This is a genomic window from Aquimarina sp. Aq78 (assembly GCF_900299525.1).
Classification (GTDB): Bacteria; Bacteroidota; Bacteroidia; order Flavobacteriales; family Flavobacteriaceae; genus Aquimarina.
Genome location: NZ_OMKA01000019.1, coordinates 1 through 43,006, shown reverse-complemented (window position 1 = coordinate 43,006; position 43,006 = coordinate 1). Strand labels below are relative to the sequence as shown.

The following is a 43,006-nucleotide window of genomic DNA, read 5'->3' as shown; positions in this document are numbered from 1 at the left end:
ACGATGAAAAATCCTATTATTGGTTTACAATAATAGGATTAAAATATAGATGTAAATCTATTTTAGGATTAAGTATAAATATGTAAACTTTTTTTAGGACGAGACAATCTTTGACGCCACTAGCGAGACGCTAGCGGGAGCGGGGAAAAATTGTCCTGAAAATATTATTCGTCGTAAAAAATTAAATGTCCTTAATGAATCAAGAAAAAATTATGTGCTAATTAGAAATTAATTTTTCTTTAAACCTAAACATCCGTACATTACCCATAAATAATGTTCTTCATAAAGTTATCTAGTGGGATTGGCCTGTATCATTTTTTGATCGTTCAGGTTATATTCGAGTTATACCATATAGTTATGGATAGTCAATTCTTCTGAGAAGAAGCTTTATATAACATTTTATAAATATAAGATCTTATTGAATTTTAAGGGTGTCACAATCTACAAAAGACCATCTATCAATTTTCATTCCTTCGGAAGTAGTAGCTAAAACATTTATTTTAATTCCATTTATTGAATTTAAGTAGGAATCAAAATCGTGTATATTTTCAAGCTTAAAATTTTCTCCAAATTCAATCATTTTCCATTTCTGATTATTAGCATTCGGAACATATATGTCTTTATTTCCTAAGTCTTTCCATAATTGCACTTTATTTGTTGTACCCGCTGCTGCTTCCAATACCATATTAAAATGAATGTTTCTTAGCTTTACAGTCCCATCTTCATAGTGTAAAATTTGCCACTTCTGATTATTAGCATTTGGAACATATTTATTACTGTTTCCTAAATTATTCCAAAGCTGTACTTTTCCTTTTGTGACTACGGATGCTTCTAATACTTTTTCAAATTTCAAATTTTTTAATTTACATACCTTACCATATTTATGATTCACTAAATTTATAATTAATTTTTTATCTGTCTTTATCGAATTAATTCTACTATCACAACGGCAATCACGATCATCACTTATATCATCTGATCCCGTATCTGCAATAAAGCTAAAATAAAAACCTTTATTCTCTCTAACATAAGTTTTTCCATCGTTGCAACTCCAAAAAACTTCACTTCCAGATTTACCAGTGAAACCATCAACGCTAATAGATTCATATAAGGAATAATTTTCTTCTCCAGATAGTTTGAAGTCTTTAATGTATTTACCTTCTGGAGCTTCATAAATATCTTTCTCCCAAATTGCTTTTATTTTGGTTTCGTTTTTACTTTCACTATTTCTTTCGTCCATGTTTAAGACTACAATTGATTTAATAGTCTTATTGTCGTTTGATAATGAAAAAACAACCGAAATTTTATGGTTTACTGGTCCAGAAAATTCTCTATCACCACTTATTAAGTGACCATCTCTTGTATTTGGACAGAATTGTCCGAAGTCACTAATTTCTATTTTTACTTGACCTGAAATACAAAAACTAAATAAAAAACTTAACACTGTTAAAACTAAAACTCTCATAATAATATATAATTTAATGATTAAAAGACTTATACTATTTATTATAACTCTAGGGTTGAACAAGTTAAAATTACAAAACAAATCATAATATGAATCCATTTTTAGCAGTAGGAATTTTAGGGGTTTTATTAACCATATCTGGTCTTATTATTTATGATTTGAATGGAGGAACGTCTGAGAATAATAATAACAAATTACAGGGATATTCAACCTTGACCATTATGATTGGTTTAGCTGCTTTGTCATTTGGGCTATTAAAATATATCGGATAATTTTGAATACTAACAAAGTTTAAATAAACGATCAAATCCAGACAAAGCGTATTGCAAAAAGAACAGGAAAACAGAAATGAAAAAGCTAAGGGAGATTAAATAAAAATTTCTATCTTAGAACCAACGTAAAAAATGAATTACCCCATATCTGAAGATTTCTTCGGGTATGGGGTGTTTTATTTAAACAAATTATAATATAAAATCTTGGAGTTATGAATTTCAAAAATCCATGGATTAATTTACTTGTAATCCTCGTTTCGATTTGTTTCATTAGTTGCACTTCAAATGAGATAAAGACAAAGGAAGGGATTTTTCGACACATAGAAATTACTGATAAGGGGCCGATTGGTATTATTAAATTGAACAATACATTAGGTAAGTCTTTTAACAAAATAAAAAAGGTTGGAAGATTTGAATACTTAGTTATAGAACATAATGAAAGAAATAAGGTAATATCATCAGAATTATATAAGGTTTCTGCTAATGGTATTATTTCAAGTATCGAATATCGAAATGATACAGGGTTTAATTATTGTACTTCAACCTTTGAAGAATTAGAGACCCAGCAGATTATCTTTAAGTCTTTAAATTGGGGTGAGAATGAAATTGCTCCTTGCCACTCTGTATTAATTAAATTTGAAGGTAGTTTGTGGAAAGAGAGCACTTGTTTGGATAGAAAAAAGAATAAACGAATAGATAATGAGGGTGTTTCGTCTTATAGGTATACATATGATGATAATAGATTGGAGAAAAGCGAATCTTACTGGGATATAAATGGAAATCCAATTAATAATGCTTTGGGGTATCATCGTGAAGAATACAAAAGAAATAAAAATGGATGCATTATTGCTACCCATTATTTTGATAATAAAGGTAACCCTTGTCTCTCGAATAAAGGATATCATAAAAGTGTTACAACTGTAGATGAAAATTGTAATGTGATTTCTAATGAGTACTATTCAATTGATGAAGCAAGATTGCCAGATGAGTTTGGGGTGCATAAATATGAATATCAAATTGTAAGTGGATTAACTATGAAAGAAGAACGATTTGATAGAGAATTAAAACCAACTAAAAAAAGTTCTGATGGAGTTCATTTGATTAGAAACCAATACGATGAGAATGGTAATTTAATTTCAGTATCATATTTCGGCAGTTCTGATAGAGCAATTAATAATACAGCAGGGTATCATGCTATTAGGTATACTTATAAAGATGGCAAATTTTTAGAAACCAAATTATTCCTAGATAATAACAAGCTCCCCACCATTGATAAATATGGTATTCATAAATATTTTTATGTTAGAAATAAAAATAAATGGATAATCTACGAAGCCTATTTCGATACGAAGGGTAAACCTATTAAGGATAATATAAATCAAGTATATATGATTAAGTATAATTACGATTCGTTTGGAAGAATGATTGCTAAATCATATTGGGAAAGTGATGAAATAAAAATGAACCGATGGAGTGGAATTCATCGTTATGAATATCTTTATAATGATGAGGGAATGGAGTTAGAACAACTTTCTTTTGATAAATGGGGTGGGCTAACCAAAGAGACTTATGGAGCTTCTGAAAAAAGAAGTAAATATAATTCATTGGGTCAATTGATTGATGTTTCATATTGGCATAAAGATAAACCAGTACTAGCTATAGGTTTATGTGTAGAAGGATACCATAAAAGGAAGTTTTTTTATTCAGATGATGGGTTAATAAAAGAAATATTATTTTTTGATAAAAATGGGCGCCCAACAGATATAAACATTTGCAATATTGACGTTCAGGCTCATAAAGTAGAGTTTATCTATAATGGGAATATTGTGACGGAGCAGAGGTTTTATAAAAAAAGAAGTAAGGTACCATTAAAAGTTATAAAATGTTTAGAAAATGAATGTTTAAGTACATACGGAAATAGTGTTATGAATTTAAATTGATACAAATAAGCATATAGAAATGATGCTATCATTAGTCTATTTTAATAAACACTTCAAATGAAATATTCAATCAAAAGAAAAGGAATCTTAAAATTAATTACAAGTAAAAATAAGTATGTTTGTACTGATGATAAAGGTTCCGAGATATGTTTTATTCAGCAGACAGGCAAAATAACTACCAAATTTGGATTTGATGTATTCTCAAATATTGGTAAACAAATCTATTGGGTATCAGAAAACGATGATTCTAAAGCTATTACAGATTCTAATTGGAGTTTTGATATATTAGGAGAAAATCAAGAATTCATAGGGTCTATTTTCCGATTGTATAAGAATAAATATGTCTCCCTGTTATCTAGTAGTAAGGGATTACTAAAAATAATCCAAGATTTTTCTGTTTCTGGATTAATTGGTGGTGTACAAAACACTTTAACAGGGAGTATTGCAGATATGATTCATGGAGATACTCTTGGATGGTATTTTGAAGCAGATATGAGTAAAAAAACAGAAATTTTAATACTTCCTAAAAAGAAAAGTTTTGGAACTAAATTAAAGAATCTAATGGTTTCCAATTCAGGATTGGAATATTTTTTAATTATTAATTCCTCAAATGTTTCAACGATTAAAGGAATTCTTAATCCGGTTAAATCAAAACTAGCATTTGAGGTTCCTGATGATTATAAATGGACAGTAAAAACTAATCTAGTACTTGTATTTATTACAGTAATGTTAGCTATTGAGAGTAGACAATCCTAAAAGTATATGTGCAAATCGATTACTGTTGCTGGATTTATTGAATTAATCTTGTCAAATATCGGAAAGATGATAAGTTTTTTACTCTCATGGAAAGAAATAAAAAGTTCAATAAAACGATGAATTGTAATAAGTAAATGGCCATATTAGAAAAAATAACTTTTGTCCTCATATTCACTATTTTTATATATTTCTGGAATAAGTATGTAGTAACAAAGTTGATTCAGAGTGTTGTAAAAAAAAATCCAAATAATAAATGGTTATCAAGGAATCAAGAGACAATTATTAAGATATATCAAGGCTTCTTTTGGTCATCACTTTTATTGTTAATCATTAGCATGTTATTTAGTAATTAATCTTAGGCTTCTTAAAAATTTAAATAATCGATGGAAAACTATATTCAATACGCTGGAGGATATCAAAAAGATAATATCGATTTATCTGATATTAAAAAGGCCATAAAAGATGTTCAACAAGCAGATGATGAGCACGGTGCTTTTTGGGTTTCTGTAATAATAGAAAATGAAAATGTAATTGAAACCAATAAAGATTTAAGTCTTTCAATTATTCTGGATGAAGAACAAATGAAGTTTCAAGCTGCCAACTGGACAGAAGTTGAGGAGCTTTTCATATTATTATTGGATGAAAAATTCATCGATATAAAAAATAAAATAAAAGTTCAATAAAACGATGAACAACATACAAATGAATAAAGCTAATAAACGTAATGAAAGTTTTATTAGATCAGGCGAAATTTGCGATCATCAACATAGTAAATTAAAGGAGTATTATACTAAGCTTAACTAAACGACATTTAACCTATGAAATCTAGTAAGGTTTTGTCGTGTATTTAGAATTTTTACTTATACGATACTCTTCATATCTTAGAAAAAAAGTGTTTAAACAATTTATATATCGACCATCGGTATGCTAATTACTCTACTCGCACAGGTGTACCTCGTCCTCACATTACTTTTATTGGGCATTGACACAGTAAATGTTCTCCTCACAAATTTATAACTCATCCCTGTATTACTTTTATCGATCATCGGCACTTTATATGTTTTCATCACATCATTGTGGTTTTCCTCGCACTAGTTATATCGACCATCGGTATATTGGCTGCTTCCCCTGCAGAGGTAAAACAAACCCGCGCAACATGATCAGGCTCCCCAATTGCGCGAAAACCTTAACCTTGTGCGCGGGCTTATACCATTTGTATTTTGAATTTACTGGCAAAGAAAATTAAGATTTTTTTGTTTCAGTAAAGAAGAAAAATCAAGCATAGCAGGGCTACGGTTTAGTTGCAATTCTGAAACTGAGATGAAAAAAGAACATTTTATTCCAGTAGGTTTAAAGTACAAATGGTATTAGTTATAGCTCCCGATTATCGGCGTTTGTATTGGCTAATATACCCCTTATACCGCTCTGGGTCTTTTCTAAAAGCATATTTACCCGTATCCCGAACCTCATCAATAGCTTCCTTAAGATAGGTATAGGCTCTGTCTCTTATTTCTTTGGCTTTAGAATTATCTAAGGTAGTCCCATTTGCTTTGGCCAGTAATTCGGCAAGAGTATCAGATCTCTGTGCAGCCAGTTCTAAGTTTCGAAGATCATATTTAATTTTTTCTAACTCTGGTGCATTGACTTTACCCAATACACTAATATCCATTAAATCCTGGATCATATCGGCATCACCTTCACCATCTGCAATAGCGCGTACACGAGCTATAAGGTCTGGTCGCTTACGAAAGGCAAAACGCAAATCGGCCAACAGGTCATTTCTAAACTCGTATGCCTTGGGAGATTCTTTTCTCCAGGTTTTGGCTGCTTCTTCCTGGCTATAACGCTCTTTCATCCAAATGGCCTGGGCATATCTACATGCCCCGGTTCGGGTAGGTAAATCTTCTGCATACGTCTGCCAATCTAATCCTTTGGCAAGTAAGGTTTCTTTATCCTCCTCTGCCCATACAAATAGGTTTTCGGCTTCTTGCATAAATACATCAACAGGAATTGTTGGTGACTTTACCGCTTCTTGTGGTAACGTTTCTAACAGCACCAACTTAGTGTCATAATTTTCTTTAGACATTGTATAACATGTTTTGAAATCTATTACTTGTTTTAAAAAAAATTGCAATACATCGTAGTTAATAAATAATTATTATACAATGATACAGCACCCTAGTTTCATTTTTCGGAACTGGAAAAAATAGTAGTAACCTGAGTTCGACGTAAGAAAATCATGTCAATTCGAGTGATAAATGGTATAATAGAACGTTTTTTCTATCAGTTCAAAAAATTGGTAACACCTGATCGTTATACGTATACAGCATCAGAAGAAGACAAAGCGTAATACGAATTAAGTATTTTTTATAACGAATTAATTCAAATATCTTATTTCCTTTAAAGAAGAATAAAGATACCTATCCCTATAAAGACAATAATCTGAAGCCATTTTAGAACAACCCCTATTCTTGAATTCTTTTTTAAATACTCTGCAATAGATCCTGCCAGAACTGCTACCAAACCAAAAATAATAAACGAAACCACAATAAAAAGAAATCCGAGTATATAAAACTGTAGTACGTTACTTATTGTATTACTAAATAAAAACCCCGGGAAAAATGCTAAAAAGAATATAGATACCTTAGGATTTAACACATTCATTACAAATCCTTGTTTAAATAATTCTCCAAGGCTTTTCTTCGGCATACTATTTTCTGATAGACTTACTGACGCTTCACTTCTAAACACTTTGTATGCCAGAAAAAACAAATACAACGCTCCGAATAGTTTGATGATAAAAAAGAGCATTTCACTCTGTTTAATAATTGCAGATACACCAAAAGCAACCAATGTAGTATGTATTATACACCCAGACATTAGACCCGCTACCACGGCTAGCCCATACTTTTTGCCATTTACCACACTTTGCATTAATACAAATATATTATCGGGCCCTGGTGAGAGTGCCAATGCAGATGTAGCTAAAACAAAAGTGTAGAGAATTTCGTAGTTCATATGCTAAAAGACCTAGTTACTAAGTAACGCTTTATTAATATCCTTGATTAATTTAGGTCCTTCATATATAAAGCCAGTATATATTTGTACCAGACTTGCTCCAGCTTCTAATTTTTCTATAGCATCGGTAGCGCTATGTATTCCTCCTACTCCAATAATCGGAAACGCTTTGTTACTTTTTTCTGATAAATACTTAATCACTTTTGTACTTTTATTTTTTATAGGTTGACCACTCAATCCGCCATTACCTATAGTTTCTAATCTATTTTTAGAAGTCTTTAGTCCTTCTCTAGACACAGAAGTATTACTAGCGATAACGCCATCTAAATTAGTTTCGGCTACCAACTCTATGATTTCGTCCAATTGATTTGTGTTTAAATCCGGTGCAATCTTCAATACAATAGGTTTTTGTTTATCGAACGTTTTATTCTCTTGTTGTACTGCTACTATTAATTCGTTTAAATATTCTTTATCATTTAGCTTGGCATGACTTCCTACATTTGGGCAACTCACATTCAGAACAAAATAATCTACATATGGATGTAATATTCGAAAACACTCTAGATAGTCTTTGGTATAATGCTCTGGTAATGTATCTGTATTCTTTCCTATATTTCCTCCTATAATAAGTTTGCCTTTATTTTTTCGAAGCTGACTTACAACTGCTTCAAGCCCCTTATTATTAAATCCCATTCTATTGATAATCCCATGATCTTCTTTAAGTCTGAACAACCTTTTTCTAGGATTACCTACCTGACCTTTGGGAGTCACCGTTCCTATTTCGATAAACCCAAATCCAAAATTAGCTAATTCATTATATAAAACTGCATTCTTATCAAATCCAGCAGCCAGTCCCACAGGGTTATTAAATTTTAATCCAAAAACTTCTCGTTCTAATTTTGGGTCATTTACCTTATATAAATTTCTGAAAATTGATGGTACTAAAGGAATTTTTGAAAAAACCCGAATCATTCTAAAAGTAAAATGATGTACATTTTCTGGGTCAAACAAGAATAATAGAGGGCGTAGTAAGAATTTATACATTAAATATAATTTTGCTTATGCAAAAATAAGTTATCCAAGGTTCTAATAAAAGTGTATTTTTGAATTCTTCAGATATTAAAATAGTAGCAGTGATGATTTCAAAACAACATATCATAAATAGGTTTATAAGTTATGTAACTATTGATACCGAAAGTGACCCCGAAAGTAATACAACTCCCAGTACCGAAAAGCAGTGGGATCTTGCTAATAAACTAGTCGAAGATTTAAAAGATATTGGCTTAGAAGACGTAAATATAGATGAGCATGCATATATCATGGCTACATTACCTTCTAATATTGATCAGAAAGTACCCATTATTGGTTTTATATCACATTTTGACACTAGCCCTGATTTTACAGGCGCAAATGTAAATCCACAGATTGTAGAAAATTATGATGGTAAAGATATCACGCTAAACGCATCAGAAAATATTATACTCTCTCCAGATTATTTTGAAGATTTAATACAGTATAAAGGTCAGACACTTATTACTACAGATGGCACAACACTGTTGGGAGCTGATGATAAGGCGGGGATTACAGAAATAATAACCGCAATGGAATATCTTATACAACATCCTGAGATTAAGCATGGAAAAATTCGCATAGGATTTACTCCCGATGAAGAGATTGGTCGTGGTGCTCATAAGTTTGATGTTTCAAAATTTGGTGCAGATTGGGCCTATACCATGGATGGTAGCCAAATTGGAGAGCTTGAATATGAGAATTTTAATGCCGCTGGTGCTGTGGTAACAATAAAGGGAAAAATCGTACATCCTGGTTATGCAAAAGGAAAAATGATTAATAGTATGTACATCGCACAGGATTTTATCAATTCATTACCTAGAATGGAGACTCCTGAGCATACAAGTGGTCGAGAAGGTTTTTTTCATTTACACAATATAAAAGGTAATGTTGAAGAAACCCAATTACAGTATATCATCAGAGATCATGATAAAGAGCATTTTGAAGCCAGAAAAAAAGTAATGATAAGTCTGGCAAATGAGATTAACACTCAATATGCCAAAGAAGTTGTACATATAGAAATTAAAGATCAGTATTTTAATATGCGAGAAAAAGTAGAGCCTGTAATGCATATTGTAGACATTGCAGAAGAGGCTATGAAATCTCTTGATATTACTCCTATTATAAAACCTATACGAGGAGGAACCGATGGATCGCAATTAAGCTTTATGGGATTGCCGTGTCCAAACATTTTTGCGGGAGGACATAATTTTCATGGGCGATACGAATATGTTCCTGCAGAGAGTATGATTAAAGCTGTAGAGGTAATCGTTAAAATTGCCGAGTTAACAGCAAAGAAGTAAATTAAAAATTTACCAGGTTAAAAATTGCTGGTAATATTGTTTTCCTATGTATTTGTCTTTAATTATTATAGAAAAACTAATAACAAATACATATATAAAACAAAAAAGCGCGGTAAAATTAAATTAATTTCATCGCGCTTTTAACAAGTAGGCTAGTTATTACTTCTTATCTGCCGGTTGATTTAATTTCTGACTCATCTCCAACGAAATTGCAGACTTATCATAAGTTAATTTACCCGATCCTGTTTCAATAATAATAGCATTATTTTTTTCACTGAAGTCAAAAACTTTTCCATGAAGGCCGCTTTTTGTTACTACACGATCTCCTTTTTTTAGGTCTTCAGCAAATTTTTTCTCCTTTTTTGCTTTTTGCATTTGTGGTCGTATCATAAAAAAATACATTACGACAAATATTAGTATAAAAGGAAGAAATGATTGTATTTGATCCATAAATTATTCGCTTACTGGTGTTCCACTTACGGGTTTAGCCTTTGGAGTTACCATAGCTTTAATCTTAAGAATTTCTTTTCCTGTCTCAGTATTAGCAGTTATAGTAACTTGCTTAGTTTGCTGATTTGGTTTTCCGTTAGAGTTAAACTTAACTAACATCTCTCCTGTAGCTCCTGGAGCAATTGGATCCTTTGGCCATTCTGGCACAGTACATCCACAACTACCTTTTGCACTTACGATTACCAAAGGTGCTTTACCTGTATTGGTAAATGCAAACTTATGCTCTACAACATCTCCTTCATTGATAGTTCCAAAATCGTGTTCAGTTTTAGTAAAAGTCATCACAGGATAATCTGCATTCTTTGCGTCACGATCTGCTGCTATTTCTACATTTTCTTCTTTAACTTTTTCTGCGGCATTGTCTTTACAAGACATAACTGTCATAGCAAAAACTCCGGCTAAAATTAAGATTCCTTTTTTCATTACTTGGGTTTTTTAATTATTTGAGCGTTAAAAATACTATTTTTTCTAAATATTACATTAATCCACGACCTACTTTGTTTAATTTCCCGTTTTCTTGGTACTCTTTAGAAATTTTATCTAAAATTCCATTGATAAAAATACTACTTTTAGGTGTACTATATTCTTTTGCTATTTCTAAATATTCGTTAATTGTTACTTTTACCGGTATTGAAGGGAACTTTACAAACTCGCAAATAGCCATTTTTATGATAGCTTTATCCAACTCAGCAATACGATCTTGATCCCAATTAGGTGTTTTACCGTCAATTTCTTTTGTAAACTCTACACTATTAAGTGTTGTTTTTCTAAAAATATCAGTTGCAAATTTCTTATCGTCTATATCTTTATATAGCTTTGGTAGTGTCATTTGCTCATCATGAGACGGCTTAACTTTTCTAAGCATTTTGATAATAGAAGTATTTACCAGTGGTAGATCATCAACCCAAGTCAACTTTTTATCTTCAATATATTCATATAGCTTATCATTGGGAGCTATAATCTCTTTAAAAACATCGAGTATAAAATCTTTATCTTCTCTAAAAGAGCTAAGCTTAGTACTCATATAATCTGCATACAGCTCACTTTCTTTAATCTCTTTCCATAATATAGCCACATACTCATCATCCAATTCCCAGCAATTCAGTTTTTTCTTCTCAATTTCTGTTTTGAGTTGAATATTTTTTTCTAACAATAACAGAGCTTCGTTATTGATAAATTTGGTGTTGGGATTTTTTTCTTCTGAAGTAGCAAGGTATTTTTTTTGGCTTTTTGCCAAAAAATCTTCTGCATGTTTTCTAATTTCTACCAGAAGCTGAAGATTTATAATAAATAATTCATACATCTGATCAATACTAAAAAGAAGAAATTTCTCTTCTTTTCCTAGGTTGTCACTTTGCGTCTGCTCCATCGAATAGAGAGACTGCATTACTTTTACTCTAATATGTCTTCTGGTTAACATAGAAAATTACAAAGAACTTTATATTAAAAAAGGGCAAAAGTATATTTTAACTTTTGCCCTGCAAAAATACTATTATTTTTAATCGTACCTACCTTAAAGTTTGTTTTTTTATAAGGTAATTGAATTTTAAAAATTTATCGGTTTTTCCTTGGTTCTATAACAATTAAGAACCAGTTTTTTACTTATCAAGGATAGTAACAAACAATTATGGTGATCAAAAATTCATTTTTCTTGTGTTACAAAACCGTTTTTATTTTTTTAAAGATATGCTTACTTTTCTTTTTTTCTAGCTGCAATTCTATCTTCTGCTATACTAATCGCTGCTGTATTTGTAGTTACGTTGGTTGCTTTTGCTTTATTTAAAATATCTAAAGTAGTATCGTAAATATTCTCGGTTTTTGCTATTATTTGATCTCTACCATACCCTTCGATCTCTGCATATACATTTATAATACCTCCTGCATTAATCAGGAAATCGGGAGCATACACAATTCCTTTCTTTTGTAATAACGGGCCATGAATATTTTCATTAGCTAATTGATTATTTGCCGCTCCGGCAATCACTTTTACATTTAGCTTATTAATTGTTTTATCATTAACAGTTGCACCAAGAGCGCAAGGAGCATAAATATCTGCTGTTTCTGCATATAGATCATCTCCTCTATAAATATCAACACCATACTTAGCACTTACTGCTTCGAGTCTTTCCTGGTTGATATCGCTAATTATTACTTTAGCTCCTTCTTCAGAGGTTAAACGTACCAGTTCTTCTCCTACATGTCCGATTCCCTGAACCAAAATTCGTTTTCCTTCCAACCCATCATTTCCGTAGGCAAATTTACTAGCCGCTTTCATTCCCATATACACACCATAAGCTGTAACGGGAGAAGGATTTCCTGCCCCTCCTTTTGATTCGGATATTCCTGTTACGTAAGGAGTAACTTCTCTTACGGTATCCATATCAGAGGTTTCCATACCAACATCTTCTGCAGTATAGTACTTACCGCCCAGAGTATGTACAAATTTTCCAAAGCGTTTCATTAGCTCTGGTGTTTTTATTTTTTTCGGATCTCCGATGATTACAGCTTTTCCTCCTCCAAGGTTCAAACCTGTAATTGCAGCTTTATAGGTCATTCCTCGTGATAACCTCAATACATCATTAAGCGCATCCCACTCTGTTGCATAGTCATACATTCTAGTCCCTCCTAAAGCAGGTCCTAAAATTGTGTTATGTACACCAATTATTGCCTTCAATCCTGTATCTTTGTCCTGACAAAAAACAACTTGTTCGTGATTATCAAAAGATAGTTGACCAAATACTGGAGCCTCTTTTTTAAGTTGATTTGCAGTAAACACTTCGGTTATCATGTTATAAAATTTTTTAATATTACAATTATATTATACTCAAAATAAGGGTGCTAAAATAGCATATTTTTATCAATTTGAAATTTAACACTGTTAAACTTTACGGATTTATTAATAAATCCGTTTTTAAATATTAATCTTTTATGCGCGCATTACGCCATTTGAACAAATACTTTTTAAAATACAAATACCGACTTATCATCGGGTTGGTGATTACCATAATCGCAAGAGTTTTTGCTACAATAGTCCCTACATTAGTTGGCGACTCTGTAGATGTTGTAGAACAATATATCAATAATGAAATTACTGATATCGCCGAAGTAAAAAGCGGGCTTATTATAAATATTCTTCTTATTGTAGGAGCATTACTTATTTCGGCATTATTCACGTTTTTAATGCGTCAAACTTTTATAGTAGTTTCTCGATTTATTGAGTTTGATCTTAAAAATGAGGTATTTCAACATTATGAAAAACTTTCTCTCAATTTTTATAAGAAAAACAGAACAGGTGATCTTATGAATCGTATTAGTGAAGATGTATCCAGGGTTAGAATGTATGTTGGTCCTGCGATTATGTATAGCGTAAACACTATTACTTTATTTGTTGTGGTTATAGGATACATGATTAGTATTGCTCCCGAGCTTACTTTATATACCGTTACTCCTTTACCTATACTATCTGTATCTATTTATAAATTAAGTGTTGCTATTCATAAACGTAGTACTGTAGTACAAGAGTTTTTATCTAAACTAACCACTTTTACTCAAGAATCCTTTAGTGGTATCTCTGTAATTAAAGCATACAGTCTGGAATCTCCTACTCAGAAAAATTTCACCGAATTATCTGATAAGAGTAAGGATAAAAATCTTGACCTGGCAAAAGTACAGGCTCTATTTTTTCCTCTAATGGTTTTACTTATTGGTTTTAGTAATATTTTGGTTATTTATATTGGTGGAAAGCAATTTATCGATGGCACCATACAAGATCTCGGTGTTATTGTAGAATTTATCATTTTTGTCAATATGCTTACCTGGCCTGTAGCCACTGTTGGATGGGTTAGCTCTATCGTTCAGCAAGCAGAAGCCTCTCAAGTAAGAATAAACGAATTCCTTAGTCAAGAACCAGAGATCACTAATACAGTAACTCAAAAAACACCAATTACAGGAAATATTAATTTTGACAATGTTTCTTTTACCTATGATGACACTAATATCACTGCTCTAAAGAACATAAGTTTTGAAGTCAAAAATGGAGAAACAATTGGCATTATAGGAAAAACAGGTTCTGGAAAATCAACAATATTAGACCTCATAGGCAGGCTTTATGATGTTTCATCGGGAGAAATACGAATGGATGGAGTTCCTCTAAAAAACCTCAACTTAATCAACTTAAGAGAGAGTATTGGTTATGTTCCACAGGATGCATTTTTATTTAGTGATAGTATACAGAATAACATAAAATTTGGTAATGAGAAGGCTACCGATGATCAAGTATATGAAGCTGCCAAAAATGCGGTAGTCCATAAAAACATAATAGGTTTTAGTAAAGGGTATGATACTGTTTTAGGGGAGCGGGGAATCACATTATCCGGAGGTCAAAAGCAACGTGTTTCTATTGCAAGAGCAATACTTAAAAACCCGTCTGTACTCCTTTTTGATGATTGCTTATCTGCTGTAGATACAGAAACAGAAGAGGAAATTCTTAACAATCTTCATAAGATTTCTAAGAATAAGACAACTTTTATAGTAAGTCATAGGGTGTCAACTGCAAAAAATGCAAATAAAATTATTGTCTTAGAAGATGGTAAAATAATCCAGCAAGGCTCTCATAATCAACTAATAAGCGCCGATGGATATTATAAAGATCTTTATTTAAAACAACTTAGTGAAAAAGAAATTTGAGTTTTTTTTGTGAGGTTAACAATTTTTTTGGATTTTTGAAACCATCATAACATATTAATTAATTAATAAATACGGATTATGAGTGATAATGAAATGATGGATAAAGAAGAAATTTTCTCAAAAGTTTTACGAGCAGGAAGAAGAACATACTTCTTTGACGTAAGAGCTACAAAAGCAGGAGATTATTATCTAACAATAACGGAAAGTAAAAAGTTCACCAATGATGATGGATCTTTTCACTATAAGAAACATAAGATTTATCTTTACAAAGAAGATTTTGTTGGTTTTACAGAAATCTTAAATGAAATGACTCACTTCATTGTCGATGAAAAAGGAGAAGAAGTAATAAGTGAACGACACCAGAAAGATTTTCAGAAATCATATGAAAAAGATGGAGTTGATAATAAAGTTACAGAAGAAGTTACTGCATCTACAGAAAGCTTTACAGACGTAAGTTTTGACGACATCTAGATATAATATATAAGACTTTAAGTTAAAGTTATGTAAACCGCTTCATTCACTGAAGCGGTTTTTTTTATATTCACCCATCAAAAATAATTACCAAAAAATAAAACGTATGAAATATATCTTTACTGTTTTTTTTGCACTATTAAACTTTGTCTCTTTCTCTCAAGATAATTTATCATTAGAGTATTATCTTCCAAAAAATGTTACTTACAATCCTGAGATTCCTACTCCGCAAAGCGTACTTGGTTATGTCCCTGGGAAATGGCATGTAACCCATGATAAGCTTGTTAGCTATATGAAAGTTCTTGCCAAAGCATCATCCAGAATAACAATTGAAGATAGAGGAAAAACTTTTGAAGATCGCCCTATACTATTATTAACGATAACCTCAGAAAAAAACCACCAGAACCTTCAGGAAATACAAAAAAAACATGTAGAACTTACCCAAAATGGTTCTACTGTATTAAATATAGAAAACTTACCCGCAATTGTATATCAAGGATTTTCTATTCACGGTAACGAACCTAGTGGTGCCAATGCATCGTTAGTAGCAGCATACTATCTGGCTGCTGCACAGGGAAAAGAAATAGATGATCTTTTAGACAACGTTGTTATTTTACTTGATCCTTCATTTAATCCTGATGGTTTACAACGTTTTGCTTATTGGGCAAATACAAATAAAAGCAAAAACATTAGTACAGATCCTCAAGATCGTGAATACAGTGAAGTATGGCCAGGAGGTAGAACAAATCATTATTGGTTTGATATGAATCGCGATTGGTTACCGGTACAATTACCAGAATCCAGAGCTCGCATCAATACTTTTCATAAGTGGTATCCAAATATTCTTACCGATCATCATGAAATGGGATCTAATAGCACTTTCTTTTTTCAACCTGGAATTCAATCACGAACACATCCTTTAACTCCAAAATTAAATCAGGAACTCACTAAAAAGATTGGTAATTATCATGCTAAAGCATTAGATAATATTGGTTCGCTATATTATACCGAAGAGAATTTTGACGACTTTTATTATGGTAAAGGATCTACTTTCCCTGACATTAATGGGAGTATTGGTATTTTATTTGAGCAAGGTAGTTCTCGGGGTCATGCCCAGCAGACTGATAATGGGCTACTTACTTTTCCTTTTACCATAAGAAATCAATTTACCGCAGCGCTCTCTACATTAGAAGCCGCAAAATCTATGCGTAAAGAGTTATTAGAGTATAAGCGCACTTTTTACAACAACGCAAGAAAGGAATTGACTAAGAATGCATATGTTTTTGGAAACGAAAAAGATGCTGCTTCATCTTACCATCTTGCTGAAATTCTTAAAAGGCATCAAGTCAAATTATATGAACTTAAACAAGATGTAACCATTCAAGGTAATTTTTTCAAAAAAGAGTATAGCTATATTGTTCCTAAGAACCAGCGACAAAAAAGATTATTAAAAGCAATTTTTGAAAAAAGAACAACATTTCAAGATAGTCTCTTTTATGATGTTTCTGCATGGACATTTCCTTTGGCCTTTAATCTGGATTATTCTGAAAACGCAGCTATTTCTAATATAGGCAATGAAATATCAAACCTCACATATCGAAAGACCAAGCCAGTTGGTAAAAGTAATTATGCATACTTAATACAATGGCATGAGTACTACACCCCAAAAGCTTTATATCAGGTTCTAGCGAATGGATTACGGGCCAAAGTTGGGATGAAACCTTTTTCATTAGAAAATAACGATTATGACTATGGTACAATTTTAATTCCGGTTCAAAATCAAAAATTAAATAAAGAAGAGCTACATAAATTATTACAAAAAATAGCTACCGAGAATCACATTGATATTACTAGTGTTTCTACAGGTCTTACCAAGGGAATTGACCTTGGAAGTAATCAATTTCGTGCTTTAACACTTCCAAGAATAGGTTTGTTTACCGGTAATGGAATCACTCCTTATGACGCCGGAGAAATCTGGCATTTAATGGATCAACGTTATGATATTCCTATCACAAAATTAGAAACAAGCAATTTTGGTAGACTTACGTTATCAAAATATACACATATTGTATTACCAAATAGCTGGAGACAGTCTTTTGACAAAGAAAAAGCAGAAAAGTTAAAAACATGGGTTCGCAATGGCGGAACACTAATTGGCTATAGAAATGCTGCTCAATTTTTTAAGAATAATGAATTCATGAAAATCGAATTTACTACTCCAAAAAATGATGCAAAAAATATATCCTTTGAGCAAAAACAAGATTTTAATGGTGCACAAGTAATTGGCGGAGCAATTTTTGAAGCCGAAATAGATCGTTCTCATCCTATTAACTTTGGATATAAGAATGATAAGATTTCACTATTCAGAAATACAAAATTATTTATTAAACCAGATAAGCAGAGTTACAATAACCCAATTCGATATACCAAAAAACCATTGTTAAGTGGATATATTAGTAAAAAGAATTTGGATTCGCTATCTGGCACAGTTCCTTTTAAACATAATGATCTAGGAAAAGGAAATATAATCCTGTTTACCGATAACACCAATTTTAGAGCTTTTTGGTATGGAACCAATAAATTACTAATGAATGCTATTTTCTTTAGTGATGAAATGTAAAAAATATTAAGTGAACTACTTATCTTGATTTTTTTCATACTGTAACATATTCAAAAAAAGTATCATACGGATTAAAAACTTTGGATTTTGGCAAACAGAAAAAAATCAAGACGAGTTCTAGTCTTCAAAATTGTGAATCACTATTGTAACTAAGGTCTGTTTTTGTAGACTTATATAGTATAATATTGTAATTTGGAACCTTTCAAAAAAACAGAAAATCATGGCTCGTACTCCTTCTAATATGTTACCTCTTGGTACTATTGCACCCGATTTTACACTTGTAGACTCTATTACCAATAACGAGTATTCCCTAAACGATATAAAAGGTGAAAAAGGAACTGTGGTTATGTTTATCTGTAATCATTGCCCTTTTGTGATTCATGTTAACGAAGAAATAGTACGTATTGCTAATGACTATAGGGTTCAGGGATTTGGTTTTGTAGCTATAAGCAGTAATGATATTGAAAAATATCCTCAGGATGCTCCTAAAGAAATGTGGAAAACCGCTCGGAAAAATAATTATACATTTCCATATTTATTTGATGAAACTCAAGATGTTGCCAAAGTATATGATGCTGCCTGCACGCCTGATTTTTATCTATTTGATTCAGAATCAAAACTCATTTATCGAGGACAACTTGATGATTCCCGACCTGGAAACGGAATTCCTGTAAATGGTCGTGACCTGCGTCAAGCACTTGATGCAGTACTTCGTAATGCCAAAGTTTCTGAAGAACAAAAGCCTAGCATAGGTTGCAATATAAAATGGAAACAATAAATCCAATCTAGAAAAAATTGCTACACTATCGTAACTTTAAAATATGCAAGAAGTAGTTTTTAAGGAATGCTCTGCTAATGACATTAATGAGTTAATTAAAATAAGTCAACAATTCTACCCTGAGCACTATGCCCATATCTGGAAAAATAATGATCCTAGTTATTATATAAATCTAAGTTTTAATCAAAAAGCTTTTAAAGATGATTTGGAAACAGCCACCATTACTTATTTTTTGATTCAAAAAGCAAACAAATCTTTGGGCTTGTTAAAAATCAAAAAACACCAGGCTATTAAAGGTTTTAATGCGTCTATAGTACTACAACTAGAGAAAATATATCTTTTAAAAGCATCTACAGGCTTAGGAATTGGCAAAAAGAGAATTGAGTTCATTAAAAACCATGCAATTAATCTTGGTAAAAAAATAGTTTGGCTAGATGTAATGAGTACTAGTCCAGCACTAAGTTTTTATAAAAAAATGGGATTTAATACGGTTTCTTTTTATAATTTAGACTATCCCGGTCTAAAAGATGAACATAGAGAAATGCAAAGAATGGTATTATCTATTTAAATTAGAGTTGGGCTATAATTTGTAAATGTGCAAAGTGATGATTACCATGCCATGCATAGATACCTATATCTTCTCCTAGTGAAATTGTAATATCTCCTTCTGGGTGTATAAACTCTTTTTTAAGATCATGAGTAGATAAACCTTTTAAGAAATACACCCATTTAGCATGTAAAGCTTGTATCAAGTTTAAAGACAAATGAATTGGCGCTGATTTAGTATCAAATAATTCGGCCCATAATTGCTGATCATAAGCTTTTATCATAGGCCTATTTTCTGTTAATGCCCACTTAAACCGAATATATCCATTATGGTGACTATCGTGAATATGATGTATTACTTGTCTGGCGGTCCACCCACCAGCTCGATACTGTGTTTCTAATTGTTTTTCACTAAAAGTGGAAACTAGATTTGATAATTTCGCAGGTAATTCTTCTACATCAGATATCCATCTTTCGATATGATCCGAAGTTATGATTTTCGGACATTCAAATTTTCCTATAGGATACCTTAAATCCATAGTTTAAAAATCATTCTACTTTAGCATAAACAAACTCTTCTTTAGAAAAAAGATCCGTTAGTGTAAGCATATTATCATTTAGGTTATCGATTTTATATCTATAAATACGGTCATCCATAGGAAAAAAACAAACCAATACTCCTCCTTCTTCTATTCTGGTTTTCAAACGATTTGCAAATTTACCATTGTAAAAGTTAAATCGAATCGTCCCTTCAAAAATCAAATAATCATCTGTATTCTGAATAAAAAGCCATTTTCCTTGCAGTGCTTCATAAGTACCTCTATTATAGAACTTGTTATCCAACAGAGCCTTCATTTTATATGCATACTTGATAAATTCTTCTTCGGGCTCCATACCATCCATAGGTTGGCCAATTTCCTTTTTTTCTAATTCTTCATCATTCTTAAAATAATGCTTTGACTCATATTTGGTAAAAGCATTAGAATAATCCATAATTCGTTGACCACTTTCGTTCTTTGTTTCCAAATATGGTCGTTGTTTGTAGTTTACATGAATAAGTTGATCATTCCAAAAGTAAAATGTAGTTACAACATCTGCTGTTCTGGTACCTACTTTTCTAACAATTTTTTTGAGACGTTCATGCTCATAGTATCCATTAAGTTCTGCGCCATGATCAGCCATCTTATCAAGAAACTCTTCTGGGTCTAAGAAAAAAGTTTCAAATTCTATATAACCATCTATCATCTCTATTTGATCATTGATGTTTACTAGAATATCCGCTTTATCTTGACCGAGAGCAAGATGAATATTACACAGAATAAAAAAAGTAATAAGTCCTTGTTTCATATCTAGGGGGGTATGCAATTTGGGTTAAAATATAAATAAAAGAGGATTTAAACCTCCTAATATTCTTTTTTAACAAAATGATTTAAAAAAACCGCAATGTTAAAAATAATAAAAATTAATGTTAAAAAAAATACAATTCATTAAAAATAAAGCTTTTAATATAAAAATCTACTAAGGATATGATAATTTACATCTACCCTATTATCATATTATTATCAAATAATAAATATGGAGAGTCTATTTTTATATACTAGATAAAACAAGCAATAAAAAAGTCCCTAATAAAGGGACTTTTTAAATTTTGTATGTAATGAACTAAAATTATTTCACTTCTACCAACTCAACATCAAAAATAAGTGTTGCGTTAGGTGGAATAACTCCTCCTGCACCTCGATCTCCATATCCAAGGTATGGTGGAATCACAAATCTTGCTTTATCTCCTACTTGTAACAGCGCAATGCCTTCATCCCATCCAGGAATTACTTGTCCCACTCCTAATGGAAAGTCAATAGGCTGATTACGTTTATATGAAGAATCAAATACCGTGCCATCGGTCAAACTCCCTTTGTAATGCACAGAAACAGTTTTTCCTTTTTCTGCCTTTACTCCATCTCCATTTTGAATAATCTTATATCTCAAACCACTATCGGTTTTCTCAAATCCAGCAGCAAGTTCTTCTAATAGATCGTCAGTTTTTTTTCTGGCAGCAGCTTCTCTTTCTGCTTTAGCTCCATTAAAACTTCTAAAAGTTTCAACAGCATTAAAACCTTCGGCTTCTGTTCCTACTCTCTGGATCTCTATAGATTCGATTTCATCTCCTTGTTCTATAGTATTTACAACCTCTAACCCTTCTACTACTTTACCAAAAACAGTATGTTTCCCATCCAACCAGGATGTTTCTACATGAGTAATAAAAAACTGACTCCCGTTTGTTCCCGGACCAGCATTAGCCATAGATAATACTCCTGGACCATCATGTTTTAAATCTGAATGAATTTCATCATCAAATTGATATCCTGGTCCACCAGCTCCAGTTCCTTGAGGGTCTCCTCCCTGAATCATAAAATCTGCAATCACTCTATGGAATTTTAATCCATTGTAATATGGTTTTCCTTGAGGAATAGCTTGATTTTCTATCGATCCTTCTGCGAGGCCAACAAAATTACCAACAGTTCCTGGTGTTTTTTTATATTCTAGATTTACCAATATACTTCCTTTTGAAGTATTGAATTTTGCGTATAATCCTTCTTGCATAACAGCGTATTTTTAGCTTTTTAATTTTAAGTTGCAAAGATAAGTAATTGTTAATGGTTTTAATTTAAAAACAAAACAAAGAAATATTTTTTTTACATCTCAAAACAGACCCTTAAGACATGTAACTAAATAATTAACAAATAATTAAGAGTAACACTAACCCCAAAAAAGACATAAACAAACAGACATAAAACTTGAATGTCTATAAACAATCAAGAAAATATAAATTCTTAAAACTAAAACCATGTTAAAAAACATTTTAAATTTAAACGGGGTACAGGCAATGAGCAAAAACATACAAAGCAAAATTCAAGGAGGTTCGGGGCGTCACCGCTGCTTTTGGGATACAGACGCTATCTGCTGCGGGCCTGCCAATTGGCAATGTGGAATAGGTCCACACAGTGGTGGATATTGGGTTGGGGGTATTTGTAATTGCGCCTAAACTATTGATTAAATCATAAAACAAACTTATCAAAGAATGAGACTGTCTATAGTTTTTATATAGGCAGTCTTTTTATTTAAGTTTAAACAAATTGCAAACACAGGAAATTGTAGGTGGTTTATTATAATATTTTGTGTTCTTAAAAAGCAAATGCATTAAGTTTTAGAAAAACTAATGAATTAGTACGGTTCTAACAATATTCTTAGCTTAAATTTAAATGAATATTTATAATCATAATCTCCAATCATCCTGAATAACATCAATATTTTTGAACACAACGACACATTTAATAAGAATATAACATAAAAACAAGGTAACATTTTACATTATTACTACATTATATAGTAAACACATTTACTAACCATATCTGTATCCCCTATATCTATTAAAAAAAACCAAAAACGGAATATCAAGTTAATAACACGCTCTAAGTCTAAGAACAATTCGAAGTAACAAATCAATAAAAAAACCTTTTCTTTTGACGCAAAACCATATTTTTTTAAAAGAAAGTTCCAGCACCTCCAAAATACTAGTTCATATTGGGAATGAGCATATTGCAGTGGATATAAATGACATTATTAAATGTGAGGCAGATGGCAACTATAGTCTTTTTACAGCATCCAATAAATCAACTTATTTAGTTTCGAAATCTTTAAAATATTATGAAGGCTTATTATCTAAAAAAGGATTCTTTAGAGCAAATAGATCAACATTGATTAATATTAACCAAATTCACTCTATATACAAAAAAGAAGCTATCACTCTGAGTAATAAAGAAAGAATAGTTGTTTCTATACGTAATAAACCAAAGTTAATAGAATTAATAAAAAGTCTCTCATAAATTAATGTAGAATAATTTTTTCACATATATAGAGCTCTTTAAGTTATTTTCTAAAACACTTGATGTCGAAAACTTAAGCCAGAATCTTAATCAAGTAACTGAAAATAAAAAGACTGCCTAAATATTTTTAGACAGCCTCTTATCAAATGATTAATACCTTCTTACTTAATCACTTTCACTATTACAAAATAAAGTAACAGGATAGAGGTTTTATTATGCGCAAGGGTTAACAGACATACAACCTGCAGGAACTCCGGGAATACCTACACAATAAGAAAGTTCTAAAGTAGGAACAGTAGGACGAGAATCTCTACCTCCAATTATTTTTGAACTATTCAATTTAGAGATCGTTTTTTTGTTTAAATTTAAATTAGATAACTTCTTTTTTTTCATGATTAAAAATTTTAATTGTTATTAAATAAATAAGTATTCTTCATAAATATTTTCACTTGCTTTCTACTTATCAAAAATGGTATGGATCTATTTTAAGACATCAGACATACCACGAGCTAAACTGAGATTATAGCTCTGCGTACCTATGATTTTATCCAATACCCGACAGCTTTTTAATTCCGTTTTCCTCTTTTATTGATAAGTACGGCAGGTATTTCAATAATTTCAACAAGAAATCCATATAGAGAGATTTTATTTTTTTTGTATTTTTTAACTGTTTCTCTAATTTATTTATACTATTCAAAATTTAGTATATAGTTAAAAAAAAGTTAATCTCTCAATGCTTTAATTTCTCAGATACAATAGATGATTTAATTTATTTCTCACAAACTGATTACACTTATATTGTATAAAACATAAAATCTTATATAAATATATGGTTAGTAGACAAAAACCAAATTAACATATTGGTGAGTGTAGTAGATTAATTGATAAGCGCTAACAAAATTAGTTTTAACGATTCATTTAAATTTTGAAATAAGTGTTTTTCAGTTAGTCTTCGAGGTTTTTTATAAATAAACTGATTTGGAGTAAGGCAATAAAAAAGGCTTTGGGTAACTCCAAAGCCTTTTTCTATATTGTATATCATATTCTAATTCGCTACATCACTAATAAACTTAATACGATATAGACGTAATTCTTCATCATCATAGTCGCCATCAAACTCTTCTATTGCCGTATCTATTTTATCATTTTCGGCTTCAATAAAATATTCATGAATCTCTTCTTGCTGATCTTCATCAAGAATTTCATCTATCCAATACCCAATATTAAGTTTAGTACCACTATAAACAATAGCCTCCATCTCTTTTATAAAAGCAGTCATATCCATCCCTTTTGCGGCAGCTATATCATCCAAAGGTAGTTTTCGATCTACATTTTGTATAATATATAGTTTTAGACCACTATTGGCTCCTGTACTTTTAACTACAAAATCATCGGGTCGCATAATATCATTTTCTTCTACATATTCTGCAATAAGAGCTACAAATGCAGGACCATATTTCTTAGCTTTACCTTCGCCTACTCCATGAACATTTGCGAGTTCTTCGACAGTAACGGGATATTTAAGAGCCATATCATCTATAGAAGGATCCTGAAATACTACAAATGGAGGAACTCCTAGTTTTTTGGATACTGTTTTTCTTAAATTCCGTAGCATCCCAACTAACTTATCATCACTACCTCCTTTAGCTCCAGACTTTGCTGCAGTTATTATAGAATCATCGGTAGTTTGATTATATATATGATCCTCGGTCATCATAAAACTTATCGGATTATCGATAAAATTTTTCCCTTCTGAAGTAATTCTAATCACTCCATAAGTTTCGATATCTTTACGCAAATATCCTTTTACCAACACCTGACGTGCAAGAGCCATCCAATATTTGTCGTCTCTTGCTTTACCACTTCCAAAGAAATCTTGTTGATGTGTTCTATGCGAAATGATCAAGGCATTGCTTTTACCAATAAGTGTATTAACCAGATCTTTAGATTTATATATCTCTCCAGTTTTACTAACGACTTCAAGCAGTAACTTTACTTCATCTTTGGCTTCATGCTTCTTCTTTGGATTGCGTACATTATCATCCATATCAGCACCATCACCTTTTACATCATCAAACTCCTCACCAAAATAATGTAATATAAATTTACGTCTGGATATAGAAGTTTCTGCAAATGCCACTATTTCTTGTAACAAAGCATGGCCTATTTCTTGTTCGGCAACAGGTTTGCCGCTCATAAACTTTTCTAGTTTTTCTATATCTTTATATGCATAATATGCTAGGCAATGTCCTTCTCCTCCATCTCGACCGGCACGTCCTGTTTCTTGATAATAACTCTCTATACTTTTGGGCATATCATGATGGATCACAAAACGCACATCTGGTTTATCGATTCCCATTCCGAAAGCAATTGTAGCAACTACTACATCTACATCTTCCATCAAAAACATATCCTGATGCTTAGCTCTAGTCTTAGCATCTAATCCCGCGTGATAAGGAACAGCTTTTACTCCATTAACCTCTAATGTCTGCGCCAACTCTTCTACTCTTTTTCTACTAAGACAATATATAATACCACTTTTACCACTATTTTGTTTTACAAAACGAGTAATATCTGCATCTACATTTTTTGTTTTCGGACGTATTTCATAAAACAGATTAGGGCGATTAAATGATGCTTTAAACGTTTTAGCATCACTCATTCCCAAATTTTTAAGAATATCTTCCTGTACCTTTGGAGTTGCAGTTGCGGTGAGCCCTATAATAGGAATATCTTCTCCTATTCTTCTAATAATATTACGTAGGTTTCTGTATTCGGGTCTAAAATCATGTCCCCATTCACTAATACAATGCGCTTCATCTACAGCTAAAAAAGAAACTTCCTGAGATTTTAAAAAATCTACATATTCTTCTTTAGTAAGTGATTCTGGAGCAACATATAACAACTTGGTAACCCCGTTAATTATATCTTCTTTTACCCTTTTTACTTCGGATTTATTAAGAGAAGAATTAAGCACGTGGGCAATACCCTCTACCGAAGAGATACTGCGAATAGCATCCACTTGATTTTTCATTAATGCGATCAGGGGTGAAACCACAATAGCGGTCCCTTTACACATTAAAGCGGGCAGTTGATAACATAGGGATTTACCCCCGCCTGTAGGCATTATTACAAATGTATTTTGTTTTTCCAAAATACATTGTATTACCTTTTCCTGTAGTCCTCTAAATTGACTAAAGCCAAAATGTTTTTTTAAAGCACTTTGCAAGTCAGTTTCATTCAAACTCATTAAATCATTTAACTTTTATATACCAATTAAATAAAGATTCACTAACACTAAATCTATTTCCCCAAATACAGACTTAGTGGATGTTTCGTTCTTAATTTTAGCATGCCAAAGATAAACAAAGCATAAATTAATACGCTTTTTTTTATCACTATTTAAAATTAATAAGGTATTGTATACCTTTGCGTAAATTAAAGATAATAAAATCTTTATTTATAACACGAAAATTTTTTAAATTTTGAATACCCAAGACACTATAATCTCATATGCCAAAAAGACCGTTGCCGAGGAAGCTCGTGCAATTGCTTACCTAGAAGAGCTCATTGATAAAGAATTTTCTGATGCTGTAGAAACCATACATAACTCAAAAGGTAGAGTTATTATAACTGGTATAGGCAAAAGTGCTATTATTGCCACCAAAATTGTTGCTACAATGAATTCTACAGGTACACCTGCAGTTTTTATGCATGCTGCCGATGCCATTCATGGTGATTTAGGAAATATTCTCGAAGATGATATCGTTATTTGTATTTCTAAAAGTGGGAATACCCCAGAAATAAAAGTTCTGGTTCCTTTGATTAAAAATTTTAAAAACCCTTTAATTGGTATTACAGCTAATAAAGAGTCTTTTTTAGGTCAGGAAGCTGATTACGTATTGCATGCTTATGTAGAAAAAGAAGCATGTCCTAATAACCTAGCTCCTACTACAAGTACTACTGCACAACTAGTTATAGGAGATGCACTGGCGGTTTGCTTATTACACCTACAAGGGTTTTCTAGCAGGGATTTTGCCAAATATCATCCAGGGGGTGCATTAGGGAAAAAATTATATCTTCGAGTAAGTGATATCACATCTCAAAATGAAAAACCCGAAGTATCTCCAGAATCTAATATAAATAGTGTAATTGTTGAAATGACAGAAAAAAGACTAGGAGCCACAGCAGTTACAGAAAATGGAACTATCCTTGGTATTATAACAGATGGGGATTTGCGTAGAATGCTAACAAAAGGGACTTCTTCGTTTGAAGGCTTGATCGCTAAAGATATCATGTCTCCTAATCCCAAACGTATTGATAATGATGCTATGGCAGTTGATGCCCTTGAGAAATTAGAGGAAAACTCTATAACTCAATTATTAGCAGAAAAAGATGGTAAATATGTGGGACTGCTACACATTCATGATTTAATGAGAGAAGGTATTTTATAATGGCTGACAACACTACTCAAAAAGACCCTCAGTCTATGTCTTTTCTAGATCATCTAGAAGAGCTACGCTGGCATTTAATTAGAGCTACTGTTGCAGTACTCATTGCCGGAATCATAGCTTTTATATCAAAAGAATTCATCTTTGACGTCTTGATTTTTGGTCCAAAAAAACCAGATTTCCCTACCTATAATGGTCTCTGTAATTTATCTAAACTTCTAGGTTTAGATGAAAGTTTATGTTTTAAAGAATTACCTTTCAGTGTACAGAGCAGAAAAGTAGCCGGTCAATTCTCTGTTCATATCTGGACTTCTATAACAGCAGGTTTTATTATAGCATTTCCTTATGTATTATATGAATTCTGGAAATTCATTTCTCCAGCATTGTATGATAAAGAGAAAAAGAATTCTAAAGGATTCATCATTATCTGTTCTTGTTTATTTTTTCTGGGAGTACTTTTTGGATACTACGTGATCACACCATTATCCATTAATTTCTTAGGAGGATATCAAGTAAGTAAAGAAGTTCTTAACGAATTCGATATTGATAGCTATATAGCACTGATAAGGGCTTCAGTAATTGCTTGTGGATTAATATTCGAACTTCCTATTATTATGTTTTTCCTTACTAAGGTAGGATTGGTTACTCCAGAATTCCTAAGAAAATACAGAAAATTTGCTTTAGTAATTGTATTAATATTATCTGCCGTAATCACACCACCCGATATTGCTAGTCAGGTTATTGTTGCTATTCCTGTTTTAATATTATATGAGGTAAGTATTTTTATATCTAAAACTGTTATAAAAAAAGAAAAGAAAAAATTACAAAAACAATCTAAATGAGTGATATAGTTGACGAATTCAACAGCTACAGAGAGAAAATGAATTCTCGTATTCTGGAGGATAATAATAAAATAATCAAGAGAATCTTTAATCTGGATACTAATGCCTACATGGAAGGTGCTCTAAATGTAAAAACCAAAGAATTATTAGGGCTAGTGGCATCTATTGTGTTGCGCTGTGACGACTGTGTACGCTATCATCTTGAAACCTGTCATAAAGAAGGGTTAACAAAAGAAGAAGTAGTTGAATCTCTTAGCATTGCTACACTAGTAGGAGGCACTATTGTTATCCCTCATTTGCGCCGTGCTTATGAGTTTTGGGACGCACTTGAAGCAAAAGCTTCATAAGTTTATAGTGGTTAAAAAGAATAGTGTAAATTTACGACCTTATTTTAGCAACACCCATTATATAAAGAAGTCATTCTGATATGAAGTTAAAAGCAGATAATCTTGTAAAATCATATAAAGGTAGAAAAGTAGTAAAAGGAATTTCTCTGGAAGTTAATCAAGGAGAAATTGTTGGACTTCTAGGGCCTAATGGTGCCGGTAAAACAACTTCGTTTTATATGATTGTTGGTTTAGTAAAACCTAACGGAGGGAAAATTACATTAGAAAACACAGATATAACCAAATACCCAATGTATAAACGTGCACAAAACGGTATTGGCTATTTGGCTCAGGAAGCTTCTGTATTTAGAAAATTAAGTATTGAAGATAATATATTAAGTGTACTTCAACTTACTAAACTTTCTAAGAAAGAGCAATTGCATAAAATGGAAGCACTTATCGAAGAATTTGGTTTAGGGCATATCCGTAAAAACCGTGGTGATTTGCTAAGTGGTGGTGAACGTCGTCGTACAGAGATAGCACGGGCACTGGCAACAGACCCTAATTTTATACTTTTGGATGAACCTTTTGCCGGAGTAGACCCAGTAGCTGTTGAAGATATACAACGTATCGTTGCTCAGTTAAAAAATAAGAACATCGGTATTCTTATTACTGATCATAATGTGCAAGAGACCCTTGCAATAACAGATAGAACGTATCTGATGTTTGAAGGAAGTATCCTAAAAGCAGGTATCCCCGAAGAATTGGCCGAGGATGAAATGGTACGTAAAGTATATCTGGGACAAAATTTTGAACTTAGAAAAAAGAAGTTAGACTTCAATTAAACTAACTTATTCTTTAAGAAAACCGACATCAAAATATAAAGTAGTATCCCACATGGTATTGCTATAAATTTCAAGAGTACAATTAATATAACGGTAAGTATTATAAAAATATAACGAACTTTATTTTCTGCAAATCCCCAGCTTTTAAACTTTAAAGCAAATAGAGGAATCTCTGCATTGAGCAAATAACAACTTAGCAAGGTTAAACCAATCAAAAACCATTTATTAAGGATAATCTCTAAAATCCAAGGTTCTTGCTGAAACTTAAGTATTAATGGTAAGCTAATAATTAATAATGTATTTGCTGGTGTTGGCAAACCAATAAATGAATTAGTTTGGCGAGTGTCTATATTAAATTTAGCCAGTCGATATGCAGAAGCCAAAGTTATCAACAAGCCAAGCAAGGACACGTAAGACATATCAAAACTCGCTAAAACCTGTTCTGCATCCCAAGAACCGGGAGCTGCATAAAATGGTTTTCCAAAAACTTGTGATAATAATTGGTACATCACAATACCAGGAGCAACCCCACTGGTAACCATATCTGCCAAAGAATCAAGCTGTAAACCCAGCTCACTCTTAACATCTAATATTCTAGCTGCAAAACCATCAAAAAAGTCAAATCCTATACCCAACATTACAAATAATGCCGTAAACTCTAGTTGTCCCAAAACAGCAAAAATAACAGCAATACATCCGCAAAAAAGATTAAGAAGTGTTATGAAGTTTGGAATTTGTCTTTTAATAAGCATGAAGTCTGATTTTGTGCAAAAATAGTAAACTATTTTCTCTAATGAACACTTAAAAATATGCTTTTTAGCCCTAAAGAAAATTCCCCGGGGCAGAGCCTCGGGGAATTCTATAGTAAATTGGAAATTTGGAATTATCACCTAGGACCATCTACTACCTATAGTACATGACATACATTACCATAAATTATACACGAATCTGGCTCATCAATTGGTGGACAAATTGCGTGATGGTAACAATTAACTGGTCTTCCTCCACTAATTTGTTTTTGTTGAGTTTTGGTTAAAACTGTACCCAAGTTCAAAATGTGATTTTTCATAATATAAGTTTTAAGATTATTTTTTACGACAAACATTTTAAGACACTCATCGTTTGTGTCTATTATCAAGTATATCTATTTCGGCATAGAACTTTACATATAAGAATTGTACTATTCTATTTTTGGAGATTGCATTCACCAGATATAAGATTTTCTGTATTAATTATTTTTTGTTCCGCTTTATCTAAACTTTTCTTAAGTTTAAATTTGATTTTTCACACTCCAGTAATTAAAGTGGGCCTGGATTAAGTCCGCAATTTCCATTAATACATGCATATGCGTCTTCTGGTCCAAAAAAATTTGCCGCCTCCCAACATTGAAATGCATTTTGACATCTACCTCCGTTAATTTGTTTTTGTTGAGTTTTGGTTAAAATTTTACCCAAGTTTAAAATGTGATTTTTCATGATATAGGTTTTAAGATTATTTTTTTACGACAACCGTTTTTAAGACACTCATCGTTTTCTATGAATAAAGGAGAATGATTTGCTTAAACACAACAAAAATCGTTTTGTAGAGTGCCTAGACATCTACCCCCTGGAAAAGGAGCCCCCCAAGATGTTCCACTTGCTGAATATGAACATGAACCGTCAGAATATAATTCATATTCAGAGCTACAAGGACAAGGATTAAAATCGCCTCCATTAATTTGTTTTTGTTGAGTTTTGGTTAAAATTTTACCCAAGTTCAAAATGTGATTTTTCATAATATAAGTTTTAAGATTAATTTTTACGACAACTGTTTTAAGACACTCATCGTTTGTGTCTATATTTTTCGAAAAGAATATTGTCTATAATACAAAAGCTTTAAAAAGCATTTTATATTTTCATATATAGAATGAAGTAGTAATAACCGGTTGTTTTCTTCCAAACTCATAATAAAAAAAGAGTAAACCCACTATTAATAACACTATATCAAATGGGTTTCAACTTTTAGTTTATTCTGAGTTAAGTTGAGGGGGTGGGGTAACAAAACACAACGAATATAATATATCTTATTGAAAAACAGTAATTTATATTCACTTTTGATTTTTTATTATGTATTTAGGAAAACTTTAGTAAGTTCTTTAAAAAAAGCTGAGTTGCTTTTTAGTAAAAGCAACTGCAGCCAAGTTATCAATAACCTACAGTAATATGAACTTAAAACAATGATTGTTTACTTTTAAACATATAAGTTGTAGAATTAATTTTATACTCTACCTCCCTCCAGGATCATGCATACATACATCTGTACATATTGGTCCCATAAAAATATAGCATGGGTCTCCTAGTGTACATAAATATGGGGCAATTCCTCCATTAATTGATTTTTGTTCTGCTTTACTTAAAGCTTTTCCTAAATTCAAAATTGATTTTTTCATTTTAGAATGATTTAATTTTTAACAACATTTAAGATAATTGATATCAGAAGCCGATGATCCATATTTACAAGTTGATTCGTTCCATCCTAATTCTTCACAAGAAGCTTCCATACCTCCACCATTAATAGTTTTTTGTTTAGCTTTATTTATAACTTTTCCTAAATTCAAAATTGATTTTTTCATAATTTAAATATTCAATATTTACATTTGTGGTGAACATTTTAAGACACTCACCATATGTGTCTATTCCTCGCGAGAGAATATTTTTATATTCAAAGTTCATTTTAGAACTTTGCTTGTTTACGCTACTGCGTAGATTTCTTTTATAGGAATCATTAACTGATGTGTTTTTTCTTCAAGATCTTCGATAAAGAAAATCAAATCCGATGGTCATACTTATTTGGATATGATTACCCATTTACTAATATTTATAAGATAAAATTGATCGTGTTTTTTACACACCAGATATATTGCTTCTCTAATTGAAACGTGTACTTTTCTTTTCCCTAACAATCACTCGATTGTATAATTAAAAAGTATTAGCAACGGAATCAAATATAGAACAAAGGCTATTAGAAATACAAGGGAAACAGCTATATACCGCTGAAAATGAGGTATAAATTTATAAATTTTGACCACTATTAATTTTCACAAATATCAAACTACCAAAACATAAAAAAATCTAGAAAAAATATCAGAAAAACAACTCTATACCCCTTGAAATGAGATACAAATTTTAAGTAATGAACTTATAAATATCGCATGGAGAGGAATTATACCGAATCGCTGGTTTGAATACTTAAAAGGTTATCCATTACCAAACGTTACAAAAAAGAAACATTCAATTATATTATTTGTAACTAAATAAGTTTAATTTCGTTATTAATAAGGAAGCTTTTTTTATGAGAAACATCATTCTGTCTATTATTTCGGGTCTCCTGCTTGCCATTAGCTGGCCAACTTATGGTTTTCCTTTATTTTTATTCTTTGGGTTTGTCCCTCTTTTGATTGCAGAATATAGTGTTCGCAAACATAAATACAGCAAAAGTCAGATTTTTGGCCTTGCTTTTCTCACGTTTTTCATTTGGAATATGATTACCACCTGGTGGATTTATAATTCTACTCCATTCGGTATGTGGTTTGCAGAAATTGTAAATAGCCTGGTGATGACTTTGGTGTTTTTAATCTACCATATTGTTGCTAAAAGAACCACATTTACAATTAGCAGTATATTTCTTGTTTGTTTTTGGATGTCTTTTGAATATATGCATCTACAATGGGAATTCTCATGGCCCTGGCTTAATCTGGGCAATGGATTTGCGAGTTTTACTTCTTGGATACAATGGTATGAATATACAGGAACTTTTGGTGGCACACTTTGGATTTGGATTATCAACATTAGTGTTTTTAAAAGCATACTACTTTTTAAAGAACACAAAGATAAAACTATTCTATACAGATCTGCCATTCGCAATGGGTTGATCATTCTAATTCCAATTATAGTATCATTTATTATTCTAAAAACTTATGAAGAAGAAGGAAGTGATATCGAAGTGGTTATTCTACAGCCAAACATAAATCCATATACCGAAAAATACAACACCACAGATAATCGAATAGGTAAATTATTAGACTCGTTAACGAATACCGTTGCTACTTCAAAAACAGATTTTATTATTGCCCCAGAAACTGTTTTTGCAGATAATAACAGACTTACTAAGTTCTCTAGTTCTATTGCTAAAAAAACTGCACATCGAATACTTAACCAATACCCTAACGCAAATGTATTATCAGGGATATCATTAATTGATGTATTTAATGATCCAAGTAAAATTCGCAGGCAAACGAATACTTATAAAGAAGGGATTTATTATGATGACTATAATTCTGCATTTTTTGTTCGCCCCGATGGAACCGGTGAGTTATATCACAAAAGTAAACTTGTTGTTGGTGTAGAAAATTTCCCGTACCAAAGTGTCTTAAAACCCATTTTTGGAGATGCTATGATTGATCTTGGTGGAACCGTCGCTAAAAAAACTACTCAAGAAGATCGAGAAGTATTCTTCTCTAAAGATAGTATTGGAGTAGGAACTTTAATCTGCTATGAAAGTATATATGGAGAATTTGCCACGGGGTATATTAGAAACAAGGCAAATTTTCTGGCAATTATTACCAATGATGCCTGGTGGGGTAATACTCAAGGACATAGACAACATTTATCTTATGCTAGATTAAGAGCCATCGAAACCCGAAGAAGCATTGCCCGAAGTGCTAATACAGGAATTTCTGCTATTATTAACCAAACAGGAGATATCGTAGCAAAATTAGATTATGAAAAACAAGGAGCACTAAAAGGAACTCTTATCGCAAATAACAAGATCACATTCTATGTGAAAGCAGGGAACTATCTGGCTAGAGTTTCGATATTTCTCTCGATTTTTATATTCCTTTTTTCTGTAACCCGACGGAAAAGAAAAATGTCTTTAACCTCCTAACAAATAGAACTTAGTTATTTACTCTATAAGTTCGCTGTCTATTGGTAATCACAGAGCAACTTATTCTTAATCTAGTAACTCCAGATATCTGTAAAGGTATATCTCCTGGCATACCACCATATTCTACAATATAACCTTGTGATGCATATGCCCCTCCTCCGCCAGCAATAGGCAAGTCATTCCATGAATTAGGAATCCCGATACCTGGTGCTGTAATATGCGCATAATCTTCCCCTCCACAACAATTGTTAGGTTCTCCCGTATTCCAAAATGCAAATTCACCAGGAACAACAGATCCAGTTTGATTTCCTGTCCAAAAAAGAGTTCCCGCTTCTGGACCGGTAACCCATGTCCATTGTCCTTCTGCTGCTTCGTCATTTGCTCCTATCCATCCATTACCAGTTATCTGCGATCCTGCAAAAGCAGCTTCAGCGGCACTAGTTAATGTAACTAAATAACCTTGTAACCCAAAATATGTTCTTGTAGCGGCATCATCTCTTGCATCATCCCAGCGAATCCCTGCATCTGATACGAATTCATAAAAATGTCCAGTCTCAGGCAGGAAAAGCGCATTCCCTATCACAATAGAAAATTCTTTTAATTCGGGAGGATTAGGTGCACTTGTCGAATATACTACAGCTAAAATTGCCGCTTCAAATTCGGCAAATGTAGCCGGGCCAGTAAGAAATAATCTCCCTTCTGTTGCATTCCAAGAACTTGTTATACTAGGGTGACTACCAGTTAATGTTAACAAATCTTGCCCATTAACATATCCTGATGATATTTGTATTGAAATTTCATCAGCAGTTGTATCATCGGGATCAGTAATAGTAACTGATTGTACTACTGGTTTAGAATTGGTAGAGTTAGGACAAAAATGCTGATCACCACTAACTACAATAGTAGGAGGCTGATTAACAGTTACCGCATTTAAAATCTGAACATTATCGATAAAAACTCTATCATTATTAGTATCCCAGTTGTTTCCAACATTATCAAAACGAATTGTTGTATTAGCAGAAATATATGCTGAAATATCTACACTATAAAAACCAGATTGAGTACCTCCAAATGTTGCTAGAGTAGTAAAATTAGTCCCATCACTAGATGCTCTAATAGCAAGCTCCTCTCCTGCTTCCAGACTAGATGTTTCCCAATTAAAAGAAAGTGTAGCACTTGTTGCTCCGGATAAATTTGCTGTTCTGCTTATAGTTTCAGACCAGATCCATCTAAATCTAAGTCGATTACCATTAATACTTACAAAACCACCAGCTGGGTCATTATTAAAATCAAAAGGCTCGATTTCATTCCAGTTTCCTGCCCAATTTAATGTCCCATCATTGTTTGCATATGATACAGATCCAAATTCGTCTCTATAAGTTCCTTGAGCAAAGGATAACAGAGTAAAAAACAAGGCAAATAAATAAAGTAGTGTTTTTCTCATTTATAATAGGTAAAAAAAGTAATACATTAATTGTTTAAAATAAAAGTAACCTTAGTACTAAGCACATAAAAATCTGTACAATAAGTGTGACATCAAAAGAGCATCATAACACCGCCTCTCTCAAACTCTTATGTCTGCTATTTAAGAATTAAGTATAATCCAACATATATCTCGCCCGTATATTACCCTAGTAAAAAATGATTGTAGTGTGTAAATAATCCCCCGAAAGATATAAAAATTCCTGTAACTCGTATTAAATTACTGTAGTTAATCCTAAGTAGCTGTATCTCACAAAAAAATTACTCCTATTAGATTTAATGAATTTATTTTGAGTTATAACAACACATAATTCTTATATTTTAATAAATAATAAGGCGATTAAAATTAACCGCTATAAAACATTAATACTGTAATAAATCTTCTATTTATTGTTTCGCAATACAGAAACTTCAAAACTTTGCTTCTTTGTAACTTATAAACCTTGTACCTTTGCAGCTTTATAAAAAATTGTGAATTACGTATCAGTAGAAAATATCGCTAAAGGATTCGGAGAGCGTATCCTTTTTAAAAACATTTCTTTCGGAATTAACGAAGGGCAAAAAATTGGTTTTGTTGCAAAAAACGGAACTGGAAAAACCTCTCTCCTCGATATTGTCGCCGGTGATGAAGAGCCAGACGAAGGGCAAGTTGTATACCGCAAAAATCTAAAAGTAGCCTTTTTACCTCAGGAACCTAATCTGGATCCTACTCTTACTATTGAACAAACTATTTTTGCTTCAGACAATGATATTCTTCAAGTGATTAACACTTATGAAAAAGCATTATTAAATCCTGATGATGTAGAGAGCTATCAGCTAGCATTTGAAAAAATGGATGCTATAAATGCCTGGGATTTTGAAACACAGTATAAACAAATACTTTTTAAACTTAAACTAGACGACCTCAACAAAAAAGTAAGCGAATTATCTGGTGGGCAAAAGAAACGATTAGCCCTGGCAAATATATTATTAAGCAAACCCAATCTATTATACCTCGATGAGCCTACCAACCATCTGGATTTAGAAATGATAGAATGGCTAGAAGAGTATTTTGCCAAAGAGAATTTTACGCTATTCATGGTGACTCATGATCGTTATTTTCTAGAAAATGTATGTAATGAGATTATAGAATTAGAAAATGGTCAACTCTATAGCTACAAAGGTAATTATGCTTATTACCTGGCTAATAAAGAAGCTAGGGTTGTAAATGAGCAAATTACAACAGATAAAGCCAAGCAACTTTACAAAAAAGAATTAGACTGGATGCGTCGTCAACCAAAGGCACGTACTACCAAATCCAAATCTAGAATTGATGATTTCTTTGAAATCAAAGAACGTGCTCATAAACGTCGTAATGATCACGAAGTTCAACTCGAGATTAATATGGAACGTATGGGGAGTAAGGTTCTCGAGCTTCATAAAGTCTCTAAACGTTTTGATGAACTTATCTTGTTAGACCAATTTGAATATGTTTTCAAAAAAGGAGAACGTATTGGTATCATTGGTAAAAATGGAACAGGTAAATCTACTTTTCTAAACATGATTACAGGTTCGATCACTCCTGATCATGGGAAAATTGTGATTGGCGACACTATAAAATTTGGATATTATACACAAAGCGGTATAACGATCAAAGAAGGGCAAAAAGTTATCGAGGTAATTCGAGAATTTGGAGATTACATTCCTTTAAAAAAAGGACGACAAATTTCTGCACAACAACTGCTCGAACGTTTTTTGTTTGACCGAAAAAAACAATATGATTTTGTAGAAAAATTAAGCGGGGGTGAACGTAAAAGATTATACCTATGTACTGTTTTAATTCAAAATCCTAATTTTTTGATTCTTGATGAGCCAACCAATGATTTAGATATTGTAACACTTAATGTCCTCGAAAATTTCTTATTAGATTTTCCGGGATGTTTGATTGTAGTATCCCATGATCGTTATTTTATGGATAAGATCGTAGATCATTTATTCGTATTTAGAGGCAATGGTGTTATTCAGGATTTTCCCGGTAATTATACCGATTATCGTATTTATGAAGACAGTAAAGAAGTCGAGGTAAAAACATCTGATACTACTACAGATACAAAAGCCAAAAACACCTGGAAAAAGGATAATAAAGCTGCTCTTTCTTATAATGAGCAAAAAGAATTTAGTAAAATTGAACGAGAGCTTAAAAAATTAGAGCTGCAAAAGAAAGAAATCGAAAGCCTTTTTGCCGAAGGCAGCCTAGATGAAGAAAAAATAAATACTGAATCCCAAAAACTTCAGAAAATCATTCAGCAAATTGAAGAAAACGAAATGCGATGGTTTGAGCTTTCTGAAAAAATGGAAGAATGACATGATTTATAGTGTTGGATTTTTGATTTAGACTAAAAAATGTACTTCAAAATAAAAGCATACCTCAGATTTCTTTTCAAATCTACCAATCAACATGGTGTGCATTCACCTTTTGTATATAATTTGATCACTAGATGTTTTTATAACACAGAAAAACGAAAAGCATATTTATCTATAAAATCAGCATATAAAAAGGCCAATAAAAAAATTTCTGTTAGCTATCGTACTGCTAAACTTCTAAATCGTATAGTCCCATATTTTGATCTTAAAAACGTTCTCATCTTGACAGATTTGGATTTTATATCAGAGATTTTATCAGTAGAGAATTTGATTTCGACTGATCATATTATACAATCTAAGAAAGATTACGACATGATTTATCTCGATATAAACCAGTTACAATATCAATTAAACATAGAATTATTACTATCTAAGATGCATAATGACAGTGTTATCATACTCAATTCTATATATAAATCTGAAGCTAATATCATTTTATGGGAAACAATAAAAAAGCACTCAAAAATCATCGTAACTATTGATACTTTTCATCTTGGTTTTGTGTTTATTAGAAATGAACAAGCAAAAGAACACTTTATAATTAGAGCATAAAAAAACCTAAAAACTAAATTAGTCTTTAGGTTTTTACATCTAAACATAAACTAAATCACATGAGTTTACCCACTCATATAAAATTTTAAAAAAGTAATTATTGTACCATAAATACTATCATATATTATCTAAACATTCTTGAAAATATCGTTCTTCGTTTATGATATTGTAAATCTTTTGGGTCATAAGGTTTTGTCTCTCCAGACAAACAAATTTCCTCAACAAACTCATCATAACTCATTCTTTTTTCTTCTAGAAATCCAACTAGGTATTTTTCTGCAGTATCTACACCACTAGCCGCTTCAATAGCCAAAAGTTTTTTATAAAGATTATCTATTTTTTCAATTGTCTTTCTAGGCGGAGCCTTTCTTCTAGCAAAAAAAGAAGTGATCTGTCCATCATCATTTAGTTTTACATCAAAATCTGTAATTACCCAGTAATATCTACCATCTTTTGCCAGATTCTTAACCAAAGCGTGTATATTTTTCTTTGCCAGCAAGTGTTCCCACAACCACTTAAAAATAACTTTAGGCATATCGGGATGACGAATCACATTATGAGGTTGGCCTATTAATTCTTGCTCTTCATATCCACAGACTTCCATAAAATAATCATTCGCATATTCTATTATCCCTTTAGAGTCAGTCTTACTCATGATTGTTTCTTTAGGATCTAAGACGATCTCTACATTGATGGGTTCGGGGCGTTTTAGTGCTTTCATATTTATTATTGTTAGTTAAATTCCGAAGCAAAATTAATCGTAACATGAAATGCATAAAATGACAAAAATCATAGTATTATTAAGAGGGTTAGAGGGATTTATTTTTTAACTTACTTTTAACCACCAGCCTATACTATAGCAATACATAGAGTTGATAAAAGAACATTTTACAATTAGAGTGTAACAACTTTTTATCTACTGCGTCATATAGTCTAAAATTGTATCTTAACAATCTGTAAAGATTACTATATGGGAAATGTTATAGAAATTAGAGGAATTATCAGAAACTTTCAATTAGGGCAAGAAACAGTATATGTCCTTAAGGGTATTGATCTTGATATTGCTCGTGGAGAATATCTCGCAATAATGGGCCCTTCTGGCTCTGGTAAATCTACTCTAATGAATCTTCTGGGATGTCTTGACACACCAACTGGCGGGACTTATAATCTAAACGGAAACGATGTTAGTAAAATGACCGATAATGAATTAGCTGATATTCGAAATCGCGAAATTGGTTTTGTATTTCAGACTTTTAATTTATTACCCAGAACTACTGCATTAGATAACGTTGCATTACCCATGGTCTATGCGGGTACTTCTAAAAAGGATAGGGCGATTAGAGCAGAAGAAGTGCTCACAGATGTTGGTTTATCTGATCGAATGGATCACAAACCCAATCAACTCTCTGGAGGTCAGCGACAGCGTGTAGCTGTTGGTCGGGCCTTAGTAAATAAACCTTCGATAATATTGGCTGATGAGCCTACCGGAAATCTTGATTCTAAAACTTCATTAGAAATTATGCAACTTTTTGATGAAATTCATGCTGCAGGTAATACCGTTATTCTTGTTACTCACGAAGAAGAAGTTGCAACACATGCACATCGTGTTATCCGTCTTCGTGATGGGGTCGTTGAAAGCGATGTAAGAAACAAATAGTTTTGATTTTATGGTTTACCATTACTGGTTAATTTGTATTTTGGGGATTCATTTTTAACCGAAATTCATGCAACCATTACACATCTTACTCCTTATTGCGGCTTATTTTGGAATTCTTCTTCTTATCTCTTATTTCACAGGTAAAAACTCAGGAAATGATGCTTTTTTTAAAGCTAATCGACAATCTCCATGGTATATCGTAGCTTTTGGAATGATTGGAGCATCATTAAGTGGCGTAACCTTTATCTCTGTACCAGGATGGATTGAAGCTTCACAATTTAGTTATATGCAGGTAGTATTAGGGTATATTTTGGGGTATACTGTTATTGGCACTGTACTGCTTCCTCTTTATTACAAACTTAATTTAACTTCAATTTACACCTATCTGGACGAACGTTTTGGTAATTACTCATATAAAACCGGAGCTTCGTTTTTCTTACTATCACGAGTAGTCGGGGCAAGTTTTAGATTATTTCTGGTTGCTAATGTTTTACAATCTATTCTTTTTGATGCTTTGGGGGTTCCTTTCTGGGTTACTGTTATCATAACTATATTATTAATCTGGCTATACACTTTTAAATCTGGAATTAAAACGATTGTATGGACCGATACTCTACAAACATTATTCATGCTTATTGCAGTAGGCGTAGCTATATATTATGTATCAGATGATTTAGGGATTCAAGGATCAAACCTACTGGGTTATGTGTTAGAAAGTGATCTCTCGAAAATGTTCTTTTTTGATGATTTTAAAAGTGCTAATTATTTTTGGAAACAATTTTTATCAGGTGCATTTATAGCAATTGTTATGACTGGGCTAGACCAGGATATGATGCAAAAAAACCTTACCTGTCGAAACTTGAAAGATGCACAAAAAAATATGTTCTGGTTTACTATTGTATTAACTATTGTAAACTTTATATTTTTGGGTCTTGGATTACTACTTACCCAATACGCATCACAAAATGGAATTGATGCTCATAAGGATCAGCTTTTTCCTGTAATTGCTACACAAAGCGGATTAGGGTTTGGTATCGCTATCTTTTTTGTACTTGGTCTTATTGCGGCTGCATATAGCAGTGCTGATAGTGCGTTGACCTCATTAACCACATCCTTTAGTATAGATATCCTTGATATTGAAAAGAAATATAGCCCAGCAGATCAGGTCAAGACCCGAAAAAAGATCCATATTCTATTTTCTTTTATATTGGTATTGGTAATAATTGCTTTTAAGTATCTTATAAAAGATGAAAGTGTAATCGCCAAACTATTTGTCTTTGCAGGATATACATACGGTCCTCTATTAGGTTTATATGCATTTGGATTATTTACAAAACTAAAAGTAAAAGATAATTTAGTCCCAATTATTGCAATCTTATCTCCAATTTTATCGTATATCATTAGCGAAAACAGTGATCTATGGTTCGGTTTTAAATTTGGTTTTTTTATCCTAATTCTTAATGGGTTTTTGACCTTTTTAGGATTATTGTTGTCTGCTATTTTAATATTGATCCGTAGAAAGTAATACTAGCGTACAAGCAATCTCGACTTCTATGTTTGCTGCTTTAAGTTTTTGATAAAACTCAGGGTTTTCTGTTCCAGGATTAAAAATTACTCTTCTTGGGTTTAGTTGTATGATATTATCATAATAAGGTTGTTGCCTAAGAGGATTTAAATACAAAGTAATCGTATCTATATTTTCTGCATTATTTATATCTGTCTCAATTTTTATCCCTGCAACTTCTCCTTTTTTTAATCCAACAGCTGCAACCTCATGACCATGGGTTACCAACTTATGAATAGCAAAGTTAGAATATCTATTTGCCTTTAAGGATGCTCCCAGAACTAATGTTTTTTTATCCATGAATATTATTTGAATTTAAAATAAGAAAAATAGGTTTATTAGGACGTCAAATAAAGACTTAAACGTTAAAAATAACCAGAAAAATGTTAAAAATAAACGATGAATGTAACACAAATCAAAGCACTTCGTCTTACATATAAAAGGATATGAATTTTCATAAATTTAGTTAGTTAGTTACTTTATAATAATCAAATTTTATTCATAGTTGATGGTTAGTGTTACTATTTGGTTATTATAGAAAACCGCCTCTATTATTAGAGGCGGTTTTTTATTTTTTTATATTTTTTTTAAATCAAAAAAAAGGGTAACAGAAAGGGTTTTTCGTCGTCTTTTACTTTTAAAA

The 43,006-nt window shown here is 32.0% G+C and carries 41 protein-coding genes; 20 read left to right on the top strand and 21 right to left on the bottom strand.

Annotated elements, in window-relative coordinates:
- Positions 1-415: 415 nt before the first annotated feature.
- Positions 416-1,465 (bottom strand): RICIN domain-containing protein, encoded by a 1,050-nt coding sequence (locus tag DG435_RS11710; RefSeq protein ID WP_159025744.1) that lies wholly within the window; start codon positions 1,463-1,465, stop codon positions 416-418.
- Between the two features lie 89 nt (positions 1,466-1,554).
- Between DG435_RS11710 and DG435_RS11705 the strand changes: the two genes are divergently transcribed.
- The 4 genes from DG435_RS11705 to DG435_RS11690 all read left to right on the top strand — a co-directional run bounded on the left by DG435_RS11705 (position 1,555) and on the right by DG435_RS11690 (position 5,116).
- Positions 1,555-1,737: a hypothetical protein gene (locus DG435_RS11705; RefSeq protein WP_106794487.1), complete on the top strand. Its 183-nt coding sequence runs from the start codon at positions 1,555-1,557 to the stop codon at positions 1,735-1,737.
- A gap of 212 nt (positions 1,738-1,949) precedes the next feature.
- Positions 1,950-3,677: a hypothetical protein gene (locus tag DG435_RS11700; RefSeq protein ID WP_106794488.1), complete on the top strand. Its 1,728-nt coding sequence runs from the start codon at positions 1,950-1,952 to the stop codon at positions 3,675-3,677.
- A 57-nt stretch (positions 3,678-3,734) separates the two neighbouring features.
- Positions 3,735-4,433 (top strand): hypothetical protein, encoded by a 699-nt coding sequence (locus DG435_RS11695; RefSeq protein ID WP_106794489.1) that lies wholly within the window; start codon positions 3,735-3,737, stop codon positions 4,431-4,433.
- A 383-nt stretch (positions 4,434-4,816) separates the two neighbouring features.
- Positions 4,817-5,116 (top strand): hypothetical protein, encoded by a 300-nt coding sequence (locus DG435_RS11690; RefSeq protein ID WP_106794490.1) that lies wholly within the window; start codon positions 4,817-4,819, stop codon positions 5,114-5,116.
- Positions 5,117-5,817: 701 nt separating this feature from the next.
- On the opposite strand, the gene DG435_RS11685 is transcribed toward DG435_RS11690, so the two are convergent.
- The 3 genes from DG435_RS11685 to DG435_RS11675 all read right to left on the bottom strand — a co-directional run bounded on the left by DG435_RS11685 (position 5,818) and on the right by DG435_RS11675 (position 8,495).
- Positions 5,818-6,519 (bottom strand): hypothetical protein, encoded by a 702-nt coding sequence (locus DG435_RS11685; protein ID WP_106794491.1) that lies wholly within the window; start codon positions 6,517-6,519, stop codon positions 5,818-5,820.
- 314 nt (positions 6,520-6,833) lie between these two features.
- Positions 6,834-7,451 (bottom strand): LysE family translocator, encoded by a 618-nt coding sequence (locus DG435_RS11680; protein WP_106794492.1) that lies wholly within the window; start codon positions 7,449-7,451, stop codon positions 6,834-6,836.
- Between the two features lie 12 nt (positions 7,452-7,463).
- Positions 7,464-8,495, bottom strand: a complete 1,032-nt coding sequence (locus DG435_RS11675; protein WP_106794493.1) for a quinone-dependent dihydroorotate dehydrogenase — start codon at positions 8,493-8,495, stop codon at positions 7,464-7,466.
- A gap of 92 nt (positions 8,496-8,587) precedes the next feature.
- Between DG435_RS11675 and pepT the strand changes: the two genes are divergently transcribed.
- Complete coding sequence (gene pepT / locus DG435_RS11670; protein WP_106794494.1) at positions 8,588-9,823, top strand: peptidase T; 1,236 nt, start codon at positions 8,588-8,590, stop codon at positions 9,821-9,823.
- A 159-nt stretch (positions 9,824-9,982) separates the two neighbouring features.
- On the opposite strand, the gene yajC is transcribed toward pepT, so the two are convergent.
- From yajC to DG435_RS11650, 4 genes are all read right to left on the bottom strand, one after another.
- Positions 9,983-10,273, bottom strand: a complete 291-nt coding sequence (yajC, locus tag DG435_RS11665; protein ID WP_024768811.1) for a preprotein translocase subunit YajC — start codon at positions 10,271-10,273, stop codon at positions 9,983-9,985.
- 3 nt (positions 10,274-10,276) lie between these two features.
- Entirely contained in the window at positions 10,277-10,756 is a 480-nt protein-coding gene (locus DG435_RS11660) for a DUF1573 domain-containing protein (RefSeq protein WP_106794495.1), read from the bottom strand.
- Between the two features lie 52 nt (positions 10,757-10,808).
- On the bottom strand, positions 10,809-11,753 hold the full coding sequence (gene nusB, locus DG435_RS11655) for a transcription antitermination factor NusB (RefSeq protein WP_199852726.1): 945 nt from the start codon (positions 11,751-11,753) through the stop codon (positions 10,809-10,811).
- 270 nt (positions 11,754-12,023) lie between these two features.
- A complete protein-coding gene (locus DG435_RS11650) occupies positions 12,024-13,121 on the bottom strand; it encodes a Glu/Leu/Phe/Val dehydrogenase (protein ID WP_106794496.1) in 1,098 nt (365 codons plus the stop codon).
- Between the two features lie 140 nt (positions 13,122-13,261).
- Between DG435_RS11650 and DG435_RS11645 the strand changes: the two genes are divergently transcribed.
- The 5 genes from DG435_RS11645 (at position 13,262) to DG435_RS11625 (ending at position 19,456) form a co-directional block, all read left to right on the top strand.
- Positions 13,262-15,019 (top strand): ABC transporter ATP-binding protein, encoded by a 1,758-nt coding sequence (locus tag DG435_RS11645; RefSeq protein ID WP_106794497.1) that lies wholly within the window; start codon positions 13,262-13,264, stop codon positions 15,017-15,019.
- A 78-nt stretch (positions 15,020-15,097) separates the two neighbouring features.
- Positions 15,098-15,490, top strand: coding sequence for a PUR family DNA/RNA-binding protein (locus DG435_RS11640; protein ID WP_106794498.1), 393 nt, complete (start codon positions 15,098-15,100; stop codon positions 15,488-15,490).
- Between the two features lie 106 nt (positions 15,491-15,596).
- A complete protein-coding gene (locus tag DG435_RS11635) occupies positions 15,597-18,110 on the top strand; it encodes a M14 family zinc carboxypeptidase (RefSeq protein ID WP_106794499.1) in 2,514 nt (837 codons plus the stop codon).
- A gap of 220 nt (positions 18,111-18,330) precedes the next feature.
- On the top strand, positions 18,331-18,888 hold the full coding sequence (locus DG435_RS11630) for a thioredoxin family protein (RefSeq protein WP_106794500.1): 558 nt from the start codon (positions 18,331-18,333) through the stop codon (positions 18,886-18,888).
- Between the two features lie 43 nt (positions 18,889-18,931).
- Positions 18,932-19,456, top strand: a complete 525-nt coding sequence (locus DG435_RS11625) for an N-acetyltransferase (RefSeq protein ID WP_106794501.1) — start codon at positions 18,932-18,934, stop codon at positions 19,454-19,456.
- 1 nt (position 19,457) lies between these two features.
- On the opposite strand, the gene DG435_RS11620 is transcribed toward DG435_RS11625, so the two are convergent.
- The 3 genes from DG435_RS11620 to DG435_RS11610 all read right to left on the bottom strand — a co-directional run bounded on the left by DG435_RS11620 (position 19,458) and on the right by DG435_RS11610 (position 22,035).
- Positions 19,458-19,973: a YfiT family bacillithiol transferase gene (locus tag DG435_RS11620; RefSeq protein WP_106794502.1), complete on the bottom strand. Its 516-nt coding sequence runs from the start codon at positions 19,971-19,973 to the stop codon at positions 19,458-19,460.
- A gap of 10 nt (positions 19,974-19,983) precedes the next feature.
- The gene (locus DG435_RS11615; protein WP_106794503.1) at positions 19,984-20,781 is read right to left on the bottom strand and encodes a hypothetical protein; all 798 of its coding nucleotides are present in this window, start codon (positions 20,779-20,781) and stop codon (positions 19,984-19,986) included.
- Positions 20,782-21,102: 321 nt separating this feature from the next.
- Entirely contained in the window at positions 21,103-22,035 is a 933-nt protein-coding gene (locus DG435_RS11610) for a peptidylprolyl isomerase (RefSeq protein WP_106794504.1), read from the bottom strand.
- 920 nt (positions 22,036-22,955) lie between these two features.
- Here DG435_RS11610 and DG435_RS11605 point away from each other — a divergent pair.
- Positions 22,956-23,318 carry a LytTR family DNA-binding domain-containing protein gene (locus DG435_RS11605; RefSeq protein ID WP_159025745.1) on the top strand — a complete coding sequence of 121 codons (363 nt, stop codon included), beginning with the start codon at positions 22,956-22,958 and terminating at the stop codon, positions 23,316-23,318.
- A 213-nt stretch (positions 23,319-23,531) separates the two neighbouring features.
- Here DG435_RS11605 and DG435_RS11600 read toward each other — a convergent pair whose 3' ends face one another.
- Both DG435_RS11600 and DG435_RS11595 read right to left on the bottom strand, forming a co-directional pair.
- Positions 23,532-23,711, bottom strand: a complete 180-nt coding sequence (locus DG435_RS11600; RefSeq protein ID WP_024768825.1) for a class I lanthipeptide — start codon at positions 23,709-23,711, stop codon at positions 23,532-23,534.
- A gap of 652 nt (positions 23,712-24,363) precedes the next feature.
- Positions 24,364-26,568: an ATP-dependent DNA helicase RecQ gene (locus DG435_RS11595; protein WP_106794506.1), complete on the bottom strand. Its 2,205-nt coding sequence runs from the start codon at positions 26,566-26,568 to the stop codon at positions 24,364-24,366.
- A 235-nt stretch (positions 26,569-26,803) separates the two neighbouring features.
- Between DG435_RS11595 and DG435_RS11590 the strand changes: the two genes are divergently transcribed.
- The 4 genes from DG435_RS11590 to lptB all read left to right on the top strand — a co-directional run bounded on the left by DG435_RS11590 (position 26,804) and on the right by lptB (position 29,782).
- The gene (locus tag DG435_RS11590; RefSeq protein ID WP_106794507.1) at positions 26,804-27,772 is read left to right on the top strand and encodes an SIS domain-containing protein; all 969 of its coding nucleotides are present in this window, start codon (positions 26,804-26,806) and stop codon (positions 27,770-27,772) included.
- Positions 27,772-28,611, top strand: a complete 840-nt coding sequence (gene tatC, locus DG435_RS11585; protein WP_106794508.1) for a twin-arginine translocase subunit TatC — start codon at positions 27,772-27,774, stop codon at positions 28,609-28,611. The genes DG435_RS11590 and tatC overlap by 1 nt, the downstream gene beginning before the upstream one ends.
- Entirely contained in the window at positions 28,608-28,958 is a 351-nt protein-coding gene (locus DG435_RS11580; RefSeq protein ID WP_024768829.1) for a carboxymuconolactone decarboxylase family protein, read from the top strand. Before tatC ends, DG435_RS11580 begins: the two co-directional genes overlap by 4 nt.
- A gap of 80 nt (positions 28,959-29,038) precedes the next feature.
- Positions 29,039-29,782, top strand: coding sequence for an LPS export ABC transporter ATP-binding protein (gene lptB, locus DG435_RS11575; RefSeq protein ID WP_024768830.1), 744 nt, complete (start codon positions 29,039-29,041; stop codon positions 29,780-29,782).
- Here the strand turns inward: lptB and DG435_RS11570 are convergent.
- The 5 genes from DG435_RS11570 to DG435_RS25515 all read right to left on the bottom strand — a co-directional run bounded on the left by DG435_RS11570 (position 29,779) and on the right by DG435_RS25515 (position 32,393).
- Positions 29,779-30,534 carry a phosphatidylcholine/phosphatidylserine synthase gene (locus tag DG435_RS11570; RefSeq protein WP_106794509.1) on the bottom strand — a complete coding sequence of 252 codons (756 nt, stop codon included), beginning with the start codon at positions 30,532-30,534 and terminating at the stop codon, positions 29,779-29,781. The two genes, lptB and DG435_RS11570, sit on opposite strands and share 4 nt — an antisense overlap.
- A 155-nt stretch (positions 30,535-30,689) precedes the next feature.
- Entirely contained in the window at positions 30,690-30,851 is a 162-nt protein-coding gene (locus DG435_RS25530; protein ID WP_159025746.1) for a hypothetical protein, read from the bottom strand.
- Positions 30,852-31,080: 229 nt separating this feature from the next.
- The gene (locus DG435_RS25525) at positions 31,081-31,257 is read right to left on the bottom strand and encodes a hypothetical protein (protein ID WP_159025747.1); all 177 of its coding nucleotides are present in this window, start codon (positions 31,255-31,257) and stop codon (positions 31,081-31,083) included.
- A 788-nt stretch (positions 31,258-32,045) separates the two neighbouring features.
- On the bottom strand, positions 32,046-32,210 hold the full coding sequence (locus DG435_RS25520; RefSeq protein ID WP_159025748.1) for a hypothetical protein: 165 nt from the start codon (positions 32,208-32,210) through the stop codon (positions 32,046-32,048).
- Positions 32,211-32,228: 18 nt separating this feature from the next.
- On the bottom strand, positions 32,229-32,393 hold the full coding sequence (locus DG435_RS25515) for a hypothetical protein (protein WP_159025749.1): 165 nt from the start codon (positions 32,391-32,393) through the stop codon (positions 32,229-32,231).
- A gap of 719 nt (positions 32,394-33,112) precedes the next feature.
- Between DG435_RS25515 and lnt the strand changes: the two genes are divergently transcribed.
- Positions 33,113-34,705 carry an apolipoprotein N-acyltransferase gene (gene lnt / locus DG435_RS11560; RefSeq protein ID WP_106794510.1) on the top strand — a complete coding sequence of 531 codons (1,593 nt, stop codon included), beginning with the start codon at positions 33,113-33,115 and terminating at the stop codon, positions 34,703-34,705.
- 10 nt (positions 34,706-34,715) lie between these two features.
- Here the strand turns inward: lnt and DG435_RS11555 are convergent, their stop codons facing one another.
- The gene (locus DG435_RS11555) at positions 34,716-36,149 is read right to left on the bottom strand and encodes a C-type lectin domain-containing protein (protein ID WP_106794511.1); all 1,434 of its coding nucleotides are present in this window, start codon (positions 36,147-36,149) and stop codon (positions 34,716-34,718) included.
- A 509-nt stretch (positions 36,150-36,658) separates the two neighbouring features.
- On the opposite strand from DG435_RS11555, the gene DG435_RS11550 reads away from it, so the two are divergent.
- Both DG435_RS11550 and DG435_RS11545 read left to right on the top strand, forming a co-directional pair.
- A complete protein-coding gene (locus DG435_RS11550) occupies positions 36,659-38,530 on the top strand; it encodes an ABC-F family ATP-binding cassette domain-containing protein (RefSeq protein ID WP_106794512.1) in 1,872 nt (623 codons plus the stop codon).
- Positions 38,531-38,569: 39 nt separating this feature from the next.
- Positions 38,570-39,142 carry a hypothetical protein gene (locus DG435_RS11545; protein WP_106794513.1) on the top strand — a complete coding sequence of 191 codons (573 nt, stop codon included), beginning with the start codon at positions 38,570-38,572 and terminating at the stop codon, positions 39,140-39,142.
- Between the two features lie 124 nt (positions 39,143-39,266).
- On the opposite strand, the gene DG435_RS11540 is transcribed toward DG435_RS11545, so the two are convergent.
- Positions 39,267-39,863, bottom strand: coding sequence for a PAS domain-containing protein (locus DG435_RS11540; protein ID WP_106794514.1), 597 nt, complete (start codon positions 39,861-39,863; stop codon positions 39,267-39,269).
- A gap of 249 nt (positions 39,864-40,112) precedes the next feature.
- Between DG435_RS11540 and DG435_RS11535 the strand changes: the two genes are divergently transcribed.
- Both DG435_RS11535 and DG435_RS11530 read left to right on the top strand, forming a co-directional pair.
- Positions 40,113-40,799 carry an ABC transporter ATP-binding protein gene (locus DG435_RS11535; protein WP_106794515.1) on the top strand — a complete coding sequence of 229 codons (687 nt, stop codon included), beginning with the start codon at positions 40,113-40,115 and terminating at the stop codon, positions 40,797-40,799.
- Positions 40,800-40,866: 67 nt separating this feature from the next.
- Positions 40,867-42,324, top strand: coding sequence for a sodium:solute symporter (locus DG435_RS11530; RefSeq protein WP_106794516.1), 1,458 nt, complete (start codon positions 40,867-40,869; stop codon positions 42,322-42,324).
- On the opposite strand, the gene DG435_RS11525 is transcribed toward DG435_RS11530, so the two are convergent.
- Entirely contained in the window at positions 42,301-42,663 is a 363-nt protein-coding gene (locus DG435_RS11525; protein WP_106794517.1) for a CoA-binding protein, read from the bottom strand. The genes DG435_RS11530 and DG435_RS11525 overlap by 24 nt on opposite strands.
- Positions 42,664-43,006 lie beyond the last annotated feature (343 nt).

Excerpts from the sequence above, each read along its gene's own strand:
- DG435_RS11710 (WP_159025744.1), bottom strand. The coding sequence starts at position 1,465 with ATGAGAGTTTTAGTTTTAACAGTGTTAAGTTTTTTATTTAGTTTTTGT.
- DG435_RS11705 (WP_106794487.1), top strand. The coding sequence starts at position 1,555 with ATGAATCCATTTTTAGCAGTAGGAATTTTAGGGGTTTTATTAACCATA.
- DG435_RS11700 (WP_106794488.1), top strand. The coding sequence starts at position 1,950 with ATGAATTTCAAAAATCCATGGATTAATTTACTTGTAATCCTCGTTTCG.
- DG435_RS11695 (WP_106794489.1), top strand. The coding sequence starts at position 3,735 with ATGAAATATTCAATCAAAAGAAAAGGAATCTTAAAATTAATTACAAGT.
- DG435_RS11690 (WP_106794490.1), top strand. The coding sequence starts at position 4,817 with ATGGAAAACTATATTCAATACGCTGGAGGATATCAAAAAGATAATATC.
- DG435_RS11685 (WP_106794491.1), bottom strand. The coding sequence starts at position 6,519 with ATGTCTAAAGAAAATTATGACACTAAGTTGGTGCTGTTAGAAACGTTA.
- DG435_RS11680 (WP_106794492.1), bottom strand. The coding sequence starts at position 7,451 with ATGAACTACGAAATTCTCTACACTTTTGTTTTAGCTACATCTGCATTG.
- DG435_RS11675 (WP_106794493.1), bottom strand. The coding sequence starts at position 8,495 with ATGTATAAATTCTTACTACGCCCTCTATTATTCTTGTTTGACCCAGAA.
- pepT (WP_106794494.1), top strand. The coding sequence starts at position 8,588 with ATGATTTCAAAACAACATATCATAAATAGGTTTATAAGTTATGTAACT.
- yajC (WP_024768811.1), bottom strand. The coding sequence starts at position 10,273 with ATGGATCAAATACAATCATTTCTTCCTTTTATACTAATATTTGTCGTA.
- DG435_RS11660 (WP_106794495.1), bottom strand. The coding sequence starts at position 10,756 with ATGAAAAAAGGAATCTTAATTTTAGCCGGAGTTTTTGCTATGACAGTT.
- nusB (WP_199852726.1), bottom strand. The coding sequence starts at position 11,753 with ATGTTAACCAGAAGACATATTAGAGTAAAAGTAATGCAGTCTCTCTAT.
- DG435_RS11650 (WP_106794496.1), bottom strand. The coding sequence starts at position 13,121 with ATGATAACCGAAGTGTTTACTGCAAATCAACTTAAAAAAGAGGCTCCA.
- DG435_RS11645 (WP_106794497.1), top strand. The coding sequence starts at position 13,262 with ATGCGCGCATTACGCCATTTGAACAAATACTTTTTAAAATACAAATAC.
- DG435_RS11640 (WP_106794498.1), top strand. The coding sequence starts at position 15,098 with ATGAGTGATAATGAAATGATGGATAAAGAAGAAATTTTCTCAAAAGTT.
- DG435_RS11635 (WP_106794499.1), top strand. The coding sequence starts at position 15,597 with ATGAAATATATCTTTACTGTTTTTTTTGCACTATTAAACTTTGTCTCT.
- DG435_RS11630 (WP_106794500.1), top strand. The coding sequence starts at position 18,331 with ATGGCTCGTACTCCTTCTAATATGTTACCTCTTGGTACTATTGCACCC.
- DG435_RS11625 (WP_106794501.1), top strand. The coding sequence starts at position 18,932 with ATGCAAGAAGTAGTTTTTAAGGAATGCTCTGCTAATGACATTAATGAG.
- DG435_RS11620 (WP_106794502.1), bottom strand. The coding sequence starts at position 19,973 with ATGGATTTAAGGTATCCTATAGGAAAATTTGAATGTCCGAAAATCATA.
- DG435_RS11615 (WP_106794503.1), bottom strand. The coding sequence starts at position 20,781 with ATGAAACAAGGACTTATTACTTTTTTTATTCTGTGTAATATTCATCTT.
- DG435_RS11610 (WP_106794504.1), bottom strand. The coding sequence starts at position 22,035 with ATGCAAGAAGGATTATACGCAAAATTCAATACTTCAAAAGGAAGTATA.
- DG435_RS11600 (WP_024768825.1), bottom strand. The coding sequence starts at position 23,711 with ATGAAAAAAAAGAAGTTATCTAATTTAAATTTAAACAAAAAAACGATC.
- DG435_RS11595 (WP_106794506.1), bottom strand. The coding sequence starts at position 26,568 with ATGAGTTTGAATGAAACTGACTTGCAAAGTGCTTTAAAAAAACATTTT.
- tatC (WP_106794508.1), top strand. The coding sequence starts at position 27,772 with ATGGCTGACAACACTACTCAAAAAGACCCTCAGTCTATGTCTTTTCTA.
- DG435_RS11580 (WP_024768829.1), top strand. The coding sequence starts at position 28,608 with ATGAGTGATATAGTTGACGAATTCAACAGCTACAGAGAGAAAATGAAT.
- lptB (WP_024768830.1), top strand. The coding sequence starts at position 29,039 with ATGAAGTTAAAAGCAGATAATCTTGTAAAATCATATAAAGGTAGAAAA.
- DG435_RS11570 (WP_106794509.1), bottom strand. The coding sequence starts at position 30,534 with ATGCTTATTAAAAGACAAATTCCAAACTTCATAACACTTCTTAATCTT.
- DG435_RS25530 (WP_159025746.1), bottom strand. The coding sequence starts at position 30,851 with ATGAAAAATCACATTTTGAACTTGGGTACAGTTTTAACCAAAACTCAA.
- DG435_RS25525 (WP_159025747.1), bottom strand. The coding sequence starts at position 31,257 with ATGAAAAATCACATTTTAAACTTGGGTAAAATTTTAACCAAAACTCAA.
- DG435_RS25520 (WP_159025748.1), bottom strand. The coding sequence starts at position 32,210 with ATGAAAAAATCAATTTTGAATTTAGGAAAAGCTTTAAGTAAAGCAGAA.
- DG435_RS25515 (WP_159025749.1), bottom strand. The coding sequence starts at position 32,393 with ATGAAAAAATCAATTTTGAATTTAGGAAAAGTTATAAATAAAGCTAAA.
- lnt (WP_106794510.1), top strand. The coding sequence starts at position 33,113 with ATGAGAAACATCATTCTGTCTATTATTTCGGGTCTCCTGCTTGCCATT.
- DG435_RS11555 (WP_106794511.1), bottom strand. The coding sequence starts at position 36,149 with ATGAGAAAAACACTACTTTATTTATTTGCCTTGTTTTTTACTCTGTTA.
- DG435_RS11545 (WP_106794513.1), top strand. The coding sequence starts at position 38,570 with ATGTACTTCAAAATAAAAGCATACCTCAGATTTCTTTTCAAATCTACC.
- DG435_RS11540 (WP_106794514.1), bottom strand. The coding sequence starts at position 39,863 with ATGAAAGCACTAAAACGCCCCGAACCCATCAATGTAGAGATCGTCTTA.
- DG435_RS11535 (WP_106794515.1), top strand. The coding sequence starts at position 40,113 with ATGGGAAATGTTATAGAAATTAGAGGAATTATCAGAAACTTTCAATTA.
- DG435_RS11530 (WP_106794516.1), top strand. The coding sequence starts at position 40,867 with ATGCAACCATTACACATCTTACTCCTTATTGCGGCTTATTTTGGAATT.
- DG435_RS11525 (WP_106794517.1), bottom strand. The coding sequence starts at position 42,663 with ATGGATAAAAAAACATTAGTTCTGGGAGCATCCTTAAAGGCAAATAGA.